Here is a 51,750-nt window from a genome sequence, read left to right as displayed (position 1 = left end):
GTTGGCACGGATCGGGCGTTAGCCCGCAAGCGCGAACGTCCTCATATAGCCGACAGGCGGTAGGACAAATAAGAAGTGTCCGCCCGCAGCGCAGCGAGGACTTAAGAAAACCTGTCATCCCGGCCTTGAGCCGGGATCTGTTGCGTTTAATGGCAAGGTTTATAGATCCCGGATCTCACTGACGTTCGTCCGGGATGACAGTGTATTATTGACCTAGCCTCGCACCGGTCACCCCAAACTTGACTTTGCCTTGTATCCCCCCTTCCCTTTCTACCGTCCGACCCCCATACTTAGGCCGAAGATGGGAGAGTGAGATGCGCGCAAAACCAGTACTCATCAGCCTGTGCCTAGCCATGTCGGCCTTAGCAGGGTGTGCGAGCACGCAGACCCTTTACGGCCCTGTCCTCGATACCGGCGGTTATCAGACCGGGTATACAGATTTTCGTATCGAGGATAATCGCTGGCGCGTCACCTTCCGCGCCGGGCCTGATGGTCATGAAAACCTGGCCGAGCAATTTGCCCTGCGCCGCGCGGCTGAGCTGAGCGCGCAAGCGGGCTATGATTGGTTTGAAATTGTTCATCGCGAAACCGAAACCGAGGGCTATCAAGATAGCCCCGTCGGTGTCCATGGCAGCGCGAGCACCAGCATCGGTTCACGCGGCTATTCGGCCAGCGGTGTGGGGATTGGCATTTCGATCAATCGCGCGGCAGAACGGCGCTATATCACCCGTATGGAAATTATCGCCGGTCATGGCGAGCGCCCCCATATTCGCGCCTATCTGGTCGATGAAGTCTTAGCGCGCTACCAAGGCCCCCAGATCTAAAGCGCGCATATAAGCCCTTGCCAGCGCGCGGCAAATAGGCTCAACAAAGCCGGCTATGATGGATATTGACGATCTCAGCTTACGCGTTAAACGCGCCGAGCGCGCCGCCCTGGCCCGTGCGATCACGCTGGTGGAATCCACCCGGCCCGATCATCAGGCACAAGCGCGCGCCCTGATCACCGATTTGATGCCCCATACCGGCAAGGCCCAGCGCATTGGCCTGACCGGCGTTCCAGGCGTGGGTAAATCCACATTGATCGAAGCTTTTGGCACCCATCTGACCGCGCGCGGGCATAAGGTGGCGGTGCTGGCCGTTGATCCCTCCTCCAGCCGCACCGGTGGCTCTATTCTGGGCGATAAAACCCGCATGGGCGCGCTCGCCACCGATCCCAATGCCTTTATCCGGCCCAGCCCCTCTGCCGGGACATTGGGCGGGGTCACCCGCAAGACCCGTGAAAGCCTCCTCTTATGTGAAGCAGCGGGTTATGACGTCATCTTGATTGAAACCGTGGGCGTGGGCCAGTCGGAAACCATGGTCGCCGATATGGTCGACGTGTTTGTGGCCCTGATGCTGCCCGGCGCGGGGGATGAATTGCAAGGCATCAAAAAGGGCCTGCTTGAGCTGACGGATATTGTCTTCGTCAACAAGGCTGATGGTGGGAATGAAAGCCGGGCCAAGCGCGCCGCGCGTGATCTTAAAGCCGCTTTCCATCTGCTCGCGCCCAGTAATCCCCATTGGAACCCGGTGGTGCTGACCGGATCGGCGCTGGAACATCAAGGCATGGACACGCTGTGGGAGACGATCGGTCAGCATCGAAAAGCCCTGGACGCGGCAGGTGAGCTAAGCGCCAAACGCGCGCGCCAGCAAATCCGCTGGCTCTGGGCCATGGTCGAAGGCGAAGTGCTTGACCGTTTCAAAGCCCACCGCGATGTTAAAGCTCTGGCGGGTGCCTTAGAAAGCGCGGTGGCGAAAGGGGACCTCCCCGCCAGTGAGGCCGCCCAGCGCCTGTTGGATGTCAAGTTTTAGGGTCTAGGCGCTGGCCTTCTAAGGACAAGACCTGTCACCCCAAACTTGATTGGGGGTCCATTGCGGACGCGGTGAGCTTGGTTCTAATCAATTAGAATAATCGCCAAACTCACGGCATGGATGCCAGATCACGTCTGGCATGACAAAATCCATAATTGTCATCCCGGATTTAATCCGGGATCTATGTACTTAAAAAGGCAACCTCAATAGATCCCGGATCGCGACTTTGAGTGCGCTACCGCCTTTCGGCTACTTGAGCGCTAACGCTTGTCCGGGATGACAGTACGCATTGAAAAGCATAGAGAAAACCGCCCCCTCCGGTCCTGACGGACCACCTCCCCCGCTATCGCAGGGGAGGACGAAGACCGACCTACTGGATCAGGGCTTTAGCCTGGCCCACCCAGTCTTCACGCTCAATCCGGCCACGCGCGCCGATCAAACGATCAAAATGGTCGATATCCTCTGCGCCCCAACCCGCGATTTGCGAGAGGGTTTTGACCCCCGCCTCATTAAGGGCCATTGCCGCCTTGGGCCCTAGCCCCCGGATTTGGGTGAGATCATCGCCCGAAGCTGCCGGCGCTTTAGGAATGGCGCTCTCTTCAGATGCGCCATCACCCCCGCCTTCGATCACGTTAAAGCTAGGCGTAGGGCTTTGCGGCGCTTCAGGATCATGCGCGGCAATCGGCGTATCCTCGCGATGATCAGACGGCGCGCTCATGATTTCAGGCTCACTGGCGGCACCGCGCACCAAGCCATAGGGCGCATTCGATCCGGTCGTGCCACTGGCCCCGGTTTTAATCGCCTCTTTATCCTGCGCTTGAGCGGGCGTGTGACGACGCGCCACGGGTGCGGGTATCGCGCGGCTATCTGGCTCATCCGATTGACCACGCGCCATCCAGCCCACAACTATGCCGCCCAAAAAGGCCAAGCTCAATAAAATCCACATTTGCCAGGTTAGCCATAGCATGACGCTTACTCCTCCTCAGAGCGGATATCAAATTCGACCAGGCGGTGCTGGCTGGGATCGCCGGGGGCCGCGGACAGACGTTCCGCATCCACCCCGCCATTGGCAATAATGGTGATGACGGCCTCTGCGCGTGCTAACGCCAGGGCCTCGCCCTCGCCGTTTTCGCCGCGTTGATCACCGCGCACGCGCACGATCAGGCGCGCGCCATCACAATGGGAGAATGCCTCCCCCATGGCCCGCACCACGGGGCGCGACATGTCGGAAATCCCCGCCTCACCCGGTAAAAACAAAAGATCGCGCTCGCGGCGTACTGCGCGCACCAAGGCGGCACACACCTCTATATCTTGCACGCGAAGGGCTGGGTTTTCACCCGGCGCGCGCACCAAGGCCGTACCGCGTAGCCCATTGGGTAACGCGCTAAACACCCCACGCACCGCCGTTGAGGTTTGCATGGTATCGGCCAAGCCGTGCAGCGCCATAACATCGCCATCAAGCACGATAGAGCCTGAATCGAGGCGTGAAAGCTCCGTCAAGAGGATGCGCACCCCCTCCTCCCACATCTCAGGGGCCAAGCCGGGGGCCAGCTGAAGATGGACCCGTGCACGGCCTGCGAACAGCATTTCGGCCAAGGCATCAATACGCGCGCGCGTTTCATCATCGGGGGCGAAGCCCTCAATCGTGGCGCGACCATTGGCCAATTGCCCGGTGAGGGCAAAGCCATCGCCTTCGGTCTCCAACCGGGTTTCGTCGATCACGCGCGTAATCCCGCCCGAGACGACGCCGCCCACCCAGGACGACATGGACACGGCCTCCAGCGCGCGCGCTTGTTCGGTTTGATTGGGCGCAAGACCTGAAAGGATCGCGACCTGGCCACGCATCGACACTTCGGCCCAGTCGGCGACATTGGCTTGAGTTAAGGCGGCCTCGGCGCGCACTTTTAGGCGATCTTGCAGATTAAAGGCCGACATTGGGCTGGCATAGATCGCCAAAAAACCCAGAACCAGAAAGACACCAACGGCAATGGCAAGCGTTTTACGGCGCGGCGAGAGCATGGACGAGCCTCTCATACAAGGGTGACCACCTTAAAGACCAAAGGCGGCAGAACGGATCAGGCGAGTCAACGCCCGATTGGCCACTAACATAACCTGATACCCCCCGGTGTTGAAAAGACTTTAAGCGTGAAAAGCCCGTAAAAACACCGCTTCCAGGGGGCATTATCCCCACATTCGATGAAAAGCGCCTAATCCTCACCAAAGGCAAAGGGCGAGGCCCCGCGCACATGGTCATCCAACCGGATTTTTCGCTGCATGGGAGGAAAGGCGCGCTGGGCACAATGGGTGCGCTCACACAAGCGACAATTCAGGCCCACGGGCGTGGGCTGATCAAGATCGACCTTATAGGCCAGCCGCTCGGCATGGATGGCATCACAGCCCACGGCCACGACATTCAGGTGCGAAGCCCCGCCGGGACTGGCCCGGCTGATCGCCTTGGCAATCGAGACATATTTCGCCCCATCGGGCAGCTCAATGGCCTGAGCCATCACCCGTTCAGGCGCGCGGAAGGCTTCATAAAGCCCCCAGCGTGCGCAACTGCCCCCAGAGCGCGCAAAGGGGATGACCCCGCCGCCGAAGCGTTTGGAGACATTGCCCGCCTGATCGACGCGCAACAAAAAGAAGCTGACCCCGCGCGCACCGGGCCGGTTCAGGGTCGTCAGGCGGTGACAGACTTGTTCAAAGCTTGCGGTAAATTTGCGTGATAACGCCTCGATATTATAATGCAAATCCTCGGCGGCCTGTTGGAAGGCATCATAGGGCATCATCACGGCGGCAGCGCCATAGCTGACCAGGCTGGCGCGATAGAGCCCACGCGCCATATCCGACAGGTGTTCGGCCTCGCCCAAGACCTGATCAATCGCGCTTTCACATTCTAACAGGATCAAGGTCGCGGCAATGTGGAAAATGCGGCCCTCTTGAGTGAGGTAATCGGACAAAAGCAGCTTGCGCGCATGGTAATCAAACCGGCGCAGCGCCCCGCCCATCACGGCGTCATCATACATGCGCACGCGAATCGAGTGCCGACGATGCAGCCGCTCGGTCAGCCCAGCTTCGATCGGGCCGGAAAACTCCCCACAGCGTCGGCGCAGACCTTGGGCTTCTTCCTCCAAGCTGGGAAAATAATTCTGCGATTTATCAAGTACATCGCGCACTTCTTCCAAGGGCGATAACAGGCCCTGGCCCATCGCCCCACCGCCTTCAACGACCCGCGCGGCCAGATCACTCGCCGTGGCATTACTCTCGCGATAGGCCTGATACAATTTCGCCATCGCATCGGCCGCGCGCGGGTGTGAATCGAGCAAATCCTGTAGGTCGCGCACATCTAAATCGGTGCCCGCCAGGATCGGATCGCCGGTCGCTTCCTTCAAATCGGTCAAAAGTTGGCGGTCGGTTTCGGCCCCAAAGGCGCGCACATCGACATCGAAATTCTGTACCAGCGCCAACAAAACACGCGCCGTGACGGGGCGTTGATTGCGTTCAAGCAAATTCAAATAGCTTGGAGAAACCCCTAAGCTTTCAGCGAATTGCGCCTGGGTCTGCGCAAGATCCTTGCGTAGACGACGCAGGCGCGCACCCGCAAATAATTTTTCCTGTCCAACGCCACTATCTGCCATGTCAATAAATTTACAAACTCACAACAACACAAGTAACAAGAGTATACGCCCTATCTTCTTTATCTGACAAGGCATCTAGACGTTCGCAATTGCAGCGTACACGCTTAACCCACAATAAATACAAAACGGGAAGACAATCATGACCAGCTTTTACGATATTGTACCGGGCGCAGCGAAAGGCCGCTTTGACAACCTTCAACGCAATTATACACCAGAAGATGTTCTGGCGCTGCGGGGCTCTGTTCAAATCAGCCACACCCTGGCCGAGCGCGGTGCCGTCAAACTGTGGGAACTCTTAAATAGCGAGCCCTTCATCAATGCCCTGGGCGCCCTATCTGGCAATCAAGCCATGCAAATGGTGCGCGCGGGCCTAAAAGCGATCTATCTCTCGGGCTGGCAGGTGGCCGCAGATGCCAACACCGCCGGGGCGATGTATCCGGATCAATCCCTCTATCCTGCCAACTCCGCCCCTGAATTGGCGCGCAAGATCAACCGCACTTTACAACGCGCCGATCAGATCGAGGTTTCTGAAACTGGTAAAACCAGCCGTGATTGGTTCGCGCCCATCGTGGCCGATGCCGAAGCCGGCTTTGGCGGTTCCCTCAACTGCTTTGAAATCATGAAGGCCTTCATCGAAGCCGGCGTATCGGGCGTCCATTTCGAAGACCAGGTCGCGGCGGAAAAGAAATGCGGCCATTTGGGCGGCAAGGTTCTGATCCCCACCGCCCAGCATGAGCGTAATCTCAATGCGGCACGCTTGGCCGCCGATGTGATGGGTGTGCCGACCTTGATCGTGGCGCGTACCGATGCGGAAAGCGCAACCTTGATCAATTCAGATATTGATGAACGCGATCATGAGTTTATCGACTTTGATGCCGGGCGCACCCCAGAAGGCTTCTTCCGTCTGAAATCCGGCGTCGGTGTGGATCACTGCATCAAGCGCGGCCTCGCCTATGCCAAGGTTGCAGACCTTTTGTGGTGGGAAACCTCCAAACCCAATCTGGAAGAGGCCAAGCGCTTTGCCGAAGCGGTTCACAAGCACTTCCCCGGCAAGCTGCTCGCGTATAATTGCTCGCCCTCCTTCAACTGGGAAGCCAATCTGGATAAAGCCACCATCGAAACCTATCAGCGTGAGCTGGGCGCGATGGGCTATAAATTCCAATTCGTGACCCTGGCGGGCTTCCACCAGCTTAATCACGGCATGTTCCAATTGGCCTCTGGCTATCGCGATCGCGGTATGGGCGCCTATTCAGAACTGCAACAGGCTGAATTTGCGGCCGAAAAAGATGGCTACACCGCAACGCGTCACCAGCGCGAAGTGGGTACGGGCTATTTCGACAAGGTCAATACCACCCTTTCTGGTGGCCTCGCCTCAACCACAGCGATGGGGCAATCCACCGAGACAGCACAGTTTCAACCGGCTGCGGAATAACGCGAGCCGTTGAGCACCCTTCTGGCTGCACTGGCCTGCTTGAGGGCTCCCCCCTCAAGCAGGCACCTTTTTCTTTCATCCAAGGATAAGATGTGAGCACGCCATATTTTTACACCGCTGATTTATGCGACGCCCATGCGGCCCGCCTGCATGTCCTCGCGCCCGGTTTCACGGCCTTTACAGGCCAAAGCCATATGATGGGCCCGGTCGAAACGCTCAGCTGTCATAATGACAATGGCCTGATCAAACAGGTGCTGGACGAGCCCGGTCAGGGGCGCATTCTGGTCATTGATGGCCAAGCCAGCCTCAATCACGCTTTGATCGGGGGCAATCTGGGCCTGAAAGCGCAAGAGCGCGGCTGGGCCGGTCTGGTCATTGATGGCGCGGTGCGCGACCGTCATGAACTGGCCACCCTCAGCATTGCGATTTTGGCCTTGGGCTCATCGCCCTTAAAATCCGCCCAAAGCGGTGCGGGTGAGCGCGGCCAGCCGATCAGCATTCGTAACACCGTAATCCGGCGAGGGATGTGGCTCTACAGCGATCAGGATGGCCTCGTGATCAGTGCCCAGCCCCTCCACACCGGATCAGCCTGAAAAAGGAGACGCCCCATGCGCGGCGATGATATAACCCTGCCCCAAGGCGTAGAGATTAAAGGCCCGATGAAGTCGGGCTATGAGAGTATTTTGACGCCAGAGGCCTTGCGCCTGATTGCCGATCTCCACCGCCGGTTTGAGGCCGAGCGCCAGCGCCTGCTCAGTGCGCGTACCGCACGCCAATACCGCCTGGATCAAGGCGAAGAGCGCTTGGGCTTTCGCGCCGATACCGCCGATATTCGCGCCGCCGAATGGCGTGTGCGCCCGGCACCGGCCGACCTCATCGACCGCCGCGTAGAAATCACCGGCCCCGTCGATCGTAAAATGATCATCAATGCGCTTAATAGTGGCGCAAAATGCTTCATGGCCGATTTTGAAGATGCCTCCTGTCCGGCCTGGTCAACGATGATTGAAGGCCAGATCAATCTGCGCGATGCCAATGCGCGCACGATTGACTTTACCGATGAAGCCAGCGCCAAGGCCTATGCCCTGAATGCGCAAACCGCCGTTCTGTTGGTACGCGTGCGCGGCTGGCATCTTGATGAAGCCCATATCCAGGTCGATGGCCAAGCGGTGTCGGGCGGGATGTTCGATCTGGCGCTCTATCTCCTCCACAATCATGCGGCCCTCAAAGCCAAAGGCAGCGGGCCTTATATGTACCTGCCCAAGCTGGAAAACCATTTGGAGGCCCGTCTGTGGGCGCTGGTCATTCGCCAGTGCGAAATCGCGCTGGGTCTAGAGGCTGGAACCGTGCGCACGACGGTGCTGATCGAGACCCTACCCGCGGCCTTTGAAATGGATGAAATCCTTTATGAGCTGCGCGACAGCATTTGCGCGCTCAATGCCGGGCGTTGGGATTATATCTTCAGCTATATCAAGCGGCTCAAAGCCAGCCCCGATGCCATCCTGCCCGATCGCGCCCAAGTCACCATGGCCGTGCCCTTTATGGCCGCCTATGCGCGTCATTTGGTGACCACCTGTCACCGGCGCGGGGCCCACGCCATGGGCGGCATGTCCGCCTTCATCCCGGTCAAAAATGATGACGCGGCCAATGAAGCGGCTCTGGATAAAGTGCGCAGCGACAAAACCCGCGAAGCCCAGCTGGGCCATGATGGCGGGTGGGTGGCACACCCAGCCCTGGTGCCGGTCGCGCTGGAGGCATTTGATGCGAGCATGAGCGGGCCTAATCAGCTGGACACCCCCGGCCAAGGCCTTGCCAGCGTGGACGAACTCCTCACCCCATGCGCCGGTCAAATCACCGAAGCGGGCATCAAGAATAATATGGATGTGGGTCTACGCTATATCGCCGCCTGGATGAGCGGGCGCGGTGCCGTGCCGATCCATAATCTGATGGAGGATGCCGCCACCGCCGAGATTGCCCGCGCCCAATTGTGGCAATGGCGCCATCACGGGGCCAAAACCCAAGACGGTAAAGCCATTACCGAAGGCTATCTTCGCGCTTGTCTGGAAAGTGTGGGCCAGGCCATCCGCGCAGAGCTGGGGGCCTTTGCCTGGAGCGAACATCATTTCGACAAGGCCGAGGCCTTGCTGATGTCCCTCGTACTGAGTAAGGACTTCGCCGAATTCCTGACCCTACCGGCGTATGAGAGTGTGAAAACCATAGGTTAAACATGAGGTGGGCGCGCAAAGCCCACCTCCTCGCCCCTCATGTTGCGCACTTCATAGGATACGGCCTGAGACGGTGGCAAGATAGCAACGTATTTAGGTGCCCTTAGCGCTTTTTATAGGGCGGATAGGGTCGGCCCATGATGCGTCCCAGCACAAAGCCGCCTGCGATCGCGCCGACGATGACGGCCCAATCCGGGCTCATCGCGGCCATACGGCACAGATAATAACTGCCCAGGGCGGCGATAAGACCTAATGCCACCTGAACGATTCGCACCCATAAGAGCGTTCCAATTTCGGCCATGGCTCCCTCCCATGGTTTCCAAAATGCAAACAGCGAGCCAGATATTAACCAGATTATTAACCAAATGACACCTCTTAGCCCGTTCAACTGCGCAAAAACAGTCAATTTGCCTGTAATAGCTTGCCAAAGGGCTTCAGAATCGGGCCTGATTAGGTCTATCTGCAAGGGACAGTGTGCGGAGCATTCGCGTGCTGAACCAAAAACTCAAAACCAGGGGGGAACCCTCATGAACAAATCAGAACTCGCCAAAGCTGTATCTGACAAAGCTGGCATCACCCGCGCCCAGGCTGGCGACGCTGTTGACGCGATCATCGAAGCGATCATCGCCTCTGCAAAAGCGGACGACACCGTTCAACTGGCTGGCTTTGGCACCTTCCACGCCAAACATCGTGAAGCGCGCGAAGTGCGCAATCCTCGCACCGGCGAAAAAATGATGTCTGCTGCGAAAACCGCTCTGGCTTTCCGCCCTGCATCAGCTTTGAAAGATCTCGCAAGCCTCTAAGGCCTGCATTTCGACTTTCATTAAAAAGGCCGCTGAGAATTCAGCGGCCTTTTTTAATGCTCAGATTGACGCTTGCACTTATTCCGCCGCCGCAACCGCTTTCTTACGCGCATGGGGCTTTAAGGCTTCTGCGATCTGGAAGGCCATTTCCAGTGCCTGATCGGCATTAAGGCGCGGATCACAATGGGTATGATAGCGCGAGCCCAAATCCGCTTCTGATAAATGCCCGGCCCCACCGACACATTCGGTGACATCGCGGCCCGTCATTTCAAAATGCACCCCGCCTGGCTCAACGCCCTCAGCGCGCAAAACATCAATAAAGCCGGTCAGTTCACGCAAGACCCGATCAAAATCGCGGGTTTTATAGCCATTGCTGGCCTTATGCGTATTGCCGTGCATCGGATCGGACGACCAGACCACCGAGCGCCCAGAGGCTTTCACCTTGCGCGCCAAATTCGGCAAATGCTTTTCAACATTGTCCGCGCCCATACGCGCGATCAAGACAATGCGCCCCGCTTCATCATGGGGGTTGATCGCATCAATCAAGCGGATCAGATCATCGGGATCCAAAGTTGGGCCACATTTGATCCCGATGGGGTTATCCACACCGCGGCAATATTCAACATGCGCACCATCGGGCTGGCGCGTACGATCCCCGATCCAGATCATATGGGCCGAGGTGGCATACCAGCGCCCATTCTCATCGCGCCGGGTCAACGCCTCTTCAAACGGCAGGTGCAGCGCCTCGTGACTGGTGAAGAAATCCACCGATTGCAGGGATGGCGCCGCATCCCCGGTCACACCGCATGCCCGCATGAAGGCCAAGGCCTCACTGATCCGGTCCGCATAAGACTGATAGGTCTTACCCGCCGGGCTGTTGGCCAGGAAGTCCAACGTCCATTGATGCACATTATCAAGGTCGGCATACCCGCCCGAGGCCAAGGCGCGCAGCAGGTTCAAAGTCGAGGCCGATTGATCATAGGCCCGGATCAGGCGTTTTGGATCGGGTGTGCGGCTTTCCAAGGTAAAGGCCGCATCATTGACGCTATCACCGCGATAGCTGGGCAGCTCCACCCCATCAATAATCTCAGTATCAGAAGAGCGCGGCTTGGCAAATTGGCCCGCAATCCGGCCCACTTTGACCACCGGCTTAGAGGCGGCAAAGGTCAAAACCACGGCCATCTGCAAGAGAACGCGGAAAGTATCGCGCACGCCCTCCGCGGAGAATTCGCGGAAGCTTTCCGCACAATCCCCGCCTTGGAGCAAGAAGGCTTCACCAGCGGCGACTTTGGCAAGGCCGCGCTTCAAACGACGCGCTTCACCCGCGGACACCAGCGGCGGACGGCCCGATAGATCGGCCTCCACCTCTTTCAAGATATTCAAATCTGGATAGTTTGGCATCTGGCGCGCTTCATATTGACGCCAACTCTCAGGGCTCCAGGCCTTGAGGGTCTTTTCAGTCAATCCTTCGCGCGTCGTCATTGTCCTCATCCTATCCTTTGTTCGGGACGTATTTGTCCTTTAGCGTCACTAACTCTTCAGCCACCGTGGGGTGAACGGCGCATGTGGCGTCGAATTGAGCCTTCGTCAATCCGGCCTTCACCGCAATCCCCACCGCCTGGATGATTTCTGGGGCATCATCGCCAACAATATGCACGCCAATCACGCGCTGGTCATCGGCTTTGACCACCAGCTTCATCATCATACGGCTTTGCTCACCCGACAAGACATTCTTCATCGGACGGAAATCGGTTTTATAAACTTCGACTTCGCCATGTTGCGCCACAGCATCACTTTCGCTGAGCCCGACACTGCCCACCGGCGGCTGAGTAAAGACGGCACTGGCAATATCGCTATGATCATAGGCCGTTGGGCGGCCATGGACCAAGGTTTCAACAAAGCACACGCCTTCGCGGATCGCCACCGGGGTCAGATTGACCCGATTGGTGACATCACCCACAGCATAGATATTATCAATATTGGTTTTGGAATAGGCATCGACTTTAACTGCGCCCGCACCATCGAGCGCCACGCCCGCCGCCTCCAGGCCCAGCCCGGCGGTATAGGGCACACGGCCAATCGCCAATACGACCTGATCGGCGCGTAGCACATCCCCATTGGTGAGGTGGGCGTTGATCACGCTATCGCTGTCTTTTTCCAGCTTGGCAAAGACGGTGTTGGTGATGAGTTTGACGCCTGAACGCTCCAGCGCGGCATGGATGTGATCGCGCACATCCTCATCAAACCCACGTAGGACTTTATCGCCGCGATACACCAGGCTGACATCGACGCCCAGTCCCGCAAAGACATGGGCAAACTCACACGCGATATAGCCTCCGCCCGCGATCACCAGGCTTTTAGGCAAGGTTTCAAGATGGAATACCTCATTCGAGGTGATGGCGTGCTCGACGCCCTCTAAATCTTCAGGTTTGAACGGATAGCCGCCCACAGCGATCAAGATATGCTTGGCTGTGACCTCGCGCCCTTCAGGGTGCAAGATCAGGGTATGGGCATCTTTCATCGTCGCGCGCGCATTGATCAACTCAACGCCCGCCCCGCCCAGATTGCGGGTATAAATGCCCGACAAACGCTCTACTTCATTCAGCATGGCATCGCGGAAAGTGGCCCAGTCGAAGCGCACATTGTCCGCCGACCAGCCATAGCCCTTGGCCCCTTTGAAGGCTTTGCCAAATTGGCTGGCATAGACCATATATTTCTTGGGCACGCAGCCGCGGATCACACAGGTACCGCCCGGCTTATGCTCTTCAGCCACAGCGACTTTCCAGCCCGCCTGCGCGGCCAGGCGCGCTGAACGCACCCCGCCAGAGCCGGCACCAATCACGAAGAGGTCGTAGTCAAAATGGGTCATGTATTACCTAGTTTTCGAAGATGGCATGAAGATCGGCAAGTTTGTCTTGAATAATTTCTTGCCCAATTCTAGCGCTGCGTGCTTCTGCTTCCCTTAAGAGAAGGGGCTGTTTTTCAATATAAGCCCGACCGACCTCACTGGAAAAAAACACTTCCAAGCCCAGCAATTCCTCAAGAGAGAAATGGTCGGCATAAATCTCTGCATACAAATCCGCATAAAGAGGACCTGCGTTTTGAAAAGCCTCGAGAAAAATCGCCTCTACCTGCTCCATTTGGGCATCTGTTGCATTTGGAATCTCCGCCCGAATACCGGGCATGATCCGTGGAACGATGAGGGCTGCAGCTTCGGCTGCCATCTCATTCATTTTCGCCAAAGTCACAACTTCACGCGCTATAATATATCTTTGTTCTTCATCTGATTGCGCAAAAACTTGAGGCGTGATGCCTAAAATCAAAATAAGTGCCAAAATTTTCCGAATAAACATGTCATCCCCTAGGTAAATCAAAAGCCCTCATGAAAAGAGAGCTTAACGCTATAAATACGCCATTTGAGTTAAGTGAAAATCTGCTTCTCATCAAGGATAGATAATCCAGATGAAATTTTATTCCATCGCGCCTTGAGCGCAGCCTTCTTCCTGAAAACTATTCGCTTATGATTTCAAAAAGTTCAGGGGTCATACGAGCAAAAAATTCACTGTTCAGTCGCCCACCCACATCAGTTATTTCTTCATGCATGACATATCTCTTAGCCGTAAAAGCTAAGCCAGCGTCTGAACTAAAAAAAGCGGCTATACTCGCCAGCTGCTCAGGGGTGTAATTATTCACCATGACCACAGCGAGGGCACGTTCTAAATCGTCTTTAGATTCTTCGTGGTGTCGAATAAAAAGACTTTTTATGCGTTCGCCTTGCTCATCGGTCAAATTTGGATACTCATTGCGTGCCCAATCAGCAAACATCTGAGCTTCCTCATTGGCATTACCCCAAGTCCGCTCAAACATATTCGTGGCCCGTACATACTCGAGCGCCGATTGCATAGCGTTATCATCTTGATTTTGCGCAAAACTACTCGACACTACAGACAGCATCAAAACACACGCACTGATAAGCTGGGCCATAGCCCCCTCCCCTCAAAATTCTAAATTATAATTCCATCACCCGGGCACCCTTGTCCTCACCGACAATCACGACACGGGCCAAGTCGATGAAAAGGCCATGATCCACGACCCCGGCGATATTGGCCAGAGCATTGGCCGAAGCCTCAGGGTCCGGGATCTCCCCACAGGCACAATCGAGGATGTAATTGCCGCCATCGGTTATCAAAGGCTCGCGCCCGTCCGCGAGACAGCGCAGCTCCACCTCGGGCTTGGCGACACCGGTCTTGCGCAAGGCTTCAAAAATCTTCTTCGCGGTAATGGTAAAGCCGAAGGGATCAACCTCGACCGGTAAAGGGAACTGCCCCAAACGACCCACCAACTTGGTCTCATCAATCACCACGACCATCAAATCTGAAGCCGCCGCGATAATCTTCTCGCGGAGCAGGCACGCCCCGCCGCCCTTGATCAAGCGAAAGCGGCCATCCACCTCATCCGCGCCATCAATCGTGACATCGATCTTGCTGGCGTGTTCAATTGGCATCAGGGGCACTTTATGATCGAGGGCGATTTGCTCGGTCGCTTTTGAGGTCGGAATACCTTGAATATTCAGGCCCTCTTTCTGGATGCGTTCGGCCAACAGGCGCACGAAAATCGCCGCCGTCGACCCAGAGCCCAGCCCCACCGTCATGCCATCTTCGACATAGGTGAGCGCCGCTTTGGCGGCATTGGTTTTTTGTTCTGCTGCGCTGGACATTACTCAACATCTCCTAACAGGACGAACTTCAAGTTCGTAAATTCTTCCACGCCCCATTTACCGCCTTCGCGCCCGATACCGGACTGCTTGACCCCGCCAAAAGGCGTCGCCGGAGAGCCAACGGAGGGCGCATTGACCGCGACCATGCCATAATCAAGGCCTTCACTGAGGCGATAAACGCGGCCAATATCGCGCGTATACACGTAAGCGGCTAGTCCATAAGGTGTGTTATTGGCCATGGCGAGAATGTCCGCTTCATCCTTGGCACGATAGACCGAGGCGACGGGGCCAAAAATCTCGCTATTCCAGATCTTTGAGGCCGATGAAGCCCCTTCAATCAAGGTCGGCTCAAAAAACGCCCCGCCCAAGCGCGCACGCAGGGAATGCCCACCGCTTAACACGGTGCCACCATGGTCTTGAGCATCGCGCACCAGATCTTCAATCCGCTCTAAGGCTTCAAGATGGATCACAGGGCCGATTTTAACGTCCCGATCAAAGCCATCACCGACCTTGACCGCCTCGATGGCAGGTTTCAGCTTGGCGAGGAAGGCATCGGCCACGCCCTCCTGGACGATAATGCGATTGGCACAGACGCAGGTCTGGCCCCCGGCGCGAAATTTTGAATGGATGACGCCAGCGACGGCCTTATCCAAATCGGCATCATCCATAATGATGAAGGGCGCATTGCCGCCCAGCTCCAACGCGACCCGTTTGACGCCCTTGGCGGCCTGTTCCATCAACAACTTACCAACCTCGGTAGACCCGGTGAAACCAATCATCGCCACGTCATCTGAGCCGGTTAAAACCGGGCCAATCTCTTTAGCCTCACCGGTGATCATGTTGAAAACGCCCGGCGGGAAGCCCGCCCGGTCCGCCAGCTCCGCCAGCGCCAAAGCGGTCAGCGGGGTATCTTCGGCGGGCTTTATCACAATCGTACACCCCGCCGCCAGGGCCGGGGCGCATTTACGCGTGATCATCGCAGCGGGAAAATTCCAAGGCGTAATACACCCTACAACGCCAACGGGTTGGCGGATGGTCCAGCCGCGCGTACCGGCGCGTTGCACCGGGATCGTCTCGCCATACAGGCGTTTGGCTTCCTGCGCGGACCAGGTGACAAAGCCCGCACCATAATCAATCTCGCCCTTGGCCTCTTCAAAGGGCTTACCCATTTCACTGGTCAACAGCGTGGCAAGATCGTCTTTGTTCTCAAGGATCAAATCATGCCAGCGCTGGATCAAGACTTCACGCTCGAAGGGACTGACTTTTTTCCAGCTTTGAAAGGCCTGATGGGCCGCCTTCACCGCCTTGTGCGCGCCCTCGGCCTCGATATCGGCGACCTCGGCCAAGGGGGCCATATTGGCCGGATTGATCACCTGAAACCGCGTTTGCGCCCCCACCCATTCGCCCTTGATATAGCTATCGGTTTTAAAAAGGGTGGGATCGTTCAAACGCGATTTCAGGTCCATCATGCTAATCCTTATTCGGTCGGTTTTTTCTCTTTACGCGCCGCCTTGGCTGCACGAAAGCGCACAGCCCAGCCGGTCTTCACCTCTTGGTGCGCGCGCGCCAGCGCCAGCGCATCCTCAGGCACATCCTTGGTGATCACCGCGCCAGAGCCCGTAAAGGCCCCAGCCCCAATGGTCACCGGTGCCACCAAAGCGGAGTTGGAGCCGATGAAAGCGCCTTCCCCGATAATGGTCTTGTGCTTGTCAAAGCCATCATAGTTACAGGTAATTGTGCCTGCGCCGATATTGGCCTTCGCGCCAATCTCTGCATCACCGATATAGGAAAGATGATTGACTTTTGCCCCCTTCCCGACTGCGGCTTTTTTGGTCTCAACGAAATTGCCGATCTTGACGCCGTCGTCCAGCTTGGTCCCCGGACGCAAGCGCGCATAGGGGCCGATGTCGGCGTTCTGACCGATCACAGCGCCTTCCACATGCGAGAAGGCTTTAATCGTTGTGCCGGTACCAATCTTGACCCCTGGGCCAAAGACAACATGCGGTTCAACCACAACATCATTTGCGACTTCAGTGTCATAAGAGAAGAATGTCGAGGCCGGATCCATCAGGGTCACGCCCGCATCCATCATTTTATTTCGCATGCGAACTTGAAAAGCCGCCTCAGCCTGCGCCAAATCGCGGCGCGAATTAACGCCCAGAATATCTTCCGCCGGAGCTGTCACCACAGCGCAGGACTTGCCCGCTTGACGGGCTAAACCCACGACATCTGTCAGGTAATATTCACCCTTGGCATTGTCATTCGTCACATGGCTTAACAACTCAAAGACCAGCTTGGCCGAACCGGCAATCAATCCGGCATTGCACAGACGCACCGCCAATTGCGCCGGGCTGGCATCCTTGGCCTCAACAATCGCTTCTAAAGTTCCATTTTCAGCGACGATCAACCGCCCGTAGGAGCCCGGTTCATCCGGCTCAAAGCCAACTGCGACGATGTCCGTGCCTTCTTCCAGCTTTTGAAACACCGCTTCAATGGTTTCGGCCTGAATCAGCGGCGTATCCCCACATAAAACAATCAGATTTCCGTCAAAGTCTTGAAGGGCACTCTGCGCGCATTGCACCGCATGACCCGTGCCTTGAGGAGGATCTTGAAGGGCTGCACGCGCGCCGCGCGCTTCAGCCGCCTCTTTCACCGCCGGGGAATGGGCACCCCAGATCACGACTTTGTCGTGGGCTTTGACCGCATCGGCTAGGTCCAAAGCCCAGTCGAGCATGGAAAGCCCCCCGACCTTGTGAAGCGGTTTGGCAAGCGTAGATTTCATGCGTGTGCCAAAACCTGCAGCCATGATGAGCGCGGCGCGAGAGCGGGTCATGATGCGTCCCCATATTTTTATAAGGTGCGAAGGCGAATAGAGGGCGCTATAGCGTAAAGTGCTTAGAGATGCGAGCCTTATGACCGCAGATGGAGGGGATGACATGTCGAAAACAATTTTTGCAAATGCCCAAATCGCCTGGGATTTAGATGGCACTTTGGTCAATACCGCGCCAGATCTCTTACGCGCGCTCAATCTGACCCTCGCCCCTTTAGGCTTAGGCCCCGTCCCCTTGGAGGTCATTGCCGAAATGGTGGGCCAAGGCAGCCGGCACATGATCCGCAATGCCCTGAACCATTGCGATCACACCTATAGCGAAGATCAGATCGAAGCCCTACTGCCCTTGTTTATGGATCATTATAGCGATGACATTGCTGCGCATAGCCATCCCTTTGAGGGTGTTCTTGAGACCCTGACATCGTTGAAAGCGCAAGGCGCAGCGCTGTGCGTGTGCACCAATAAGCCGACCCGCCTGGCACGTCAGCTGATCGAAGCGCTGGATATGACCCACTTTTTTGATCGGATCATTGGCCCCGAAGAAGCTCCCGCCAAAAAGCCCGACGCCTTGCATATTCACGCCGCCTTTGGTGGGCAGATGCGCGCCTATAGCGCCATGATTGGGGATGCGGAACCCGATGCACGCGCGGCGCAAAACGCTAAAATCCCCTGCCTGCTCTACACCAAGGGCTATAGCGAAAAGCCGGTCGACACACTGGGTGCCGACCGGCTTTTTGATCATCACGCTGAGATTGAAAACCTCCTCCTGGAGGTGTGGTCAACACAGGCGGATTTATAACGCCAATTAAGCGGAGCGACGCTCGCTTGAATTGCGGTCATTGGCGGGACGTGGGAAGCCATTGACCATGTTGGAGCGCACGTCGCAGCGTGCTGAGCGCATAGCGGGCATGAAGCCAGCTTCTACGAGGTCAATATTGACGTCGTAGCCACGCTCTTTCCAGTAAGCTTCAATACGTTGTTTCAGGCGACGCGCCCCTTCAGGGGTGCATAGATCATTTGCTGCCATAGTCTAACTACTCCACTGAGCGCGCACCTTCCATCGGGCGCGCCATAGCTTTCATCAAAGAGGAAATCGGCGCTCGTCCTACACGGACTCAAGCTGTGATGTCTATATATATCAATTTTTATGATGACGAAAGTATGACGCCACGATTTTTTTAAAAAAATCGAGCAAGGCAGCTATGCAAAATTTCATACCTGCCTTCATCGAAAGAACAGGCTTGACTGCACATACTGTTTCGCGTACTCAGCGCGCCCTTCGACTATGGCGCGTCTATTAAACGCTTTCAACCACGTTTAGCGCCTGAGGCTTTATCTCGCACTCTGCCCTCCAGCAGAGCGGCGTGACTACGCACATCAATGCACCTTCGCGACATGACAACCCTATCAAGAGAATGTGACTGATTCATGCACACGCTGCAGTTGGGCAGCGACCTTTTGCAGTTGAGCCTTATTTATAGGTAATTTCAGTAAGATAGCTCCCTGACTGTGCAGAGCGCACATGAATGCGCTCAATATTGGGATTATCAAACATCGCCGCGACAATCCCTCGCATATCCTCATGCCAATGGGCCAGATCCACAGCGTTCATCATACCTGCTGCACATATCCCCCGAATCGAACAGGTCATCGCCTCAAACTAGGCATGAAGCGCATCACACGAGACGTGGCACTGCATTTTGTTCGGACGAATACAAACTGAAAAGTTTGAACAATGGAATGTTTGCACGGACAAAGTCGGACAATAGATCACCAAAATGTGGTCTGCGGCGGCAGGATTATTCATCGTTATGCGGTAGGGACAGTCTCGCGACCCCTCAATTGTTATCCACTTTCTCGATTTTGCGCCCATTGCGATTCGTCCATGGCCCCAAAAGGGCACGAAGGCAGTCGAGCGTCAGGCGCGTAAAGCCATCTTCTACTGCGCATTGTGCAGGATCAGGCCCAGGACATAGCGCGCGCCGCGCGTCAGCTGGCTGACCCCATGGCGGACATTGACCCGGTAATAACCGCGCGCGCCTTTATGGGGACGATGACGCACGGGAAAGATCAGGAGATCGCCCTGATCAGGGGTCAGGACATGGGGGCGCGATTGCATGCGCGGGCGCTGTTCGGTGAGCACCGTCTCTCCCCCATCATAGTCTTCGCCCTTCTGGCTCAACATCAATGCGGCCTGGATCGGGAAGACATGCTCGCCATAGAGGTCCTGGTGCAGGCAGTTATAATCGCCGGGACCATATTTCAGCATCAAGGGCGTAGGGCGAAGCTGGCCCGCGTTCGCACACAGGGCCAGATAATCCTCATGGGTTCTGGGATACTCACCCGCCTCCCCCAGCATGGCGCGCCAGTTTTGCGCGATAGGGCGTAAAGTCTCATAAAGCTGGGCGCGCCACAGGCCAAGCGGCTTCACCAAGGGATCGGCGAAATATTGATACTCCCCCGCGCCAAAGCCATGACGGGCCATATGAACACGGCTGCGAAATAGGTCTTCGCGGGCATAGAGCGCAATGAGGTCCTGACACAATGCGGGCGTGACGGCCTTTTTCGCGCGATGCCAACCCAGCGTGTTGAGATCGCGCTCAACGCGCCCCTCCTCAATGTTCAGCCTCATGAGGCCAGCGCCTCACGCGCCAACAGGGCCTCTTTACGCTCTACGCCCCAGCGATAGCCCGACAGCGAGCCATCCTGGCGCACCACGCGGTGACACGGGATCGCAACAGCAATGCGGTTGGTGGCACACGCCTTGGCCACCGCGCGCGAGGCTTTGGGCTGTCCCAGTTTTTGCGCCAATTGCGAATAGCTGACCGTTTCACCGGGCGGAATGGTCCGTAGCGCCTGCCACACCTGCTGCTGGAACACGGTGCCGCGAATATCCAGCGGCAAGTCCAGACCCTGATGCGGATCTTCAACATGGCCAATAATCGCCGCCATCCAGGCTTCGAACTCTTCGTCCCCCCCGACCAGCTCCGCATCCGCGAAATCAGCCTGAAAGTCTTCGATCAAACGCTCTGGACTATCGCCCAGCAGGATCGAGCAAACCCCACGCGCACTGGCCGCGACCAGAATATGCCCCAGCGAGCACGGCCCCAAACCAAAGCGGATCACCTCGCCCTTGGCTTTTTTATTCAACCGCGCGGGAGCTACACTTAAATCCCTGGCCGCATCGACATAAAACCGGCTGGCAGAGTTATAGCCCGCATCATAAATCGCTTCGGTCACACTGCGCGCCTTCGCTAAGCGCGCACGCACCCTTTGCGCGCGATTGGCCTTGGCATAGGCCTTCGCCGTCATGCCCATATGGGCCTTGAACAGGCGATGAAAATGATAGGCGCTGATCCCCACATGACGCGCCAGATCATCAAGACTGGGCTCTTCCTCGGCCGTCTCGATCAGGCGGCAAGCCTCAATAATTTTGGCGCGATGGATGTCCTTCAGACTGGCCCCATCGGGCTTGCAGCGTTTACACGCGCGCAGCCCCGCCGCGCGCGCGGCCTCTCGGCTATCAAAAAACTGGACATTTTGACGCTTCGCCCCACGGGACGCACATGACGGGCGGCAATACACCCCCGTCGTCATCACGCCATACCAGAACACCTCATCGGCGTTCGCATCGCGCGCGCGAACCGCGGCCCAGCGGGCCTCATCATCAGGCCAGGCATCTTGATCATTCGCAGGCTGGGTCATCACAGGGACACGCATTGCTTCTTCCTTCTCAGCATAAAGCCATAGCCCAAAGTGACATCTAACATTATGCAGGCCATCCGCGTTCTTGCGCTCAAATCGCTTTGAGATCCCAAAAGACCCAATTGTCGCAGTTGGGACGCAGAGGAGGACTTGCGAAAGGTTCGCAAAAGTGGCACGACATTCATCCTATCGAGATGAAAAACCTCAACTGAGATCGGAGTGTGTGATGTCCCTTCCCCGTCTTTTGACCAGCACCACGCTTGCCTGCGGCTTGATCGCGATTTTGACGGCCTGCGCGCCCCGATCGGACCAGGAAGTCGGCGAAGCCGTGGTTAATGTGTATTCCGCGCGCCACTATTCATCAGATGCTCAGGTCTATGCCGCCTTTACCGAAGAAACCGGCATTCAAATCAATCTGGTTGAAGCCAATGGCGATCTGCTGATCGAGCGGGTCAAGCAAGATGGCCTGCGCAGCCCTGCGGATGTTGTCATCACGGTGGATGCCGGCAGGCTTTACCGCGCTGAACAAGCCGGTCTTTTCCAGGCGAGCGATCTGAATGGTGCGCTTGATCAAGTGCCCGCCACCTTGAAACACCCTGAAGGCAAATGGTTTGGCTTTGCCACCCGTGCGCGCGTCATCGCCTATTCAGCTGAACGCATCGACCCGTCCGAGCTTCATGGCTATGAAGACTTAGCCGATCCGAAATATCGCGGCCGCGTGTGCATGCGTTCGTCTGACAATGTCTATAACCAGTCCTTGCTGGCCGCGATGGTTGAAAAACAAGGCGAAGAGGCCGCTGAGGCCTGGGCCAATGGCGTCGTGCATAATTTTGCCCGCCCGCCGCAAGGTGGCGATAGCGATCAGATCAGTGCCATTGCCGCCGGGCAATGCGATCTCGCCTTGGTCAACCATTACTATTACCTGCGCATGGCGCGCTCCAATGACGGCGATGTCAAAGCCCAGGCTGATGCTGTGACGCTGTTCTTCCCGACGAGTGAGACCGAGCACACCCATGTCAATGTTTCCGGCGCTGGTCTGGCCGCCGGAGCCCCCCACCGCGAAGCGGCGGAAATCTTTTTGCAATACCTTTTGAGCGATAAGTCTCAGCGTGCCTTCGCAGAACTGACCAATGAGTTTCCCGTGATCGAAACCGTCCAGTACGATAACCCTTCTTTGGCACAAATAGCCGATTTTGAGAGCGAGCCTATCAATGTGAACGCTCTAGGGGAAAATGCAGGGACTGCACAACGGATTTTTGATCGCGTCGGATGGCCATAAACGAACTGACTTTACCTGTACGCCATAAACCCGCCTTGCGCGGCGTGCCCGTCTGGCCCGCCGTGACAGGCGCGCTTGTCTGCGGCGCGCCGTTAATCGCGGTGATGGGTCTGGCGATTTTTGGCACATGGACCGATTATCTGATCCATATCGCCCAGACCCGCTTGATGAGCTATGTGCTCAACACGTTAGTTGTTGGCGGGCTTGCCGCCCTCACCGCAGGAATGGGCGGCGCGGTGGCGGCTTGGTGCATTGCGCGCTATCGCTTTCCTGGATGCAGCTGGCTGGAATGGGGGCTGGCCCTGCCGCTGGCCATGCCGGCCTATGGCGCGGCTTATGCCTGGTATGATCTCACCCAGGCGGGCGGTCCGTTAGGGTTTTTGCCGACTGTGAACGGCCCGATTGGCGCGGGCCTGATCTTTGGCTTCACCCTCTATCCCTATGTCTATCTTCTGGCGCGCGAAACCTTTTCTGGTCAATCGGTCGATGCTTATGAAGCAGCGCGCACTTTGGGATGTTCCCCCCTGGGCGCATTTTGGCGCGCGGCCCTGCCCATGGCGCGCCCCGCGATTGCGGCGGGCTTGGCCCTGGTGATTATGGAATCGCTCGCCGATTATGGCGCGGTTGTCCATTTAGGCGCGCCCACACTATCGGTGGGTTTGATGCGCGCCTGGGCCGGAGAAGGCTCAACCCCTGATGCCGCGCGGATCGCCCTGCTCCTCGTCTCCATCACCTTCATCATTTTCGCCTTTGAACGCCAGCAACGCGCGCGCGCGCGGATGACCAATCCCGCGGGCCATACCCGCCCGGCGCGACCCGTCACCTTAGGCGGGCCGAAAGCTTGGCTGGTCAGCGCGCTTTGCGCCTTGCCGCTGGTCTTGGCGCTCATCCTGCCCTTAGGGCGATTTGGCTGGCGTGCCCTCAATACCCACACGCACACTCACCTTATTGAGTCTGCATTCAATTCCTTGATGCTTGCTGGTTTAGCCGGATTGATCGCGGCCGCCTTCGGCCTGGCCGCCGCCTATGCCCTACGCAGTAAAAAGCCGCTCGCCGTCTTTGCTGCGCGCCTGGCGGGGCTGGGCTATGCCGTACCCGGTGCCGTCGCCGCCGTTGGGGTGATGATCATCCTTTCCGGCGTACAGATGGGCCTGGATGGCTTCTGGCATCTCAATACCGGATCGCCCTTCCCCCTATTGTTGACGAGTGGCGTTTTCGCCTTGTTATTTGCTTATCTCTCGCGCTTTGCCGCCGCTGCGATTGGCCCATCAGAAAGCGCGCTCAGCCGGGTCACACCCAGCCTGGATGGTGCGGCGCGCACGCTGGGGGCCAGCCCGCTGGATGTGGTGCGTAAAATCCACTGGCCACTGATCTCTTCGGGCACCATCCTTTCCGGCCTCCTCGTCTTCGTTGAGGTGTTGAAAGAGCTACCCGCCACCATGATCCTACGGCCTTTCAACTTTCAAACCTTGGCGATTACGGCGCATAATTATGCCTCGGACGAGCGCCTGGGCGAAGCCGCGCTGCCTTCGCTGTGTCTGGTTTTGCTTGCCCTTATTCCTATGATCTGGATCGCGCGCACCATGGTGGCGCGCCATAAAACCCCTTCCGGCCTTGATAATTCAGGACGCGTACAGTCATGAGTGTTGACGTGCTTTCCATCCAAAATGCCAGCGTACGCTATAGCCAGGATCGCCCGGCCGTCGATGGTGTGAGTTTAAAGCTGCAACGCGGGGCTGTGACGGCACTGCTGGGCCCCTCAGGCGGCGGTAAATCCACCTTGCTGCGTGCCATTGCGGGCCTTGAATATCTCGACACCGGCACCATCAGCTTTTGCGATCAGGTGTGGAGTGATGAGACCACGCATCTGCCGCCTGAACGACGCAAGGTCGGTGTGGTCTTCCAGAATTATGCGCTGTTTCCTCATCTCAATGCGCTGGACAATGTGATGTTTGGGCTCGCCCACCTCAAAGGCGCGCCGCGCAAAGCCGCCGCGATGAAAGAGCTGGAGATTGTCGAGCTGGCCCATCGCGCCCACGCCTTCCCCCATGAGCTGTCCGGCGGGGAACAGCAGCGCGTGGCCCTGGCGCGCGCCCTGGCCCCACAGCCCCATATCGTTCTACTCGATGAGCCCTTTTCTGGTCTTGACCGGCGCCTGCGCGGCGAACTGCGTGAGACCACAGCCAAAGCTCTTCGTGCGTCTGAGGCCGCATCCCTGATCGTCACCCATGACGCGGATGAAGCCATGGCGCTGGCCGATGAGATTGCCTTAATGGAACACGGCCAATTGATCCAGATGGGCTGTGCGGATGAGCTTTATCTCAAACCGAATAGCGTGACGGCTGCGCGCCTGCTGGGCGATGTTGATGTCTATGAAACGATTGCGCGCAATGGCTTTGCCGATACGCCTTTTGGCACATTGGATGCACCCACAGGGCTCGCCAATGGTCCGGTGAAGGTGCTGATCCGCCCTGAAGGGTTGCAGATCGCGCCCGCCAGCGATGAGAAAAGCCTAAGTGTCAGCGTTGTTGAACGGCGTACCGCCAATGGCTTTGCCAAGCTGATGGTGCGTTTAGAGGATGGCCGCAAGGTTCAGGCGCGCGTCGCGCTGACCGAAACGATAAAAGCCGGAGACGCCATCCGCCTCCGGCTTGATCCGCGCTATGCGCATATCGTTGCGCCGGACTAGCCAAAGGCTAGCCCAGCACAAAAGTCTTAAGCCGCAGCAGCCAATTTGGCTTGGCGGGCTTCTTCAATACGTCCGCGCGCCAGCTCGTCCGCGATCAAGTTCGATGGACGCGCCTCAGAGGCGGCTTTGTCCAGGATCTCAGCCACGGTTGCCTTCAAGGTGACCAGCTTGCCTTCAACCCATTGCGCGTTGAATTTCGGATCAATATCACCCATCACATTGATGATACCCCCGGCGTTCAGAACATAATCTGGAACATAAACAATGCCGCGTTTTTGCAGCTCAACACCCATATCGGGGGTAGAGAGCTGGTTGTTCGCCGCACCGGCCACGACTTTGACCTTCAATTGGTCAATCGTGTTGGGATTGATGATCGCACCCAAAGCACAAGGCGCGAAGATGTCGGCTTCAACACCATAAATCTCATCCTTGTGGATGATTTTAGCGTCGTATTTTTTCGCCAGCTCTTGCAGGGCAGGCTCATTGATATCGCTGACCAACAGATCCGCGCCCGCCTGTGCCAAATGCTCGCACAGATACGCGCCAACATGGCCGGTTGCGCCCTGAACGGCGATACGAACGCCATTGAGATCGTCTTTACCAAGGCCGCGCGCAGCCCCTTCGAGAAGCCCCAGATACACACCCTTGGCCGTCACCGGTGAAGGATCACCCGTACCGCCTTCCAGGCCCACCACATGGTTGGTGACGCGGCGCGCCATCATGATGTCAGCGGTTGATACGCCCACATCTTCAGCGGTCATGTAATTGCCGTTCAACGCTTCCAGGGCATTGCCCAAAGCTTCGAACAGGGCTTCGCGGTCAAAATCACCTTCCGGGCGCATGATCACGGTTTTACCGCCGCCGATCGGCAGATCCGCCATCACGTTTTTATAGCTCATGCCCTGAGACAGACGCAGAACATCGGTCAGGGCCGCGTTGGAGTTTTCATAAGTCCACATCCGGCATCCGCCAACCGCGGGGCCGCGCGCGGTGGAGTGAACAGCCAAGATGGCTTTCAAACCAGAGGCTTTGTCGGTGGCGAAGAGTACTTTCTCGTGATTGTCGAACGAGGGGTGCTCGAACAAGCTCATGCGAGGTATCCTTTAAGCTGCTCTGTGAGTGTGTACGGATTTGACCGGTGTCATTATGCACCGTTGAACCGGATCGCCGACACGGCGTCGAGGGGGTCCATACTCCCCTTTGAAAGGGCGCGCAAGGTTAAGAAAACTCAACAATTGTCGAAGTTTAGCCCTTATATTGTATAATGTTGCATATGCGAAGACGCAAGTGCGGTAGAAGCTCTTCGCTAAACCAGGGATTCTTCTTTATCCAGGCATTGTTACGCCATGAGGGATGGGGCAGCACAAAGGTGTCAGGCGCGTAATTTCGCCACTGCAACACGGTTTGGGTGAGTGTTTTGGCGACTGCTTTTTTTAGATAGAAGCGCTGGGCATATTGCCCAATCAACAGCGTTAACCGGACATGGGGCAGCGCCTGGGTAGAGCGGGTCTGCCACAACGGCGCGCATTCCTTACGCGGCGGTAAATCCCCACCTTTGGCATCCAGGCCGGGAAAGCAAAAGCCCATCGGCGTAATTGCGATCAGATCTTCATCATAGAAGGTCTCGCGCTCCACCCCCATCCAGGCGCGCAGGCGATCCCCGGAAGGGTCATCAAAAGGTATGCCGCTGGCCTGAACCCGTGTGCCCGGGGCCTGGCCAATGATGCGGATACGCGCCGTGGCATTACCCCGCACGACAGGGCGCACCGGATGGGCCAAGGCCGGTTCACACACGCGGCACGCGCGGATCTCGGCCTTCAGCGCCTCGAAATCAGGCGTTTGGACTGTCTTCGGATCCAGATCCATCCTCAGAGCTTTCTAAGGGCATTTCGCGCGGGGCGCTGATCCGATACACACCCTTGAAGGTGTTGGGATCAACCGGCTTTCCTTTGCGCAGGATCGAAATCTGGCCTTTACGCGCCAGACCGACGGCCATGGCCTTGACGGCCTTCATGCGGCCTTGCCAATCACCGGGATAGGCCAGCTTGGCGGCCTCAGCCGGGTCAATGGATTTATCTGCAGGGCATTGACGCACCAGATCGAGAATCGCCGTCTCGATAGGGTCAACATGCTGCGGGCTTTCGTTGGAAGGGTCGTGTTCTGTCATTCTAGGGCTTATACGCATATCCATGAGAAAAGACCATCGTCCCTACTGGATGCACAGCGCTTGGGAAAGCTTTGAAAACGCCTGGGCGCGCCATTTCGTGCATCCCCATTTCGACAGCATCGGGCCAAAGGCCAAAATGGTGCGGCCGTGGAATATCGAAATTTTCGGGCCTAATATCCATGTGGGGCAAGGCGTTCACATCGTGTCACGCCGTGATCAACCGGTCAGCTTTACCCTCTGGGCCCCGCCAGAGCGCGACGCCCATATCAGGGTCGGCGATAGCTGCTTCTTTGCCGGCGGGGTGCGAATCTTAGCGGCGGGTGCGATTGAGATCGGCGATGGTGCCCTGCTGGCCAAGGCCGTCACGATCACCGATTGCGACTGGCATGGTCTCTATAACCGCGTTGATCCGGCCCCACCCTTTAAGCCGGTCAAAATCGGGCACAATGTTTGGATTGGCGATGGGGCCTTTATCGGCAAAGGCGTTACCATCGGTGATCATGCGGTGATCGGCGCGCGCAGCGTCATCACCAAAGATGTCCCGGCCTATGCGGTGGTGGCTGGATCACCTCAGCGCGTCATCAAAACACTTGACCCTAACGGACCGTTCAAGACCCGCATGGACTTCATGGGCGATATGGACGGGCTTGATCGCTTCATGGACCAAGCCTATCGCGACAACTTACGCGGCAATTCCACCCTGGGCTGGCTTCGTACTAAGCTCTGGCCCAAGCGCGGAGATTAGGACTTAGGCCTTTAAAGACGAGGTGCGCAAAGCCTTCCTCTTCATGTCACCCCAAACTTGATTTGGGGTCCATGCCGGAAGGGTTGTGCAAAGGGCTGGGCGCGCAGAATAATCGTCAAGCTCACGGCATGGCTGCCAGATCACGTCTGGCATGACAGGCGTAGCCCTAAAGCCCGAACAAGCTGCCCGGCAGAGCACCCACCACGGCCCCGGTCATCAAGGTCGCCAAGGTGCCCGAGATCAAGGCGCGCGGGGCCAGGTTCAGAACATCTTCCCGGCGCGAGGGCGCAACCGCCACCAAGCCCCCGATCAAAATCCCGATACTGGCAAAATTGGCAAAGCCACACACCGCATAGGTCATGATCAGGCGCGTACGCGGGCTGAGCTGATCACTGACCTGGGCCAGATTATCATAGGCGATAATCTCATTGAGGGCGGTTTTCAGCCCCATAACCCCGCCGGCCAGCTGCGCATCTTCCCAGGAGACGCCAGCAAGCCATACAAGCGGTGAGAAGATCAGGCCCAGCACACGCTGAACGGAAATCGGCTCCCCCATCACATCAGGGAACATGCCCATAATGATATTGACCAAGGTCATGATCGCGGTGAAGGCGATCAGCATGGCGATGATATTGACGAACAGCTTCACACCATCGCTGACCCCGGTGGTCAGCGCATCCATGGTGGAGTGGTATAAATCCTGCGGGATGGGCTCTTTGCCATGCGCGGCAACCTCGCCATCTTGAGGGTGCATGACGCGCGCCAACACGACGGCGGCCGGTACCGAGATCAGCGAAGCTGTCAGGATATGGCCCGCCGCATTGTCCAAAACGTCTTTCAATTGCGAGACATAGATCGCCATCACCGATCCGGCGACGGTGGAAAAGCCCACGGTCATGATCAAGAACAGATCTGATTTAGAGATGGAGGGCAGGCGCGGACGGATCAGAACCGGGCTTTCGGTCATGCCCAAAAAGATATTCGCCGCCGCCCCCAGCGAGGCCGCACCAGACAAGTTCAAGACTTTGCGGAAGATGAAGGCAAAGCCGCGCACCGCAAATTCCAAAATCCGCCAGCGCCACAACACCGCCGACAGGGCCGAGAGCACGATCACCATGGGCAGCGCCTGGAAGGCGAAGGTGAAGGTGGAGCCATCGGATTCAGGGTTGATGACGAAGGGCGATTCGCCCCCGCCCAGATAGCCGAACACCAGGCTGGTGCCTTGCGAGGTCGCCTGCTGGAGCACTTCAACCACGCGCGTCAAAGAGGCGAGGAAGGCGCGCGTCGGCTCAAAACTATAAAGCAGGACCGCAATCACAAACTGGGTCGCCACCGCGCCCAGGATCAAAGCGATGGGGACAGATTTTCTGGGGCCAAATGCCCAGCCAATGGCGATAAACGCAAACACACCGATCAGACTGCGCAATTGAAGGCCCAGATCTTCCATGCCACCCCTGCCCTTTTCATGGACCGGCCCACGCGTGGGGCTCGGTTTTATAAAGTCGAAAGCGCGCACCCTACTGATTGCGATGTGAATGTCTAGATTGCACCTGCGCGCAAGTCCGGCCATTTTCATCCTATGACCGAACCGATTTGGAGCCCGTGTATACAAGTCTGCTTTGTCGATCCCGACAAGCAGATCTGTGTGGGCTGTTTTCGAACCTTAGAAGAATTAGGGCGCTGGACCAAGATGAGCCCCGCCGAGCGCGAGCGCCTGCGCCCTGTGTTCGATGCTAGACGCGCCGACTATGAAGCCGCGCGTAAACGCAGTTAACAAGACTTAAAATCCACTTCCCCCTTAAAACATATCTTCCGCATCAAAACAACAAGGGCTGAAGCGATGCTTCAGCCCTTGTCTCCTCCCTGACTGGACGCGCTATCTTGCGCGCTTGGTCAAGACGGTTGGCGCACTACCACTCTGTGCGCAAAGTCACACCCCAAGTGCGTGGAGCCCCCAAGAAGGCCGCATAAGATGCGGTTGAGCGCGCCCCGTTTGAGCTGCCATCACCGGCGCGGCTCCCCTGGCCGAACGCATCAAAGGCCACCTGAGCATAAGTCTCATCGGTCAGGTTTTTACCCCAAAGCTCAATCGACCAGGCTTGATCCTCACGTGATAAACCCAGACGCGCATTGATCATGCCGAACCCGTCTTGCGCTTTTTCAGGATCCAGATCTGAACCGGTATTATAGTCCGTTACCCAGCGTCCATCCACCGAAAACAGACCATAATAACCATCAAAAATTTCACGCTCATAGGTCATGGCCAAGGTGAAGAAATTCTCTGGGCTCAAAGAAATCGTTTTGCCAGCAAGGCCAGTATTGGTGATATTATCCCCATACTGAGCATCAACATAGGCATAACCCCCTGTGAATTCCAACCCATCAATCGGAGGCAGGTAGTAGAAGTCGAGCTCTAAACCTTTGGATTTAATCTCTTCAATCGATTCAACCACAAAGGCAGTGCCGGTAAAGCTGTTGAGCTGGAAGTCATCAATGGTTTGATAGAAGAGGTTCGCGTTCAAACGCACCACATCATCAAAGAGCTGAGATTTAAAGCCGATCTCATAGGCATCGACAATCTCTGGCGCGAAACCAGAATTGACATCTTGGATCCCTGTTGCCGTCACCGTACCATTGAACTGACGATCAAGGTTGAACCCGCCCGCTTTGAAACCGCGCGAGAAACCGGCATAGCCCATAACATCATCATTAAACTGATAATCCAGGCGGATCGTACCGGAGACTTCCTTGTCGGTGCGCGACTGATCATAACCAGTGCTATCCAGACCGGAGCGTGCATACGGCAGACAAATCAAGCCGATGGCCCGCGCCCCGCCTGCAATCGTCGCGTCAGGCGCATTCGCTTGGGTCGCTGCCGCGACAAAGCCCGCCACAGGATCATAGCCAAAGGCCTGCTCCAGAGCGCCACAGCCCAGCGGAGATGTCGTTGAGAAATCAGCCTCAAGCTCTTTTTTCTCATGAGTATAACGAAGGCCCGCAGTTAAGGTCAGACGCTCGGTCAATGCGTAGGAGTTATGGGTAAAGATCGCCCAAGAGGTCGCGCTTTGATCATAATTATCCTGATTGACGCCAGTTCCGCCCGGAATAGCGAAACCAGGAGGAATATTGACACCGCCAAAGGTCACATTAGAAATCGTTGCTGAAACCCCAGCGGGCGTGCCCAGCGGCGGAACAGTGCCGGCGGTCAATAAGCGGCCCAAATAAGGCTCCCAATCGGCACCAAAGCGAATGCCATCCGACAGCTTCAAGTCTTCCCTAGAGAAAAAGCCGCCGATTAACCAATCGAGCTTGCCATTAACGCCCTGCAGGCGGAATTCCTGACTAAAGCGGTCAAGATCGGTATAGTTGTTATCAACATCGCGGTAAGCCAGATCTGCGCTGGAATAATCAATATCTTGCGAGCGTGAGTTTTCCCAATTTCTAAACGCAGTAACCGAGGTCAGCGTTCCGAAACCCAGCTCGAAATCGAACTCGCCCGAAATACCCCAGTCTTGGATATCCTGAACAAAGGGGCGATTTGAGAAGCCGATACGGGCATCTGGATCAGCAGGAAAAGCCGCCTGGCCACCCACGGAATTGACAAAGGCCGCCGCCGCAGCGGTGTAATCCCACTGAACAGCCGAACAGCACATTTCATCGCGGTTAGAATAATCGGCAATGATCCGCCCTGAGACCTGGTCATTCGGGGTCCATAGAAGTTGCCCGCGAATAGAATAATAATCCTGGGTCTCAGAATCCTGAACGGTTGTAGAGCTACCGTCATCGACCACCAGATCCATATAGCCGTCGCGATCGCCCTTCACGGCAAACAGGCGGAAGGCCAGCTGATCTTCAACAATCGGCCCCGTAATGCCGCCACTGATACGGCGATAGCCATAATCCCCGAACGTACCTTCCAAATGACCGCCAAACTCATCCATATCCGGTGCGACGGTCGAAATATTCAAAACGCCCGCAGAGGTATTTTTACCAAATAGCGTGCCTTGAGGACCACGCAAGACCTCGATACCGGCAATCTCGCCAATGTCCTGAAAGGACACACCATTGCGTGAGCGGAAGACCCCGTCGATATACACGCCAACCGAGCTTTCTAGACCAAAGTTATCGCCCACGGTCCCGATACCGCGGATACGTGCCGTCGTAATGGTCTCGGATTGGGTTGAGGTCACCATCAAACCCGGAGCCAAACTCATCAGGTCTTTGATGTCTTTCACACCGGCATTTTTCAAAGCGACTTCATCATAGGCAGCCATGGAAAGCGGCACATCCTGCAAGCTTTCTTCACGCTGCTGAGCGGTCACCGTGATGACTTCAATCGTGCGCCGTTCGGGCGCGTCTTGCGCAACCGCAGGCAGAGTGACCCCCGTCAGTGCCAGGGCCGATGTGGCGAGTGTCAATTGCCACTTAGAGGCTAAACGCGACATAAAAACTCCTCCCTACCCGTTATCCGGGAATAGTTATTTCTTTTATTGTGCAGTGCAAAAATGCACCCTATTACAAGAGTGAAACAAAAAACGAATGGAGAAAAGCCATATTTTGAAACAAATTATACTTTTTGGACCTTAACAGCGTTAATTTCACAATTTTGCCCCACCCATGACATTTAAATCACATGATTGGTTTTGAACTTTTTTCAAAAACTTCAACGAATGCGGCAATGCACAATTTCTGTATTAGTTATCAAATATGCATACTTTAAGCACTTTCTGACAAAAGATGACAAAGCTGTCAGTTGCAAGACGACAAACAACCGTTACTTTTGCCCCCATAAGGGGAGATCACCATGAAATATGTATTCGCAACGGCCAGTCTTCTGGCGCTCAGCTTGGCCAGTGCCAGCACCCACGCTCAGAACACGTCCGTTCTGACGTATAATGATGTTTTCAATTTCGAAGTCGTCGCTGATCCGCAAATTTCACCCGATGGCGCGACGATCGTCTATCAGCGCCGCTCCAACTCCATCATGAAGGATCGCGCCGTTTCCAGCCTGTGGCGGGTCGATTATGATGGCGACAATCACCGCCCCTTGATGACTGGGGATCGTGATTACACGTCTGCGCGCTGGTCGCCGGATGGAACGAAGCTAGCCTTCGTGGCCAGTGAAAACGGCAAGACGTTCCTGCGCGTGCTATGGCTTGCTAATGATCAGGTGCAAACCTTAGCCATACTTGAAACCGGCGCTTCTGATCTCAGCTGGTCACCCAATGGCCAGCACCTGGCCTTTACAGCCTTCACCCCCGCCCCCGATATCCAGATTGATCTAGGGCTTCCGGCCAAACCCCAAGGGGCCGAATGGGCCGAAACGGCCTTAGTGGATGAAAGCGTCTATTATGAATTTGATGGTGCGGGTGAAATCACCCCAGGCACCCCGCAAGTCTATGTCATCTCATCGCAGGGTGGAACGCCGCACCAATTGACCCATATCACGGATGGTGGCGCTGGTGGCCTGATCTGGGCCGGTAATAGCGCATTGATCTATAGTGTCGGCTTTATGGAAAGCCAGAATTTCGACTTTCGCGAATCAGATCTCCATCGCGTCGATCTCAATGGCGTAGAAACACAGCTCACCGATTTTCCGGGCGCTGAAGGCAGCCCCAGCCTATCGCCCGATGGGCGCACCTTGGCTTATCTGGGTGGGCCGAATGATCACCGCTCCAACATTGATGCCAATCTTTATGTTATGCCCGTTGAGGGTGGGACGCCGCGCGAAGTGCTCAGCGCTTTGGACAAGCCCTTAAATGATGTCGTTTGGGATCCATCAGGGCGTAGTCTATGGATTAGTTATGATGATCGCGGCCAGCGTGTCTTGGCGCAAACCAATATGGAGGGCCGCATCGATGTGCGCTCTCGCCAGCTTGGCGGTGAGATTTTCGGACGCCCCTATACCTCTGGTGATTTTAGCATTTCTAGAAATGGGCGCTATGCGGCGACCATCGCCGATGCCTATGATCTGGCCAATGTCGGTGTCGGCCAGCGAGGCAATAGCACCCGCCAAATCACCGATATCAACAGCGATGTCTTTGATGCCCTCACCCTGGGCCGGGTCGAAGAGATGACCTGGCAAAGCTCTGCCGATGGACTGGAGATCCAAGGTTGGATCGTCTATCCGCCCAATTTCGATCCCAATCAGCGCTATCCCATGATTTTGGAAATCCATGGCGGCCCCCATACCGCCTATGGCCCAAATTTCTCAACAGAAGTCCAGTTGATGGCCGCGGCGGGCTATGTGGTGCTTTACACCAATCCACGGGGCTCGACGTCTTACAGCGAAGCCTTCGCCAATGAGATCGACAAAAACTATCCCGGCCAGGACGCCGATGATCTGTTGTCGGGGGTAGATTCGCTGGTCGCGCGCGGCTTTATTGATGAAAATCGCCTCTTTGTCACCGGCGGATCGGGCGGCGGCGTCCTAACCGCCTGGCTGATCGGGATGGATCAGCGCTTTGCCGCGGCGGCGGTCGGTAAGCCCGTGATCAACTGGACCAGCTTCGTGCTCTCTGCCGATATTGGACCAATGATCCAGCCCAGCTGGTTCGGGACTATGCCCTGGGACGATCAGGAGAATTACTGGCGCCGCTCACCGCTGTCTTTGGTCGGCAATGTTGAGACGCCAACTCTGGTCTTTGTCGGTGGCGATGATCGTCGCACCCCCGTGCATGAGGCCGAGCAATATTATATCGCGTTGCAATTACGCGATATTCCCTCGCGTTTCGTGCGCATTCCAGGCGTTGGCCATGGTATCGCGGATTCGCGCCCGACACGCCTGATGCAGAAAGTCAGCCATATCCTCACCTGGTTTGAGGCTTATGACCCGGCCAAGCAAGACACCCAAGACTAGACATAAAAGAAGGCAGAGCCGATGGCTCTGCCTTCTTCATTCAGGTCTAGAATTTAAGCCTGCGCACTGGGGCGCGCGGCGATGACCGTGCGCCATTCCTTCAAAGCCTCTAAGCCCTCATGGATCGGGATATGGAGGCGATCTGCGAACTCCACAAAGACAAAGCCCGCAATATCAGCGATGGAGAAATGCTCCCCCGCCAGCCAGGGCGAGTGGGATAAGCGCATATTGAGATCGAGCAGCAAAAACTCCGCCTGATCTTCGCCGCGATCGACTAAAGCCGGGATCTGGGCATGACGCTCTGGCCCCGGCAAGGCGCGCTCATGAAACACGGGTAGCTTATTGCGCAGCATATCGCGGCACGCGCCGAGCCCATCAAGCTCGATGCGCCCGACCCATTCCCAGACCAAAGCCTGCTCCAGCCGGTCCGTGCCCAGCAAGGGCGGATCTGGAAACACGCTTTCCAAATATTGCGCGATGGCCTTGTTATCACTCAGCACCACGCCCTCATCCGTCATTAAAGCGGGAAGTGTACAGCGCGGATTGATCTGCTTGAACGCTTCGGAGAATTGTTCACCAGCACCAAGATCAATATAGCGCGTTTCAATCTCGATGCGTTTTTCAATCAAGGCCATGCGGGTGCGCCGGGCACTGGGCGCTTGCAAATAGTCATAAAAGATCATCGCCGCTCTTCCTTTTTCCTATCCCTGCCACCAAAGCCCTTAAGCGAAGGTTTCAGGGCGCGTTTGGGCAACGCCCAAAGCGTCCTCTAAGGCCGCACCCAGCGCCAGGATACGCCCCTCCTCAAACAAGGGGGCCCATAGGCTGGTCGCATAGGGCACACGGAAAGTTTGCCCCGTATCATTTTGCGGCGTGCCAAATAAAGTCCGGCTAGGCGCATCAACAAAGCCAGAGCGAAACGCCAATTGCGGCTGGCCGGTATAATTGGTGATTAGCAACATGGCCGCGGCAAAATTCGGCCCGATCACGGCATCGACCTTAGAAAAGGCCTCATGGGTGGCCTCCATCACCTGGCGGCGGAACCGATCACCATTGATCAGATCAACGCCCGAGGCAAAGCGCGCCCGGCGGAAGGTGTTGGGCCAGGCCTCACCGGCCTGCCAGCGCAATTGATCATCTAAATTTTCCAGGGTCAGGGTTTCAAAGGCCGCCGCCGCTTCGGCTTCCAGCTGGGTCAATAAAGTATCATAAGGCCAATCGGGCAAGTTAAACGCCACCAGCTCAACGCCCAGCGCGCGGGCCGCCTCTAATGCGGCGTGATCGGGCGCGCCGGTATCCTCAAACCAGGCTGGATCATAACCGAGCTTCATGCCGGTAAAATCTCGCGTCCAGCTCATCTCAAAGCCATGATCAAAGCTGGATGGATCGCCCAGATCACCGCCTTGAATGGCCTGTAAAACGAAAGGATGATCGGCGACGCTACGGGTCAAGGAACCGATCTTATCAAGGCTCCAGCACAGGGCCATCGCGCCCGTGCGCGCCACACGGCCAAAGCTGGGGCGAAGCCCGCTGGTCCCACACCGATGCGAGGGTGACATAAGCGAGCCTAAAGTCTCCGTGCCAATGGCGAAAGAGCACAGCCCCGCCGCCGTGGCCGATGCCGACCCGGCAGAAGACCCTGATGAGCCTTCTTCAGGATTAAACGGATTGCGCGTCACCCCATCATACCAGATGTCCCCATAGGCCAAGGCCCCGGTGGTGGTTTTGCCCAGCAAGACGCATCCCGCCTCGCGCAAGCGCTCGGCCACGACGGCGCTCTCTTGGGCAATCCGGTCTTTATAGACGCTCGCCCCCCAGCTGGCGCGCACCCCCGCAACATCAATAATGTCCTTCAACCCATAGGGCAGCCCATGAAGCGGACCGCGCACCTGCCCTGCTGCGCGTTCACGATCGCGCGCCTGCGCTTCAGCCATCGCCGCCTCCGCCAGAACGGTGATGAAGCATTCCAGCCGCGCGCCATGGCGCGCAATGCGGTCCAAATAAATCGCCGTCAAAGCGCGCGAGGTCAGCTCGGCGCGGCTCATCCAAACCGCTTGCTTCCACGCCGGGGCAAAGGCCAGATCAACCTCATCGCTGGGGCAAGGTCCGGCCTCACCCGGCCAGGCCATTTCGCCATTGGATTGCGCGCGGTAAGTCACACCCGGCACACGCGGATCAAACACACTCGCCGGCGATAGCGTATTGGGATGATGAAGGGCGCGCAAACGCTCCGCACGCGCCACCCATTGGTCTATCCCCTCCACCATTTGCTGGCGCTCTTGGGGGGTGTAGTCAACAGCCAATAAAGGCTCAGCACATTGTAACGTCTCTAGTGTGACCCGCTCTTGGGCTTGGCTTGAGCCCCCCAGCGCGACGGCCCCCGCCGCGCTTCCTGCCGCCGCAGAAAAAAGGCCACGCCGCGTAAAAAGAAACTCGTTCATCTTGGCGTTAACCATGGTATGCTCCCCTTAATTTTTCATGCGTTTTATATCTTTGTGATAAAACGTACAGGAACAACGCGTAAGGATAAACGTTAATCAAGGCAGAACCGATCCGGTCTGGATCTTTACTGCTAAAGTAGGTTAACATAAACCCTTATCAGGGCTGTAGGGGGCTCCAATGAGCCAGACTTTTGAAACACATAGCGCATTGCCGCAAGGATATGAGCAACAACCAAGCAGTTTCGACACCCAAGGGGGGTCGGGCGTAGAGGGTGAGCACAAACCGACCGAAAAATCGGTAAAGTCGGCCTATACCGACCTTAAATATGCCTTTGATTACTATAAGGATTTCCAGGAAAACTGGGGTAAGGATGCCAACCTTAACCTGCCTGAAGAAAAATGGATTAATCGCCCCGGCCAATATCCTGATTCCCATATCATGGGCATTTCCCTGCTGGCCGCTTTGGTTCTGGTTGAGGGCCTGGCCAATGCGCAGTTCTTCTCCAAAGCCTCCGATCTGGGTCTGTTAGGCGGTTGGATCCAGGCGATCATGGTCGCCTTCACCAATGTTTTAGCGAGCTTCTTCCTGGTCGGTTTCCTGGGTGTTCGCACTTTGATGAACCCGCATCAGAAGCTGTGGTTTGTCTGCGGTCTGGTTGGCACCCCCATCGCGATGGGCGCAATCTTGATGCTCAATTTCACCGCCGCCCAATATCGCGATTTGTTGGAGTTGAGTTCGGCTAGCCTTGCCCAAGGCGACAGCGCTGTCACCGGCCATGTGATGAACCCGGTAACCAATGCGCTCTCCTTCACCCAGCTGCAAACACTCGAAGCCTTGTTGCTGCTTATCCTGGGGCTGACCTTTGCCTGTATCGCGGCCTATAAAGGCGCGACCTGGGAAGACCGGATTTTGGGCTATGGCGCGGTTCAGAAAAAGCTCGACATTGCTGCGGATAAGCTCAACAAAGCCATTGAGGGCACAAAGAAAGTCGTGCCTTCGCACATTCTGGCCCTCTTGCATACGGTTGAGGCCTATCCTGAAGAAATGGAACGTCGGCGCAAGCTGAGACGTTTGAAAGCGAATGGCACCCCGTCTGGCGGCGCTGATGAGAAAAAACCACCTTATCCCAAGGGATAATCTTGATGTCCTGATGAGGGGGCGCGGGTTGAATTCGCAATACCGCGCTTTAAACGGACACCATTGTGAGAGACACTGAAACAACGCTCTTCTCTCTCACCCAGCAGATGTGGGGACATCATGCGTAGAAAAGACGTCATCGGGTTTTTCAACCTTATCATTGTTGCCGGGATTTTAGGGGCGATCAGCTATGCCGCGCTGGTCCTGCAACCCCCGGAATATGACAGCCAGACCCTATGCCTGTCGGGCGATCAACCGCCCCATTATGCCATCGTCATCGACAAGACCGATCTTTACAGCCCTCAGCAAGCCCGCGCGATCCGCGATCTGGTCTTAGACAGCCGCACGCGCCTGGATATGAGTGAGCGCATGTCCCTGTTTGAGCTGGATGCGCGCGGTGAGCTGATCCACACCCATAATTTTTCGCTGTGTAATCCCGGTCGCGGTGAGCAGATTAACCCGCTCTATCGTAATCCTCAGCGCGTTCAGGCCCGCTATGAAGCTCTGTTCGAAGCGCCTTTGCAAAACGCCCTCGCCGATCTGGTAGAGCCAAAGGATTCGCCGCAAAGCCCGATCATCGAAGCCTTGGCGGATCTCGCCTTAGAGCCCGACTTTGATCGTACGACACCGCGCCGCACCATCATTTTGGTCTCGGACATGCTGCAAAACTCTCAGCTATTTAGCGTCTATGGTCGCGCCCGTGGGCCTTTGACCGATCGCCTGCCGCACCCGGATTTAGTCGTTCGCGAACTAGAAAACACCTATGGCGATGTGCTGAACGGGGTACGCATTGAGATCCACCTGATCCCACGCGAAGGCTGGGAAAGCGAACAAGAAACCGTACTACAATCTTATTGGAGCTCGATCTTCTCGCGCCTGGGCATGCAGGCCCAATGGCGTGAACTTTAAGAACGCCAACTAAAAGGGCCCCGCGGGGCCCTTTCCTCTTATGCCGCGTGGGCAAAAGCTTCGCGCACACCGCGATCAATCAAGGCCGCTCGCGCCTCAGGGCTCAAACGACCCCAGCCCGTGGCATCCACGAACGTCACATCCGTGATCCCGATATAGCCCAGAATGGCGCGCAGATAAGGGCTGGCAAAATCCATCGCACTGCCCAGCGGGGTTCCCCCCGAACCATAGGCAATGATCGCACGCTTACCAGTGAGATGGCCAACAGGGCCGTCGGCTTCATAATGGAAGGTGCGACGCGCACGCACGATTAAATCAATCCAGGCCTTCAAACTGGCAGGCAAGTTGAAGTTATAGACCGATACGCCAATCACCAGGGTATCGGCCGCCTCAATCTCTTCAATCAAGGTTTCAGACAAGGCCAGGGCCGCGATGTGCTCGGGCGTGCGGGCCTCCGCCGGGGTGAAATTGGCCCCCACCCAGGTGGCATCCACATAGGGTAAGTTTGATTTGGCCACATCGCGCTCCACCAGGGATGTATCCGGCTGAGCCATGGCGGCGATCAGCGCCTGCGCGCTGGCGCGCGTGATAGAGCCCTCATCGCGGGCGCTCGATGAAATATAAAGCAGATTTTGCGTCATCCTCGTCATCTCCCAAAATCGAAACCGCCTGGGGCGGCGTGTTGAGCGATACATGACAGCAATCCAGCAGAGATTTAAGAGCAAGAATTCGAACATCATTATGTCCAAAATGGAAAAAGCCCAACCAAAGGGCTGGGCTTTCCTTATGTCAAAGCGTGGCCTTACCTATTGAGAGGGCTGAGCTTGCTCGCCCTCCATGGGCTGGCGCCAATCGACATCCAGCTCTGCCGCCAGATACGTCATCATCGCCCACGCGGCGACATTCTGCGCCATCTCTTCCGGGACAATCTTATCCACCGTATCATTGGGGGTGTGGTGGAAGTCAAAATAGTCTTCACCATTTTGCGCCAGGCTGGCCATCGGCACACCCATATAATCCAAGGGGATCATGTCTGGGCCACCGCCGGAGTCATTATCACCACGCAAGATCCCTAATACTGCCAATTCGCGCCCGATCGCATCCATCGCGGGCAGAGCCGCCTCATTGACCTTGGTGCTGAATTGCCAAATCTCACGCGCCCCGAAATCAGACTCAGAGCCTAAAACGTGATCACGCACCGTGCCATCGGCCATGCGCGCAATGGCATAGGCGCGCGCGCCCACCAGGCCAACTTCTTCAGCCCCAAACAACACTACCCGAATGGTGCGGCGAGGATGGTGAGGCAGATCACCGATCAGCTTGGCCGCGGCCATGGTGATCGCCACCCCGGCCCCATCATCCAGCGCCCCTGTGCCATTATCCCAGCTGTCCAAATGGCCGCCAATGACCACGATTTCTTCAGGATGCTCACGCCCGACAATCTCACCGATGACATTGCCAGAGGTGACCTCACCGCGCCAACCGGCATAGGTTTTCAGCTTGATCTTCATCGTCTCGCCGCGCTCGGCAATGCGCTCAATCAAATCCGCATCCGGTGCAGAGACCGCCAGAATCGGCACATTGGGCCGGCGATCATCAGGAAAGCTGACCATGCCGGTATGGGCGAAGCGATTAGTATCGGTCCCGACCGAGCGGATCAAAACCCCGGCGGCACCACGATCTTCGGCAATGACCCAGCCCATACGCCGTTTACGATTGGCCGGGCCATAGCCCGCCCCGGTGCGCGAGGCGACCATGCGGTCATTGATAAAGACCAGCTTGCCGCGCACATTCGTGGCCGCGTCCTGCTCAAAATCATCGAAATTGGCATAGAAGACGACCTCGGCTTCCAGACCGGCTTCCGGCGTCGCCGCCGCCCCACCCAGTGAAATCGCATAGAGGGGTTGTGGGAAAGGCGCGGTGATCGCCACTTCTTCATAAATCGAATGGCCCCGCGTCCAGAGATCTAAGGGAAACTCCTCCACACGGACATTCTCAAAACCCAGCTCGCGCAGCTTAGCAACGCCCCATTCACGCGCACGCGCCTCTTGCGGGGTACCGGCCAGACGTGGGCCGACTTCAGTGGTGAGGCTGGTCACGATATCTAACGCCAGATCGCTCTCCAACGCGGTTTGGCTCAAACCTTGTGCAGTTTGACGCGTTTCAGCCGGAATGTCATAACGCTCTGAATTTTGAGCAAAAACTGGCGCTGCGCTTGCGCTTAGAGCCACAAGACCAATAAGGCCTGCGGATAAAACACCTCTCATAAGGATCTCCCCTTCCTTGTTATTTGTTACGGAATGTAGGATGTGTTGGAGAGATTGGAAACCAGGCAAACCGACCAAGACAAAGATGTGATCATCTTTACAGACAAATCACTTGCCATAGACGTCGGTCAACGCGCAGGGTTTCATGAATGATAAGGTAAAACAGACCTCCATGACTGACACTGTTCAAGATCACGACCGCGTTGAATTTGAAGACTTGGCGCTTCAGCCCGAGGGCGATCATCGCCCGCCTGCGCAACGCCGTGATGAACCCGCCTTTGGACAATACGCGCCCAATCCGGTGCAGAAAGTCGGTCTGGCCATTGGGCGCAGCCTACCAAAGGGCCGCGCAGGCTTACGCATGGCGGGCGCGGCGCGTCCCTTGGCCCTATTTGGGGTCAAAGACATCGCCGATGTGGAGGCGCTTGGCCTGAAGCTCCGCCTCCACCCCAAGGACAATCTCAGCGAAAAACGCCTGTTCATGACCCCGCAATGCTTTGATCCGGTGGAGCTGGCGGCGTTAAACGCGGCGTTGAAGCCCAAGTCCACCTTCATTGATATAGGGGCCAATGCCGGGGCCTATGCCCTGTTTGCGGCGCGCCATGGTGGGCCAAGCGTGCGGGTGATCGCGGTCGAGCCCCAGGGCGAGATGCGCGCGCGCATGGGCTTTAATGTCCAGGCCAATAAGCTCACCAATGTTGAAATTACCGGCGTTGCGCTATCTGATTATGAAGGCGAAAGCGTCATGCGCATGATCGGGCATAATAAGGGCGGGGCCGCGCTGTCAGATGGACAGGATAATCGCGGCGAAGCGGTCCGCGTCACCATGCTGCAAACCTTGCTGGACGAGATGAAGGTGCAAACCCTCACCGCCATGAAAATTGATGTCGAGGGCGGTGAGGTGCAAATCCTCTCGCCTTTCTTTGCAAAAGCGCCCAAAAGCCGCTGGCCGCGCATGATCATTTTAGAGCGCCCCGCGCTCAATGATCTCGACAGCGGCCATGATGCGCTGGCCTTATGTTGTTCAAAGGGCTATCGCGTGCGCATCGAAACCCGGATGAATGCCATCTTGGATCTGATTGAGGGCTAAGCGCCCTCTTTCCCCAGCTGAATAAGTCTCTTTCCTTAGGGCGGCTTGGCGCACCCTTAAAAGCATGAGACAACAGGCCATCCAACATCCCTGGAGGCCCTATCATGAGCGACATCCCCGCCCCGCTTCGCCATATCATTGCCGCGCGCAGCAAGGATTTGGGCGATCATTTCATGGTCGCGCGCGTTCTGCCCCATGCCAAACAGCGCCTGGTTGGTCCCTTTATTTTCTTCGATGAAATGGGCCCGGTGGATTTTGCCCCCGGTAAAGGCATTGATGTGCGCCCTCATCCGCATATTGGCCTGGCGACCGTCACCTATCTGTTCGCCGGCGAGATGGATCACCGCGATAGCCTGGGCATTCATGAGACGATTTATCCCGGCGATGTCAACTGGATGACCGCTGGATCCGGCATTGTCCATTCCGAACGCACCGGGGATGAGGCCCGCACCCACGGCCAGCATATTCACGGCATTCAAACCTGGGTCGCTCTTCCGCGTGAGCAGGAAACCATCGCGCCCGCCTTTCATCATCACGACGCGGCGGAGCTGCCCAGCCTGGACTTGGACGGGGTGGAATTGCGCCTGATCCTGGGCTCTGCCTATGGCGAGACCTCACCCGTTCAAACCTATTCCCCGATCTTTTATCTCCATGGTGAAATGCCCGAAGGCTCACACCTTGCGCTGCCTGAGGGCTATGAAGAGCGCGCGGTCTATGTCGTTTCTGGCCTCCTGACTTATGGCGAGGAAAGCCTCAAAACCGGTGAGATGGGCGTCATTGAACCGGGCGTCAGCCATGATCTGATCGCTCAAGAGCCCACACGCATCATGCTGCTGGGCGGTGCCCCCTTAGACGGCGAGCGCTTTATCGAGTGGAATTTCGTCGCCAGCGACAAAGCCCTCATCGAAAAGGCCAAAGCCGATTGGGCCGCCAGCGCCGAGGCGGGATTTAAAGACAGCGTCTTTACCCTGCCCCCGGATGAGCGCGAGCATATCCCCTATCCGTAAGCGCCTAGCCGGTGCGCACCTTACGATCTGAAAGATCTTGATCCGGGCGCGCCACGCGCACCAGATCCTTAAACACCGGCATCAAATAGGTCAGCATTTTTTGCGGATGAAGGGCGAGCAGTTTTTCCAAACTCATCGCGGTGCGCGGCGGCAGCCCGCCCTTCTCCTTCAAATAGTCAGGATGCAGGCTGACATAATCCAGCGCATCTTCCGGAAAGACTCGCTCAACATGATTGGCGCTTAAAACCACCTCCACCTCGCGGTGGCGCGGATCGGCTTTGATCTTCTTCATCACCGCCATGACCGAGACCTGGGGACCTTCAAGAAGATGAGTAATCGCACCCTTATGCAGCACCAAAGCCCCCGTTAACAAACGCCCCCGGTTGGACCGGCGCGCCTGATGCAATAAAGCAGGCATACTCGTTTCATCCAATTCGGCATTGGCTTTGGAGTGATAGATCAGGCGAAAATCGCTCATTGCAAACCCATGGCTTTTCCCCATAGAGCCAAAAGAGCGTTAACAAGGCTTTGGTCATCATTGAGCCCCATTTACCCGCCATCACGAAAGCAACTGATAGGGGGGATGCATGGTAAGAGCGCTGATCGGTGTGTTAGTTCTAGGTCTGGCTGTGGTCTGCGGCTTTATTCTGTGGCCTGCGTCCTATGAACGCCAAGATGTGATCATCCCCACCCCAGACGGCGATCTCGCTGCGGCGCTGATCCTGCCCGATCCCGGCGTGCCCCTGAAGGGCTGCGTCGTCTTCATTCATGGCGATGGCCCTTTAGCCGCCGAAGCCTATGGCTATTACGACCCTTTCTGGAGCGCGATGAGTGAGGCGGGCTATTGCGCGCTGAGCTGGGATAAGCCCGGCGTGGGTGATAGCGCGGGCCAATGGCTCGATGACAGCATGGCCAGCCGCGCCGCGCGCGTTGAAACCGCGATCGCTTGGCTGCGTGAAGAGACCGGGCTTAAGAACACCCAAATCCATCTGATCAGCTTTTCCCAAGGCGGCTGGGTCGCGCCCAAAGTCATGGCGCAAAACCCGTGTTTGGCCAGCTGGATCTCTGTGTCCAGCGCCATTAACTGGCAGGCTCAGGGCCAATATATGGGCCGGGTGCGCCGCGAAGAAGCCGGCCTTTCCCCCGCGCAGATCGAAGCTGAACTTGACGAAGGTGCCCGCCTGAATGCCCGCATGACCGAAGGGCTTAGCTATGAGAGTTATGTCGAGGAAGCCCTCGCGCGCGGTGAAACCCTCGATGAGCTTCCCAGCCGGGCGCAATGGGGCTTTTGGCTGCGCAATATCAAGAGCGATTCTCGGGCGGATCTCCACGCCCTGACCCAGCCCGTGCTGGCGCTGTTTGGCGATCATGATGCCAATGTCGATATTACCGACACTCAAGCGGTTTTTGATGACATCCTGGCGGACCGCGATGCGCCCTATCAAGCGCTGGTCTTTGAAAATGCCGAACATGGCCTGTTGCGCAGCCAGACCTTGGTCGCGTATCGCAATGACTGGCAAGCGATTAAGACCTTGATCGCCTTAAGGGTCCAGGGTCGTTCTGCATTTGCCGAGGGCGTCTTTCCCGCCATCCTTGACTGGCTAGACGCCCAAACAGAGCCCACCGCGTCTTCGCAGTGCAGCATGTAATTTTCCGTCTAGACCCGACTATTGTGCGTGATTATTCCCTCCGGCCCGCGTAATACTTGGCCTACCTTTTAAACGAGCCCATTAAGAGGCTCTCACCCAAGGTCTGGGGAGGATTGTATGCCAGATGGAATGACCGTAAACGCGGCCCTGAAAGATATGGGGCTGAGCGAACCCATTATTCACCTCAATTGGAATGAAGCGCGCCTTTATGAAGAGGCGGTGCGCCGCGGCGAAGGCGAGATCGCCAAAGGCGGTGCCCTGGTGGTGAAGACCGGCCAACATACCGGGCGCTCTGCGCGCGATAAATTCACCGTACGCGACAGCGAAACCGAAAACACCCTCTGGTGGGATTTCAATGAAGCGATGACACCCGCCCATTTTGACACGCTGTGGAATGATATGCGTGCGCATATGGAGGGCAAAGAGCTGTTCGTTCAGAACCTCTTTGGCGGTGCTGATCACGAACACCGCCTGCCCGTGCGCGTAGTGACAGAGCTGGCCTGGCATTCGCTCTTCATTCGCCACTTGCTGCGTCGGCCCAGCACCGATGAGCTTGTCGATTTCGATCCGCAATTCACCATCGTCAATCTGCCCAGCTTCAAAGCGGATCCGGCCAAGCATGGCACGCGTTCCGAAACCGTGATCGCGGTCAATTTCACCGCCCGCATGGTGCTGATCGGCGGAACTTCTTATGCCGGGGAAACCAAGAAATCAGTCTTCACGATTTTGAACTATCTCTTGCCCGCCAAAAAAATCATGCCCATGCATTGCTCGGTCAATGTCGGCGAAGACGGCGATTCCACGATCTTCTTTGGCCTTTCTGGTACGGGCAAAACCACGCTCTCTGCCGATCCTAAACGCGTTCTGGTTGGCGATGATGAGCATGGCTGGTCAGAGAACGGCCTCTTCAATTTTGAAGGCGGGTGTTATGCTAAAATGATCCGCCTGTCGAAAAAGGCCGAACCGCAAATCTATGCCACCACCCAAATGTGGGGCACGGTGTTGGAAAATGTCGTCATGGATCCGGTGACCCGGACCTTGGATCTCGATGACGCGCGTTTGGCGGAAAATTCACGCGGGGCCTATCCGCTCGACTATATCCCCAATTCCAGCAAGACCGGGACTTGCGGTGCGCCGCGCAATATCGTGATGCTGACCTGCGATGCCTTTGGGGTAATGCCCCCCATCGCCAAGCTGACCCCCGCCCAGGCCATGTATCACTTCCTGTCAGGCTATACGGCCAAAGTCGCCGGGACTGAAAAAGGCGTCACCGAGCCTTCGGCCACCTTCTCCACCTGCTTTGGTGCGCCCTTCATGCCGCGCCATCCGGCCGAGTATGGTGCCTTGCTGCGCGATCTCATCGCCGAGCATGATGTCGATTGCTGGCTGGTCAATACCGGCTGGACGGGCGGACCCTATGGCGTGGGGGAACGCATGCCGATCCAGGAAACCCGTAGGCTCTTAAATGCGGCGATTGATGGCAGCCTGGCCAAAGCCAGCTTCCGAGAAGATCCCGTCTTTGGCTTTTTGGTCCCTGACCATGTGGAAGGGGTTCATTCCTCCATCCTCAATCCACGTCGCACCTGGGATGATGCCAACGCGTATGACGCCCAGGCGGCCAAGCTCGCGGATATGTTCGTGGCGAATTTCGAAAAATTCGAAGCCCATGTCGCCCCTTATGTGCGCGCCGCCGCACCCAATTCGGGTCGGATCAGCGAACTGGCTGAGTGATATAGATACGTACCAAATAAAAAAGCCCGGGTCATCGCCCGGGCTTTTTTTATGCGCTCATTTAGGGCCTTGGCTTGGGATACACATGCCCTGTAAAGCGATGATAAGCGAAGGCTACAGCCACCAGGGCCACAGCGCCCAATCCGACAGGTAAGATCAGAAAACTCCACCCCGGTTGAAGCGCTAAGATGACCAAAGGATCGGCTCCGGCAGGGGGGTGGGTGACGCGCAATGCCGCCATCACGCCAATGGCAAGACCCACCCCTAAGGCCCCCGCCCACCACGCATCAGGCAACACCATCGCCAAGGCAAGACCAATCACGCTTGCCACCATATGGCCGCCGATGACATTCATCGGTTGGGATAAGGGGCTATCGGGGACCGAGAATAGCAACACACAGCTGGCCCCAAACGGCGCCATAATCAGGCTCCAGCCTGAAACCGCACTCAGTGCGCCAACGACGCCAATGGCGACAAGCCCACCCAAGCCAGCCAGGATGGCATGGCGCTGCGGCACAATCGGTTGATGACGATGGAAAAAAGATTTCATGATGAGCCCTATCGAAGTTCAGTTTCGATATAGAACCCACAATGTGACAAGACAACCCGCTAAGCTGCCGTTTCGTCCGCCTCTAACAGTGACAAAAGGGCCGTCAAAGGGGGGCGCAAAATCGGGGCAATCAACTCTTGATCATAGCTGATGATATGCTCAATTATTTCCAGGGTTTGATTATTAATACCATTGGGCTTGCCGACATCTTTAAGGCTCAAACTCAACCGCACCATACCATCATCGCCATAAAGACGCTCCGCCTCATCATCGCAATGGAGGTATTGCATATCTGAATGACGGCGGTCTTGCTTGATTTTGTCGAGAAGAATCATAACCGCAGGGCGTGGACCTTCTAAAATTTGGAAAAAACGTCCCTGCTCTAATAAGATAGCTCCAGAGATGCCCCGCGCCGCATTATAGCGCCGCGCATGCTCAACAAGCGCCTTAAAGTCTTTATCCTTAAAGCCGTCTTTGGCCAGCGATGTGTAGATATAGCGATATTCTGACACACTCGGCTCCTCAGTCTCGCTCTGACTTTAAGTAAAACCCTACCACGCCAATCTTTCAAAAAAAGCTGAACATTTTCTTGTGACCGGCATAAAGCTTACACCCTCTAAGACCAGAGCGCTTATGTCATCACGATAAGAGAAGAGGGTAAACGGTCGCATGACCATGTGCGCCATCGCTGCGCTGAGCCAGACCCGCAATGTTTCAAGATATAAACCAAAAAAAGCCGCCCCAAAGGGCGGCTTTTTTAAAACTGATCATCATATAGCATGTTTTTTTGTGTGTATGTTACGGACCGGGCGACGACCTACTCTCCCACATCTTAAGATGTAGTACCATCGGCGCAGAGGGTCTTAACGGCCGTGTTCGGGATGGGAACGGGTGGGGTCCCCTCGCTATAGCCACCCGGTCGGTGACATACACACAGTTTTTATCGAAGACATCTTTATCTGATGGTGATGTCAGGGGGTTAGCCTGACGTTTTGTTATGGGGGCTTATCTTTTTGTGTTCATGGGCGGATCGACCGCCGTTCATGAGCTTTTTAAGATCAAGCCGATCGAGCAATTAGTACTGGTTAGCTTCATGCATTGCTGCACTTCCACACCCAGCCTATCAACGTGGTGGTCTTCCACGGCTCTGATAGGGAAATCTAGTTTTGAGGTGGGCTTCCCGCTTAGATGCTTTCAGCGGTTATCCCTTCCGTACTTAGCTACCCTGCAATGCGGCTGGCGCCACAACAGGTCCACCAGAGGTACGTCCACCCCGGTCCTCTCGTACTAGGGGCAGCTCCTCTCAAATTTCCAACACCCACGGCAGATAGGGACCGAACTGTCTCACGACGTTCTAAACCCAGCTCACGTACCGCTTTAATTGGCGAACAGCCAAACCCTTGGGACCTGCTCCAGCCCCAGGATGCGATGAGCCGACATCGAGGTGCCAAACAATGCCGTCGATATGGACTCTTGGGCATCATCAGCCTGTTATCCCCGGCGTACCTTTTATCCGTTGAGCGATGGCCCTTCCACTCGGGACCACCGGATCACTATGACCGACTTTCGTCTCTGCTCGACCTGTCAGTCTTGCAGTCAGGCTGGCTTATGCCATTGCACTCAACGAGCGATGTCCGACCGCTCTGAGCCAACCTTCGCGCGCCTCCGTTACACTTTGGGAGGCGACCGCCCCAGTCAAACTACCCACCACGCAAGGTCCCGGACCCGGATAACGGGCCGCGGTTAGACGTCAATGAGGAATAGGGCGGTATTTCAAGGATGGCTCCATGGGAACTGGCGCTCCCACTTCAAAGCCTCCCGCCTATCCTACACAATTCGCCACTAACGCCATTGCGAAGCTATAGTAAAGGTGCACGGGGTCTTTCCGTCTGACCGCGGGAACCCCGCATCTTCACGGGGAATTCAATTTCGCTGAGTCTATGTTGGAGACAGTGGGGAAGTCGTTACGCCATTCGTGCAGGTCGGAACTTACCCGACAAGGAATTTCGCTACCTTAGGACCGTTATAGTTACGGCCGCCGTTTACCGGGGCTTCAATTCAGAGCTCTCACTCCTCCTTTTAACCTTCCGGCACCGGGCAGGCGTCAGACCCTATACGTCGTCTTGCGACTTCGCAGAGCCCTGTGTTTTTAGTAAACAGTCGCCACCCCCTGGTCTGTGCCCCTGGACACTGGTTGCCCAATGCCAGGCTCCCTTCTCGCGAACTTACGGGAGTAATTTGCCGAGTTCCTTCAACATAGTTCTCTCAAGCGCCTTGGTATTCTCTACCAGTCCACCTGTGTCGGTTTAGGGTACGGTCTCATGCGGGAGCTATTTCCAGGGACGCCTTGATTGCCCACCCAATCCAATAAGGATGGACAACTTCCAGAATCCGTCACTACCCGCTGGCCCAGGAATATTAACCTGGTTCCCATCGACTACGCCTTTCGGCCTCGCCTTAGGGGCCGGCTTACCCTGCGCTGATTAGCATTGCGCAGGAACCCTTGGACTTTCGGCGAGGGTGTCTCTCACACCCTTTATCGCTACTCATGTCAGCATTCTCACTTCTGATATCTCCAGATGCCCTCACGGGTCATCCTTCACAGACGTACAGAACGCTCCGCTACCGCTCTTTCGAGCCCGAAGCTTCGGTGCGTGGCTTAAGCCCCGTTACATTTTCCGCGCAGAAACGCTTGATCAGTGAGCTGTTACGCTTTCTTTAAAGGATGGCTGCTTCTAAGCCAACCTCCTGATTGTCAAAGCATTTCCACATCGTTTCCCACTTAGCCACGACTTGGGGACCTTAGCTGTCGGTCAGGGCTGTTTCCCTCTCCACTACGGACCTTAGCACCCGCAGTGTGTCTGCCAGACTGTACTCCTCGGTATTCGGAGTTTGGTTAGGTTTGGTAAGCCGTTGGGGCCCCCTAGCCCATCCAGTGCTCTACCCCCGAGGGTAATATCTGACGCTCTACCTAAATAGATTTCGCGGAGAACCAGCTATCTCCGAGTTTGATTAGCCTTTCACCCCTAGCCACACGTCATCCCGATCCTTTTCAACGGATGTGGGTTCGGCCCTCCAGTGCATGTTACTGCACCTTCAGCCTGCGCATGGCTAGATCACTCGGTTTCGGGTCTTATCCTACGAACTGTGCGCCCTATTCAGACTCGCTTTCGCTGCGCCTACACCTATCGGCTTAAGCTTGCTCGTAAGACAAAGTCGCTGACCCATTATACAAAAGGTACGCCGTCACCCGCATGGGGCTCCGACTGCTTGTAGGCGTCCGGTTTCAGGATCTGTTTCACTCCCCTCGTTGGGGTGCTTTTCACCTTTCCCTCACGGTACTGGTTCGCTATCGGTCAGTAAGGAGTACTTAGGCTTGGAGGGTGGTCCCCCCATGTTCAGACAGGATTTCACGTGTCCCGCCCTACTCAAGTCTTCTTTAATCGCATTCATCTACGGGGCTATCACCCGCTATGGCCGACCTTTCCAGATCGTTCGACTAACTCAAAAAGAAGCACTGGCCTGGCCCCCGTTCGCTCGCCACTACTAGGGGGGTCTCAATTGATGTCCTTTCCTCTGGGTACTTAGATGTTTCAGTTCCCCAGGTTTGCTTCTTATCCCTATGTATTCAGGATAAGATACCTTTCACGCACTGCGGTGATCGCCTGCCTAATTAATCAAACAAATGATTGCTCAGACAATCGACCGCCGCGGTCCGTAAAGGTGGGTTTCCCCATTCGGAGATTCTCGGATCAAAACCTGCTCGCGGTTCCCCGAGACTTATCGCAGCGTGCTACGTCCTTCATCGCCTCTTACTGCCAAGGCATCCACCAAACGCCCTTTAAACGCTTGATCTCAACAAAGCTCATGTACGGTGATCGCTCCGCCCTCCAGGATCGTGCAGGCCCTGGGGACATGAACGAGCCGTCATAAGCCCCTTCAGTCAGTTTGGATGTCTTCGATACCAACCTAAAAGTGTTCGGTTGGTAACATGCTATACAATGTCAATCATCTTCACGTCTTGATCCCCGCAA

The 51,750-nt window shown here is 56.5% G+C and carries 46 protein-coding genes and 2 rRNA genes; 19 read left to right on the top strand and 29 right to left on the bottom strand.

Annotated elements, in window-relative coordinates:
* Positions 1 to 314 precede the first annotated feature (314 nt).
* Both H151_RS17195 and meaB read left to right on the top strand, forming a co-directional pair.
* Positions 315 to 824, top strand: a complete 510-nt coding sequence (locus H151_RS17195; RefSeq protein WP_019961966.1) for a CC0125/CC1285 family lipoprotein — start codon at positions 315 to 317, stop codon at positions 822 to 824.
* A gap of 55 nt (positions 825 to 879) precedes the next feature.
* Positions 880 to 1,851, top strand: a complete 972-nt coding sequence (gene meaB / locus H151_RS0112305) for a methylmalonyl Co-A mutase-associated GTPase MeaB (protein WP_019961965.1) — start codon at positions 880 to 882, stop codon at positions 1,849 to 1,851.
* Between the two features lie 370 nt (positions 1,852 to 2,221).
* Here the strand turns inward: meaB and H151_RS17190 are convergent, their stop codons facing one another.
* The 3 genes from H151_RS17190 to H151_RS0112290 form a co-directional block, all read right to left on the bottom strand.
* A complete protein-coding gene (locus H151_RS17190; RefSeq protein ID WP_156823499.1) occupies positions 2,222 to 2,818 on the bottom strand; it encodes a helix-hairpin-helix domain-containing protein in 597 nt (198 codons plus the stop codon).
* A gap of 5 nt (positions 2,819 to 2,823) precedes the next feature.
* The gene (locus tag H151_RS0112295) at positions 2,824 to 3,870 is read right to left on the bottom strand and encodes a glycosyltransferase family protein (protein ID WP_019961963.1); all 1,047 of its coding nucleotides are present in this window, start codon (positions 3,868 to 3,870) and stop codon (positions 2,824 to 2,826) included.
* Positions 3,871 to 4,058: 188 nt separating this feature from the next.
* Positions 4,059 to 5,486: a helix-turn-helix domain-containing protein gene (locus H151_RS0112290; protein ID WP_019961962.1), complete on the bottom strand. Its 1,428-nt coding sequence runs from the start codon at positions 5,484 to 5,486 to the stop codon at positions 4,059 to 4,061.
* Positions 5,487 to 5,625: 139 nt separating this feature from the next.
* On the opposite strand from H151_RS0112290, the gene aceA reads away from it, so the two are divergent.
* From aceA to aceB, 3 genes are all read left to right on the top strand, one after another.
* Positions 5,626 to 6,918: an isocitrate lyase gene (gene aceA / locus H151_RS0112285; protein ID WP_019961961.1), complete on the top strand. Its 1,293-nt coding sequence runs from the start codon at positions 5,626 to 5,628 to the stop codon at positions 6,916 to 6,918.
* 92 nt (positions 6,919 to 7,010) lie between these two features.
* Positions 7,011 to 7,511, top strand: coding sequence for a ribonuclease E activity regulator RraA (gene rraA / locus H151_RS0112280; protein ID WP_019961960.1), 501 nt, complete (start codon positions 7,011 to 7,013; stop codon positions 7,509 to 7,511).
* A gap of 15 nt (positions 7,512 to 7,526) precedes the next feature.
* Positions 7,527 to 9,140, top strand: a complete 1,614-nt coding sequence (aceB, locus tag H151_RS0112275) for a malate synthase A (protein ID WP_019961959.1) — start codon at positions 7,527 to 7,529, stop codon at positions 9,138 to 9,140.
* A gap of 103 nt (positions 9,141 to 9,243) precedes the next feature.
* Here the strand turns inward: aceB and H151_RS0112270 are convergent, their stop codons facing one another.
* A complete protein-coding gene (locus H151_RS0112270) occupies positions 9,244 to 9,441 on the bottom strand; it encodes a hypothetical protein (RefSeq protein ID WP_019961958.1) in 198 nt (65 codons plus the stop codon).
* A gap of 226 nt (positions 9,442 to 9,667) precedes the next feature.
* On the opposite strand from H151_RS0112270, the gene H151_RS0112265 reads away from it, so the two are divergent.
* Positions 9,668 to 9,943: an HU family DNA-binding protein gene (locus H151_RS0112265; RefSeq protein ID WP_019961957.1), complete on the top strand. Its 276-nt coding sequence runs from the start codon at positions 9,668 to 9,670 to the stop codon at positions 9,941 to 9,943.
* Positions 9,944 to 10,021: 78 nt separating this feature from the next.
* Here H151_RS0112265 and H151_RS0112260 read toward each other — a convergent pair whose 3' ends face one another.
* The 7 genes from H151_RS0112260 to glmU all read right to left on the bottom strand — a co-directional run bounded on the left by H151_RS0112260 (position 10,022) and on the right by glmU (position 17,493).
* Positions 10,022 to 11,425 (bottom strand): class II 3-deoxy-7-phosphoheptulonate synthase, encoded by a 1,404-nt coding sequence (locus tag H151_RS0112260; protein ID WP_019961956.1) that lies wholly within the window; start codon positions 11,423 to 11,425, stop codon positions 10,022 to 10,024.
* Between the two features lie 10 nt (positions 11,426 to 11,435).
* Positions 11,436 to 12,812 (bottom strand): glutathione-disulfide reductase, encoded by a 1,377-nt coding sequence (gor, locus tag H151_RS0112255; RefSeq protein ID WP_019961955.1) that lies wholly within the window; start codon positions 12,810 to 12,812, stop codon positions 11,436 to 11,438.
* A gap of 7 nt (positions 12,813 to 12,819) precedes the next feature.
* Positions 12,820 to 13,296, bottom strand: a complete 477-nt coding sequence (locus tag H151_RS0112250) for a DUF2059 domain-containing protein (protein ID WP_019961954.1) — start codon at positions 13,294 to 13,296, stop codon at positions 12,820 to 12,822.
* A 157-nt stretch (positions 13,297 to 13,453) separates the two neighbouring features.
* A complete protein-coding gene (locus H151_RS0112245; protein ID WP_019961953.1) occupies positions 13,454 to 13,927 on the bottom strand; it encodes a DUF2059 domain-containing protein in 474 nt (157 codons plus the stop codon).
* A 25-nt stretch (positions 13,928 to 13,952) separates the two neighbouring features.
* Positions 13,953 to 14,660 (bottom strand): ribose-5-phosphate isomerase RpiA, encoded by a 708-nt coding sequence (gene rpiA, locus H151_RS0112240; protein WP_019961952.1) that lies wholly within the window; start codon positions 14,658 to 14,660, stop codon positions 13,953 to 13,955.
* Positions 14,660 to 16,126 (bottom strand): NAD-dependent succinate-semialdehyde dehydrogenase, encoded by a 1,467-nt coding sequence (locus H151_RS0112235; protein WP_019961951.1) that lies wholly within the window; start codon positions 16,124 to 16,126, stop codon positions 14,660 to 14,662. The genes rpiA and H151_RS0112235 overlap by 1 nt, the downstream gene beginning before the upstream one ends.
* Before the next feature lie 11 nt (positions 16,127 to 16,137).
* A complete protein-coding gene (glmU, locus tag H151_RS0112230; protein ID WP_019961950.1) occupies positions 16,138 to 17,493 on the bottom strand; it encodes a bifunctional UDP-N-acetylglucosamine diphosphorylase/glucosamine-1-phosphate N-acetyltransferase GlmU in 1,356 nt (451 codons plus the stop codon).
* Positions 17,494 to 17,596: 103 nt separating this feature from the next.
* On the opposite strand from glmU, the gene H151_RS16375 reads away from it, so the two are divergent.
* Complete coding sequence (locus H151_RS16375; protein ID WP_040759598.1) at positions 17,597 to 18,289, top strand: HAD hydrolase-like protein; 693 nt, start codon at positions 17,597 to 17,599, stop codon at positions 18,287 to 18,289.
* Between the two features lie 6 nt (positions 18,290 to 18,295).
* Here the strand turns inward: H151_RS16375 and H151_RS0112220 are convergent, their stop codons facing one another.
* From H151_RS0112220 to ada, 4 genes are all read right to left on the bottom strand, one after another.
* A complete protein-coding gene (locus tag H151_RS0112220) occupies positions 18,296 to 18,517 on the bottom strand; it encodes a phosphoglycolate phosphatase (RefSeq protein WP_019961948.1) in 222 nt (73 codons plus the stop codon).
* Positions 18,518 to 18,961: 444 nt separating this feature from the next.
* Positions 18,962 to 19,141 carry a DUF1203 domain-containing protein gene (locus H151_RS17580; protein ID WP_156823498.1) on the bottom strand — a complete coding sequence of 60 codons (180 nt, stop codon included), beginning with the start codon at positions 19,139 to 19,141 and terminating at the stop codon, positions 18,962 to 18,964.
* A 288-nt stretch (positions 19,142 to 19,429) separates the two neighbouring features.
* Positions 19,430 to 20,122 (bottom strand): 2OG-Fe(II) oxygenase, encoded by a 693-nt coding sequence (locus H151_RS0112210; RefSeq protein ID WP_019961946.1) that lies wholly within the window; start codon positions 20,120 to 20,122, stop codon positions 19,430 to 19,432.
* The gene (gene ada, locus H151_RS0112205) at positions 20,119 to 21,210 is read right to left on the bottom strand and encodes a bifunctional DNA-binding transcriptional regulator/O6-methylguanine-DNA methyltransferase Ada (RefSeq protein ID WP_019961945.1); all 1,092 of its coding nucleotides are present in this window, start codon (positions 21,208 to 21,210) and stop codon (positions 20,119 to 20,121) included. Before ada ends, H151_RS0112210 begins: the two co-directional genes overlap by 4 nt.
* A gap of 211 nt (positions 21,211 to 21,421) precedes the next feature.
* On the opposite strand from ada, the gene H151_RS0112200 reads away from it, so the two are divergent.
* From H151_RS0112200 to H151_RS0112190, 3 genes are read left to right on the top strand one after another with little or no spacing between them, the layout of a single operon-like run.
* Entirely contained in the window at positions 21,422 to 22,474 is a 1,053-nt protein-coding gene (locus H151_RS0112200) for an extracellular solute-binding protein (RefSeq protein WP_019961944.1), read from the top strand.
* Positions 22,465 to 24,117: an ABC transporter permease gene (locus tag H151_RS0112195; protein ID WP_019961943.1), complete on the top strand. Its 1,653-nt coding sequence runs from the start codon at positions 22,465 to 22,467 to the stop codon at positions 24,115 to 24,117. Before H151_RS0112200 ends, H151_RS0112195 begins: the two co-directional genes overlap by 10 nt.
* Positions 24,114 to 25,163, top strand: coding sequence for an ABC transporter ATP-binding protein (locus H151_RS0112190; protein WP_019961942.1), 1,050 nt, complete (start codon positions 24,114 to 24,116; stop codon positions 25,161 to 25,163). Before H151_RS0112195 ends, H151_RS0112190 begins: the two co-directional genes overlap by 4 nt.
* A 26-nt stretch (positions 25,164 to 25,189) precedes the next feature.
* Here the strand turns inward: H151_RS0112190 and H151_RS0112185 are convergent, their stop codons facing one another.
* The 3 genes from H151_RS0112185 to H151_RS16370 form a co-directional block, all read right to left on the bottom strand.
* Complete coding sequence (locus H151_RS0112185) at positions 25,190 to 26,254, bottom strand: Leu/Phe/Val dehydrogenase (RefSeq protein ID WP_019961941.1); 1,065 nt, start codon at positions 26,252 to 26,254, stop codon at positions 25,190 to 25,192.
* 154 nt (positions 26,255 to 26,408) lie between these two features.
* Positions 26,409 to 27,029, bottom strand: coding sequence for a uracil-DNA glycosylase family protein (locus H151_RS0112180; RefSeq protein ID WP_019961940.1), 621 nt, complete (start codon positions 27,027 to 27,029; stop codon positions 26,409 to 26,411).
* Entirely contained in the window at positions 26,995 to 27,330 is a 336-nt protein-coding gene (locus tag H151_RS16370; RefSeq protein WP_019961939.1) for a DUF3253 domain-containing protein, read from the bottom strand. Before H151_RS16370 ends, H151_RS0112180 begins: the two co-directional genes overlap by 35 nt.
* Positions 27,331 to 27,352: 22 nt before the next feature.
* Here H151_RS16370 and H151_RS17840 point away from each other — a divergent pair, with 22 nt between their 5' ends.
* Positions 27,353 to 28,075: an acyltransferase gene (locus tag H151_RS17840; protein ID WP_026353995.1), complete on the top strand. Its 723-nt coding sequence runs from the start codon at positions 27,353 to 27,355 to the stop codon at positions 28,073 to 28,075.
* Positions 28,076 to 28,241: 166 nt separating this feature from the next.
* Here H151_RS17840 and H151_RS0112165 read toward each other — a convergent pair whose 3' ends face one another.
* The gene (locus tag H151_RS0112165) at positions 28,242 to 29,522 is read right to left on the bottom strand and encodes a NupC/NupG family nucleoside CNT transporter (protein ID WP_019961937.1); all 1,281 of its coding nucleotides are present in this window, start codon (positions 29,520 to 29,522) and stop codon (positions 28,242 to 28,244) included.
* A 132-nt stretch (positions 29,523 to 29,654) separates the two neighbouring features.
* Here H151_RS0112165 and H151_RS17385 point away from each other — a divergent pair, with 132 nt between their 5' ends.
* Entirely contained in the window at positions 29,655 to 29,849 is a 195-nt protein-coding gene (locus H151_RS17385) for a DUF1289 domain-containing protein (RefSeq protein WP_083918586.1), read from the top strand.
* Between the two features lie 136 nt (positions 29,850 to 29,985).
* Here the strand turns inward: H151_RS17385 and H151_RS0112155 are convergent, their stop codons facing one another.
* Positions 29,986 to 32,520 (bottom strand): TonB-dependent receptor, encoded by a 2,535-nt coding sequence (locus H151_RS0112155; protein ID WP_019961936.1) that lies wholly within the window; start codon positions 32,518 to 32,520, stop codon positions 29,986 to 29,988.
* A gap of 359 nt (positions 32,521 to 32,879) precedes the next feature.
* Here H151_RS0112155 and H151_RS0112150 point away from each other — a divergent pair, with 359 nt between their 5' ends.
* Entirely contained in the window at positions 32,880 to 34,934 is a 2,055-nt protein-coding gene (locus H151_RS0112150; protein WP_019961935.1) for an alpha/beta hydrolase family protein, read from the top strand.
* Positions 34,935 to 34,987: 53 nt separating this feature from the next.
* Here the strand turns inward: H151_RS0112150 and H151_RS0112145 are convergent, their stop codons facing one another.
* Both H151_RS0112145 and H151_RS0112140 read right to left on the bottom strand, forming a co-directional pair.
* Positions 34,988 to 35,617 (bottom strand): glutathione S-transferase family protein, encoded by a 630-nt coding sequence (locus H151_RS0112145; protein ID WP_019961934.1) that lies wholly within the window; start codon positions 35,615 to 35,617, stop codon positions 34,988 to 34,990.
* A 39-nt stretch (positions 35,618 to 35,656) separates the two neighbouring features.
* Entirely contained in the window at positions 35,657 to 37,390 is a 1,734-nt protein-coding gene (locus H151_RS0112140; RefSeq protein ID WP_019961933.1) for an amidase, read from the bottom strand.
* A gap of 163 nt (positions 37,391 to 37,553) precedes the next feature.
* On the opposite strand from H151_RS0112140, the gene H151_RS0112135 reads away from it, so the two are divergent.
* A complete protein-coding gene (locus H151_RS0112135; RefSeq protein WP_019961932.1) occupies positions 37,554 to 38,513 on the top strand; it encodes a hypothetical protein in 960 nt (319 codons plus the stop codon).
* A 120-nt stretch (positions 38,514 to 38,633) separates the two neighbouring features.
* On the top strand, positions 38,634 to 39,422 hold the full coding sequence (locus tag H151_RS0112130) for a hypothetical protein (protein WP_019961931.1): 789 nt from the start codon (positions 38,634 to 38,636) through the stop codon (positions 39,420 to 39,422).
* A 38-nt stretch (positions 39,423 to 39,460) separates the two neighbouring features.
* Here H151_RS0112130 and H151_RS0112125 read toward each other — a convergent pair whose 3' ends face one another.
* A complete protein-coding gene (locus H151_RS0112125) occupies positions 39,461 to 40,063 on the bottom strand; it encodes an FMN-dependent NADH-azoreductase (RefSeq protein ID WP_019961930.1) in 603 nt (200 codons plus the stop codon).
* Between the two features lie 165 nt (positions 40,064 to 40,228).
* A complete protein-coding gene (locus tag H151_RS16365; RefSeq protein ID WP_019961928.1) occupies positions 40,229 to 41,689 on the bottom strand; it encodes a M28 family peptidase in 1,461 nt (486 codons plus the stop codon).
* Positions 41,690 to 41,861: 172 nt separating this feature from the next.
* On the opposite strand from H151_RS16365, the gene H151_RS0112110 reads away from it, so the two are divergent.
* Both H151_RS0112110 and H151_RS0112105 read left to right on the top strand, forming a co-directional pair.
* A complete protein-coding gene (locus H151_RS0112110; protein WP_019961927.1) occupies positions 41,862 to 42,779 on the top strand; it encodes an FkbM family methyltransferase in 918 nt (305 codons plus the stop codon).
* Positions 42,780 to 42,883: 104 nt separating this feature from the next.
* A complete protein-coding gene (locus H151_RS0112105; protein ID WP_019961926.1) occupies positions 42,884 to 43,786 on the top strand; it encodes a pirin family protein in 903 nt (300 codons plus the stop codon).
* A gap of 4 nt (positions 43,787 to 43,790) precedes the next feature.
* Here the strand turns inward: H151_RS0112105 and H151_RS0112100 are convergent, their stop codons facing one another.
* The gene (locus tag H151_RS0112100; protein WP_019961925.1) at positions 43,791 to 44,264 is read right to left on the bottom strand and encodes a BLUF domain-containing protein; all 474 of its coding nucleotides are present in this window, start codon (positions 44,262 to 44,264) and stop codon (positions 43,791 to 43,793) included.
* Positions 44,265 to 44,373: 109 nt separating this feature from the next.
* Here H151_RS0112100 and H151_RS16360 point away from each other — a divergent pair, with 109 nt between their 5' ends.
* Positions 44,374 to 45,435 (top strand): alpha/beta hydrolase family protein, encoded by a 1,062-nt coding sequence (locus tag H151_RS16360; RefSeq protein WP_019961924.1) that lies wholly within the window; start codon positions 44,374 to 44,376, stop codon positions 45,433 to 45,435.
* Positions 45,436 to 45,552: 117 nt separating this feature from the next.
* Positions 45,553 to 47,166: a phosphoenolpyruvate carboxykinase gene (locus tag H151_RS0112090; protein WP_019961923.1), complete on the top strand. Its 1,614-nt coding sequence runs from the start codon at positions 45,553 to 45,555 to the stop codon at positions 47,164 to 47,166.
* Positions 47,167 to 47,227: 61 nt separating this feature from the next.
* Here H151_RS0112090 and H151_RS0112085 read toward each other — a convergent pair whose 3' ends face one another.
* The 4 genes from H151_RS0112085 to H151_RS0112070 form a co-directional block, all read right to left on the bottom strand.
* Positions 47,228 to 47,716: an HPP family protein gene (locus H151_RS0112085; RefSeq protein ID WP_019961922.1), complete on the bottom strand. Its 489-nt coding sequence runs from the start codon at positions 47,714 to 47,716 to the stop codon at positions 47,228 to 47,230.
* A gap of 59 nt (positions 47,717 to 47,775) precedes the next feature.
* Positions 47,776 to 48,228 carry a BLUF domain-containing protein gene (locus H151_RS17185; protein WP_019961921.1) on the bottom strand — a complete coding sequence of 151 codons (453 nt, stop codon included), beginning with the start codon at positions 48,226 to 48,228 and terminating at the stop codon, positions 47,776 to 47,778.
* Positions 48,229 to 48,520: 292 nt separating this feature from the next.
* Positions 48,521 to 48,635 (bottom strand): 5S ribosomal RNA (gene rrf, locus H151_RS0112075).
* Positions 48,636 to 48,770: 135 nt separating this feature from the next.
* Positions 48,771 to 51,571 (bottom strand): 23S ribosomal RNA (locus tag H151_RS0112070).
* Positions 51,572 to 51,750: the final 179 nt, after the last annotated feature.

Source organism: Woodsholea maritima DSM 17123 (genome assembly GCF_000382325.1).
GTDB lineage: Bacteria > Pseudomonadota > Alphaproteobacteria > Caulobacterales > Maricaulaceae > Woodsholea > Woodsholea maritima.
The sequence above is the reverse complement of the archived record's forward strand: the minus strand, read 5'-3'. Positions and strand labels throughout refer to the sequence as shown.

Bases quoted from the DNA above. Each gene is read 5' to 3' on its own strand.
- H151_RS17195 (WP_019961966.1), top strand. From the start codon at position 315: ATGCGCGCAAAACCAGTACTCATCAGCCTGTGCCTAGCCATGTCGGCC.
- meaB (WP_019961965.1), top strand. From the start codon at position 880: ATGATGGATATTGACGATCTCAGCTTACGCGTTAAACGCGCCGAGCGC.
- H151_RS17190 (WP_156823499.1), bottom strand. From the start codon at position 2,818: ATGCTATGGCTAACCTGGCAAATGTGGATTTTATTGAGCTTGGCCTTT.
- H151_RS0112295 (WP_019961963.1), bottom strand. From the start codon at position 3,870: ATGCTCTCGCCGCGCCGTAAAACGCTTGCCATTGCCGTTGGTGTCTTT.
- H151_RS0112290 (WP_019961962.1), bottom strand. From the start codon at position 5,486: ATGGCAGATAGTGGCGTTGGACAGGAAAAATTATTTGCGGGTGCGCGC.
- aceA (WP_019961961.1), top strand. From the start codon at position 5,626: ATGACCAGCTTTTACGATATTGTACCGGGCGCAGCGAAAGGCCGCTTT.
- aceB (WP_019961959.1), top strand. From the start codon at position 7,527: ATGCGCGGCGATGATATAACCCTGCCCCAAGGCGTAGAGATTAAAGGC.
- H151_RS0112270 (WP_019961958.1), bottom strand. From the start codon at position 9,441: ATGGCCGAAATTGGAACGCTCTTATGGGTGCGAATCGTTCAGGTGGCA.
- H151_RS0112265 (WP_019961957.1), top strand. From the start codon at position 9,668: ATGAACAAATCAGAACTCGCCAAAGCTGTATCTGACAAAGCTGGCATC.
- H151_RS0112260 (WP_019961956.1), bottom strand. From the start codon at position 11,425: ATGACGACGCGCGAAGGATTGACTGAAAAGACCCTCAAGGCCTGGAGC.
- gor (WP_019961955.1), bottom strand. From the start codon at position 12,812: ATGACCCATTTTGACTACGACCTCTTCGTGATTGGTGCCGGCTCTGGC.
- H151_RS0112250 (WP_019961954.1), bottom strand. From the start codon at position 13,296: ATGTTTATTCGGAAAATTTTGGCACTTATTTTGATTTTAGGCATCACG.
- H151_RS0112245 (WP_019961953.1), bottom strand. From the start codon at position 13,927: ATGGCCCAGCTTATCAGTGCGTGTGTTTTGATGCTGTCTGTAGTGTCG.
- rpiA (WP_019961952.1), bottom strand. From the start codon at position 14,660: ATGTCCAGCGCAGCAGAACAAAAAACCAATGCCGCCAAAGCGGCGCTC.
- H151_RS0112235 (WP_019961951.1), bottom strand. From the start codon at position 16,126: ATGGACCTGAAATCGCGTTTGAACGATCCCACCCTTTTTAAAACCGAT.
- glmU (WP_019961950.1), bottom strand. From the start codon at position 17,493: ATGACCCGCTCTCGCGCCGCGCTCATCATGGCTGCAGGTTTTGGCACA.
- H151_RS16375 (WP_040759598.1), top strand. From the start codon at position 17,597: ATGTCGAAAACAATTTTTGCAAATGCCCAAATCGCCTGGGATTTAGAT.
- H151_RS0112220 (WP_019961948.1), bottom strand. From the start codon at position 18,517: ATGGCAGCAAATGATCTATGCACCCCTGAAGGGGCGCGTCGCCTGAAA.
- H151_RS17580 (WP_156823498.1), bottom strand. From the start codon at position 19,141: ATGACCTGTTCGATTCGGGGGATATGTGCAGCAGGTATGATGAACGCT.
- H151_RS0112210 (WP_019961946.1), bottom strand. From the start codon at position 20,122: ATGAGGCTGAACATTGAGGAGGGGCGCGTTGAGCGCGATCTCAACACG.
- ada (WP_019961945.1), bottom strand. From the start codon at position 21,210: ATGCGTGTCCCTGTGATGACCCAGCCTGCGAATGATCAAGATGCCTGG.
- H151_RS0112200 (WP_019961944.1), top strand. From the start codon at position 21,422: ATGTCCCTTCCCCGTCTTTTGACCAGCACCACGCTTGCCTGCGGCTTG.
- H151_RS0112195 (WP_019961943.1), top strand. From the start codon at position 22,465: ATGGCCATAAACGAACTGACTTTACCTGTACGCCATAAACCCGCCTTG.
- H151_RS0112190 (WP_019961942.1), top strand. From the start codon at position 24,114: ATGAGTGTTGACGTGCTTTCCATCCAAAATGCCAGCGTACGCTATAGC.
- H151_RS0112185 (WP_019961941.1), bottom strand. From the start codon at position 26,254: ATGAGCTTGTTCGAGCACCCCTCGTTCGACAATCACGAGAAAGTACTC.
- H151_RS0112180 (WP_019961940.1), bottom strand. From the start codon at position 27,029: ATGGATCTGGATCCGAAGACAGTCCAAACGCCTGATTTCGAGGCGCTG.
- H151_RS16370 (WP_019961939.1), bottom strand. From the start codon at position 27,330: ATGACAGAACACGACCCTTCCAACGAAAGCCCGCAGCATGTTGACCCT.
- H151_RS17840 (WP_026353995.1), top strand. From the start codon at position 27,353: ATGAGAAAAGACCATCGTCCCTACTGGATGCACAGCGCTTGGGAAAGC.
- H151_RS0112165 (WP_019961937.1), bottom strand. From the start codon at position 29,522: ATGGAAGATCTGGGCCTTCAATTGCGCAGTCTGATCGGTGTGTTTGCG.
- H151_RS17385 (WP_083918586.1), top strand. From the start codon at position 29,655: ATGACCGAACCGATTTGGAGCCCGTGTATACAAGTCTGCTTTGTCGAT.
- H151_RS0112155 (WP_019961936.1), bottom strand. From the start codon at position 32,520: ATGTCGCGTTTAGCCTCTAAGTGGCAATTGACACTCGCCACATCGGCC.
- H151_RS0112150 (WP_019961935.1), top strand. From the start codon at position 32,880: ATGAAATATGTATTCGCAACGGCCAGTCTTCTGGCGCTCAGCTTGGCC.
- H151_RS0112145 (WP_019961934.1), bottom strand. From the start codon at position 35,617: ATGATCTTTTATGACTATTTGCAAGCGCCCAGTGCCCGGCGCACCCGC.
- H151_RS0112140 (WP_019961933.1), bottom strand. From the start codon at position 37,390: ATGGTTAACGCCAAGATGAACGAGTTTCTTTTTACGCGGCGTGGCCTT.
- H151_RS0112135 (WP_019961932.1), top strand. From the start codon at position 37,554: ATGAGCCAGACTTTTGAAACACATAGCGCATTGCCGCAAGGATATGAG.
- H151_RS0112130 (WP_019961931.1), top strand. From the start codon at position 38,634: ATGCGTAGAAAAGACGTCATCGGGTTTTTCAACCTTATCATTGTTGCC.
- H151_RS0112125 (WP_019961930.1), bottom strand. From the start codon at position 40,063: ATGACGCAAAATCTGCTTTATATTTCATCGAGCGCCCGCGATGAGGGC.
- H151_RS16365 (WP_019961928.1), bottom strand. From the start codon at position 41,689: ATGAGAGGTGTTTTATCCGCAGGCCTTATTGGTCTTGTGGCTCTAAGC.
- H151_RS0112110 (WP_019961927.1), top strand. From the start codon at position 41,862: ATGACTGACACTGTTCAAGATCACGACCGCGTTGAATTTGAAGACTTG.
- H151_RS0112105 (WP_019961926.1), top strand. From the start codon at position 42,884: ATGAGCGACATCCCCGCCCCGCTTCGCCATATCATTGCCGCGCGCAGC.
- H151_RS0112100 (WP_019961925.1), bottom strand. From the start codon at position 44,264: ATGAGCGATTTTCGCCTGATCTATCACTCCAAAGCCAATGCCGAATTG.
- H151_RS16360 (WP_019961924.1), top strand. From the start codon at position 44,374: ATGGTAAGAGCGCTGATCGGTGTGTTAGTTCTAGGTCTGGCTGTGGTC.
- H151_RS0112090 (WP_019961923.1), top strand. From the start codon at position 45,553: ATGCCAGATGGAATGACCGTAAACGCGGCCCTGAAAGATATGGGGCTG.
- H151_RS0112085 (WP_019961922.1), bottom strand. From the start codon at position 47,716: ATGAAATCTTTTTTCCATCGTCATCAACCGATTGTGCCGCAGCGCCAT.